A 50,012-nucleotide genomic window follows, 5' to 3' on the forward strand; every position below is an offset into this window, starting at 1 on the left:
TTATGTCCCAGCCTCTTTCTTTAATTTTTACCCCGCGTAATTAAACAATGGGCCACGCAATTCAAATTCATACGTTTCGCCGTCGACGATGCCGACGATTGCGTCACTTTCGATTAACTGGTGCAGGAAGCCTGCCATTTCAGCCGCCGTATGATATTTCTTAACGTTCTTGCTGTAGTCGAACCCTACTTCCCCGCGCGAACGATCGGCGAACTCTGTCTCGGTCGCAGCTGGTGCGAGCACTTTCGCCCGGAGTTTTGCGCCGCCTTTTTGCAGTTCTTGCGCGAGTCCTTCCGTATAGGCACTGACATAGAACTTCGTCGCGCAATACGTGACCGCGTTCGGTACAATCCGGTAGCCGCCAGCTGACGAGATATTGACGAGCGTCGTTCCTTCGACATCATGATGGTCGCGGACGAACAGACTCGACAAAATCGTCAGTGCCTCGATGTTCAAGCGGAGCATCTTTTCGATTTTCCCGAGATCGATGTCCTGGACGAGATCAAAATCACCAAACCCAGCATTATTGATCCATGTTTCAATTTCAAGTTCATTTAAGCCTTCATAAAGATCATGAACGTTTTGGTTATCAGAAAGGTCGATCGACTTGAGGATGACATCACTGTCTGGTGAAATCTGTTTGACTTCATCCCGAAGTTTTTCGAGTTCAGACGTCCGGCGCGCGACGAGGACGAGTGACCTTCCTTTTCCTGCGAGTAGTTTTGCCGTCTCATACCCAATTCCTGAACTTGCTCCTGTAATGACCGTGTACTTCATCTAGCATATCCCCTTTTCGATTTGGTATAGTCAGAGTCTAATCCTTAGAGTGAACTCTAAGTCAAGTAGAAAGGTGAGATTCATGTATACGATTTCTGAAATCAGTCGACTGACGATGACGAGTGCCCATACGATTCACTATTATGAGAAAGAAGGATTACTGTTTCCGAAGCGCCAGAATGGTCAACGACGTTATGACGACCAAGACGTGACGTGGCTTCGATTTGTCCTCCGCTTACGTGAAACGCATATGCCGATCGAGCAAATCCGTACGTATGTGTCACTGTTTCTTGCTCACGGCGAGCAGGATACGACCCTCGAACGCCTTGCGTTGCTTGAAGCACACCATGCAAACGTCTTAGCTCAACTGGCAGCATTACAAGAAACGGAGCGAATGATCGCAGAAAAAGTCGACACCTATCGTCGCCTCCATCCTACGATTCCCGCTCCTGATGTCATTCAATCCTCTGAGAACGCTTCCGTCAACTGACGAATGACGCTTTCGCGTTCGTCAGTCGTCAATGCAAGAAAACTATCGCCGATATTGATTTCCGTTGCGCAGCCTTTTTCTTTCTCGACAAGATAGCCGGCGATACCAACTTTTCCGTGCAACTGGATTTCAATCAATTTTTCCTCGACGACTGCTTTATCTGCCTCAAAGTAAAGATGAAACATGTTTGAGACCGGCTCAAGGGGACGAGTCGAGATGCCTGGTATCGCATTCAAGCTGCTCGCTAGTGCTTTTGCGGCTACATAGTNNCTCCGCCATCCGGTCTTTTCGTTGTTCATAATAATGATCCGCGGATAGAATATACGGATAGAGACTAATCAAATCACCGCCATAGCGACGTTTCCAGATGCGAGCCTCGCGACAAAATGCTTCCGGTCCGGCTAAGATCGCTCCTGCGACGCCGCCAAGACCTTTATAAAAAGAGATATAGACACTGTCAAATAACTCTGCGATTTCTTTTGCCGATGCCTCATAGTACGGTAAGATTTCAAGTAGGCGTGCCCCATCCAAGTGCAGACGGATTCCTTGTTCCCGTGCATATGCACAAATGATTTCAAGTTCCTCACGCGACGGAAGCAGTCCGCCGAGTTCGCGTTGTGGCAGTTCGAGTAACAGGCAGCTGACGTCCGGCAAGGCTTTGACGTCGTCTATCGTCATTAAGCGATCGACTTCTCCGACTAGTACTGGTTTAATCCCGTGTAATTCCTTCAACCCATCCTGCTCATGAATCTCGAGGTGACAAAGGGGATGGTAGGCGACCTTACGATTATTCCGTTCATCAGACCAGATCCGTAACGCAATTTGTTGCGCCATCGTACCGCTCGGAAAAAAGATCGCATCGTCGTGCCCGAGTAAGTCTGCTATCTTACGTTCGAACGTTTTAATCAATTCGCCGTTTCCATACATATCGCTTGGTTGATCGGCAGAAACGATTTGCAACGCTTCTTGTAATATTCCGATGGTTCGACTTCCGTGTCCGTCCAATCGTTTTGTCGCTTTTTGGTAACTCGATCGTAAATCCATACTATTCATTCCTTTCTCAATCAATGACTATTTTTTGAAAAAATCAAAATATTCCATCTCCACTTTTGCTATACTGTGTAGCGAACGTCTGTTAGTCGTACTCGTCAAAGGAGGTGTCCCTATTGTGCAAACGCTCCGCACTCGCCTGTTGCTTCTTATTTCAATCGTCTGTCTTCTACTGCTTGCCATTCAACAATTCGTCCCGACATTCTATACATCACTGCTTGGACGAATCGATCCAGCAACAAATACATACTGCATAGATCGCTGTGGTCCGAAAGCATCGATGTTTAGTGCAGTCGAGGAAGGAACCTCATACGGCGGAGACGGAAGTACTGTCACGATTAGTGAAGCCGATCCTCCTACTCCTTGGTTCCGGACCGGGTTTGACTCTTCGGTGACGACACCTCCTTATCTTCTCATCTTATGTCTCGTTCTCCTGTTTTGTAGCTGGTTTTTATGGCACTATCTCCAGTGGTTGCGTCGTCCGCGACTTGATGCATCGGGTCATGTACTTCCACCACGCTTCCCGATTTTCGTTTATGAGACAAAAGACCTGCCTGCTGACACGATTCGAAAACAACTCGTTCGTTTTAATGAGCAACTTCCGTTTTCATTACAGCGCAGGACACATGAGACCGTGACGGAATGGTTCGACCGAATCGCTTTTCCATCACCTGTTGATCCGCTTTATTTTGAAGTGCGGTACGGAAAGGTACCCGTCATCTCCACTCATCAACTGACCTTCTTCGTCCAAGCTATGGAACAATATTTAAAGAAATGCCATGTCCAGTCTTCGATTTCTTGAATTATTCTCTCCTTCCGCCCTGCTCATTGAAGCTTGGCGTTTTTTTTTGCGGAGTTTAAGAGGATTTCTTGAAAATAGATTTTGGATGATTTCAAAAATCGAATTGACTTTTTTTCAAAATCAGACGATTAGTTACCAGAAAAATGGGTAATATAGACTATAGTAGAGAAAGAGTTGATTTACCAGGAGAGTGAGGTGAGAAAAGTTGATTAGTGCACAAGAAGCCTATTACATTAAGAAGGAATTGAATGAAAAATTCGAGGATCCACGGATTTCCTGTGATTTTTCAATCTTTTCGCTTGAACCGTTTCAACTTCTCTTGCACGTACAGGAAGATGTTGATGAGCTCAGTACTGAATTACGATATGGCTTAAGCCGTAAGATTCGTTCCCAGCTCACACAACTTAATGCGCGTGTCGGTGGTGAACCTGTCAGGACGGTTTATGTCATATCGGCGCCTCTCATTTCCGATCGATCGTATTGCGTCATCCTACAATGAAAATCCCCCGTGTGAGAAGCAAACACTCACGCGGGGGATTTTATCGTATTCACCCTGCCAAGTCCCCAATCTGATTCCGTCCGTTCTCTTTCGCTCGATACAGTGCTTGATCGGCTTGGTCGATGATTTCCTTCTCTGTCGTCTGTGCTTCGGGTACAAGTGACGTCAAGCCAAGACTGACGCTGACCCGGCAAAGGGGTTCGTACTGCTCGTGTGTGATGTTCAAATCAAGAATGTCCTGTCGAATCCGTTCTGCGATATGACGGGTTTCTTCTATGCCACGCGTCAGTAAAACCGTGAACTCCTCTCCTCCGTATCGTGCGACTTGTCCATGCCGAGCCTGCCGTTTTATGACGCGAGCCACTTCCTTCAAACATTCATCCCCTTTTAAGTGACCATACGTGTCATTGTAGGACTTGAAGGCATCGACATCAATCAGTATTAAGGAGAGCGGTGTCCGCCCTTGTTTGGCTTCTTCGAGAAGCTTCTCCAATCGTTCATCGAACGCTCGCCGATTCGGGATGCCAGTCAATGCATCATGCAAGGAACGATGAATCAAGACTTGTTTGCTGCGTTCCATTCGAAACGTCTGGATGAAGGCAATCAAAACAAGAACAGCGATGCTCGCGACGACAACGATGACCCATTTCGCAGCACTCGATGCTTGCTCGGAACGTTGTGTTGCTTCCGCAATGATTCGGTTGACGTCTGTCCGCAAACGGGCATCAACCGGTCGGAACGTTTCGATGAACTGCATTCCTTGATATCGTCTTGCCTCTGCTGAAGCTCTGTCACCGTCCTTGACGAGTTCAAATTGCGTGTCGTAAAACTGCGTCGCCGTCTCGATACGGGGAATTGCCTCCGTCCGAACGAGTTTTCGCATGATGGGATGGTTCGCATCGAGCCGGTTCAGCCGCGTGATCGTTTGATCCAGCTGATTAATCGTCCGTTCATACTGTGCTAGATCCGTTTTGTTCGGTGAAAGGATGTAACNNCTCCGGACACTGAGTTCTAAATTCAACAACGCTGGAAACAGTTCTGCTGCTTCCGTCGAGATTGGAATAGCTTCTTTTAAGATACGGGCGTTTTCTCGTTCGATTTTTAGGAAAGCTTGATAGCTCCAAACACTTGTAAATAAAAGCGCACAGAGTGCCAAAAACAAATACCGTTGCAACGTTGACCATTTCACAAGAAGACCGACCTTTCTTTCTCTATCTACTTGACTAAAGTCTATTTCTTCTATCAGTATCTTGAAGTCAAACAATTAGTCATTTGTATGAAATAATGCCCGTTGCTGACACAATCCAAACGCTTCCCGACCGCTCAATCGGTTAAGGATGTGTTTTCCAGCTGTTCTTGCGACTGACGTCGTCTTAATGCCCTCTCGGTCACGTCGTTATTCTTCCACCAAGCGACGAACAAACCGATTACCCCAACCAGACCGGTCACGAACCGTTCGACGTCATTCGATGACACCGGTAAAGCGGTAAATCCGAGCGTCGGTAAGAACAACTCTAGAAAGACATAGAGCGGTATCATGAGGCGGAGCCATGCTTGAAAACGAATCATGGCGACACCGGAAAGAGACGACGCCATGTTTGCGGTCCAACAATCCCGTCAACCACAAGTCGAGATGTCTGCTGGAACGCTTGGATGGCTCGCGTCAAACGTATATCAAAGATGCCTGTCACCATCAGACCCAATCGCTTCTCAATCGCTCGGACGAGTTCCGGTGCTTGAATTCGTTCGCGTAGATAGTGTCCTGGTTTTGGCACGTGATGCCGCGCAAGACTGACATGATCGTACAATTCAAAATGTGGATAATCGGGAAAACGGGACCAATCGCCTCCCCAGTCCATTCCGCGCCGTTTCATTGCCGCAACGATTCGGCGAAGTCGCGCGTCCGGTGGAGAAAGAAATAATGCACCGTCTTCGTAAAGGAACACGTCAATTGCAACACCAAAATTATGGTTTGATTGTCCACCACGGGCTTGCGTCACGATCGGTCCTTGGGTCGTCCGTCCTTTTGCGTATAACGCGTTCTGTTCCGCAATGCTCCGAAAACTTTGGGCTATACCGAGTTTGATTCCATGCGGATAAAGCTCTTGAATCACGTCACGGGCAATCCGGACGACCGACGGATGCATGCCGGGAACGGTTAGTTTTTGATTCGCGCGTCGCAGTAATTCTTCTAGTTGCATCAGGCTCCCTCCCTAGTCAATGTATGTAATAAAGCAGCAATCTCGTCATCGTCAGGAATGACTTGTCGTTCCTGTTGTTTTGCTTCGTAAGCGCGTTGTGCTTTTTTTTCACGTTCTACCCAATTCGGTAATTGAAATAATGAGTTGTTCCTTCTCGAACGTTTGGTTACTTGTTTCGGACGTTCTGTCGCGGATCCGGTTGCAAGACGCTTAACGACCTGTTCAATGTAACCGAAATGACGACTGTTCGCCCGTCCCGCTTCTTCAATTGCGTACTGGATTCGCTCGATTGGATGTTCGTTCGCAAGCAACAGCAACTCTTGTTCGATTCGTGGTGACGCCTTTCCGAGATTCGACTCATACTGTTGCACCAGTTCCTTTTTTAAAGACGTCTTCTTCAAGACTTCTTCTTCGGAGTCAGCAGAAGTCTCGGGGGCAGTCGTCTCGTGACTCGCCGGGGATGGCGTATCGACACGGGGCAGGACACGATAAGCATTCGAGGTCTGTCCTCCGTGTTTCGTGAACCGTTCGACTTTCTCGATCCGACCACTTGCGATCAAGGACTGGATACACGACTTGACTGTCGATTTACTGCACGGAACAGCATCGGCAATCGTCTGATAGGACGGAAACGCTTGACCATCTTGACCGCTGAAGCTTTCAAGGATCAGGTAGATCATTTTTTCATGGACGGACGCGAATGCCGTCCCGCTCCGTAAGAGCGTATGGGGAACCGGAAGATATGGAGCTTGCATGGTGATTCCTCCTTTCTAGGAAATATGACAGGAAGAAATCGAGGATTGTTCGAAAAGAGTGAAGAAGATATTTTTTGAGAGGAGTGACAGGATGAACGAACTATTCACCTATTATCTACAAGAACTTGATCGCTATCATCCGGAGGGGTTGATTCATCATCTCGATCATGACACGTGGTCGATTAGTCAAATGTACGATCATTTGATCGTCGTCAGTCATGAGTATTTGGATGAAGTCGAGTCGTGCCGGTTCGCACCCGTGACCACGTCCGGGAAGTCACCGTTCGGCGAACAGTTATTTGCTGTCGGTGCATTTCCGGCGACACCGATCCGGTTACCGGATGCGATGAACGCCCCACCGAACGAGACGGATCAGGTTGAACAATTACGGACACGTTGGTTGCAGCTGATTGATCGTCACGTAACGCTCGCAACGAGTGCTCAGTCGACACCTGTTGATCAAAAGACGCAACACGGTGGGATGGGCTGGTTGAACGCTGCCGAGTGGTATGCCCTCGTCTCGTACCATCTCGCGCATCACCGGAATCAAAAACGACGACTCGACGCTGCGCTAGCCAAGTGAACAGGAAAAAGCGCTCTCCGCATGCGAAGAGCGCTTCGATTCATTTTAAGACATCCCAATTCGAAAAGTGTCGTGCCTCAAGATCGAGTTGTTGTTCCTCAATCCAGCGGAATGCTTCAAGTACGAGCGGTGACGCATTGTCGATTGAAACTTCACTCGCCTTGACCCAACGCGCACCGAGTGAGTCTTGTCCGACGAATTGCTCGGGAATGCCAAGCGTTCCACCGGTCTGTCGAACGAGATAAAAGACGGCGATATGATGGACTTCATCGAACTCTCGCCAGTCCCACGGGAGCTTGAAGTCAGCGACGCCGATCTGTCGTTCGAGTGCTACCTCAAGCCCTGTCTCTTCCGTAAACTCACGACGCATCGCCGTAGCGAGCGTCTCCCCTTCTTCTAGGCTACCCCCTGGTAAATCATAGCGATTGATATACGGTCCACCATTTTTATCAATGACGAGTAAAGCATCCTCTTTCATTAATAAGCCATAGACTCCAAATGCACGATGACAACGAATCGTTTTCATTCATCATACCTCCCTTCACTTCTCTTTTACATTTTTTATTTTTTATCACAATGACACTTAAACATATTGATATCTAAAGAACGCGGTAATGCGGTTAGCTTTATATTAATCGTTACAAAATCAGTATAAAGTCTAACGTAATAGTTCGTATCTCATCATACACTTTACATAGATCACTAAATGAAAAGTCATATGGAAAGAAGGATTGCTACCATGAATCCCCCGAAGTTAAGTGTTTTTTTACTAAAGTCATGCCTATTTGTACTATCTCTTGGTCTACTGGGTTTAGCGGGCTATGCAATCCCTACATTGCTGAACGGAATCAAGAGTTCAATCATTTTTGAAAAACCAGGATATGTCGTATTGATCGTTGCTTATATTGCTCTTATACCGCTAATGACTTCTATTTTTCACGGTTTCCGCATTTTGAGCGTCTTTACAAAAAGGCAGGACACGGCTATTCGTATTTCTTCATCGTCGAATAGCATTAAAAAGGCATTCCTCGTGATTGCTGTTTTAGCGGTTTCTATTCTCCCTGTATTCTTTTATATAGGTCAGTTAGACGATGCTCCTGGATTAGTGCTTGTAGGAATAAGTATCGTCATCATCCCACTAGCCATCAGTGCCTTTTTTAATTGCATGCAATACATGATGAAGAAACATATTGTTACTTCATGAATGAATCGTTAACAGATGAACGAATGTCCCTTAACACGGCTTGAATTCGGTACTTTACCGGACTCAAGCCGTTTGTTCATTGTTTAAAGTACGCTTGGATCACAAACGAACGTTCAGCGACTTCCATAACGTTACGTAGACGACGATACTCTCACTACAGGATATTTCAATGAACTATATCGAATTACTCTACTAAGACGTGACAAACAGGTGGACCCCTAGCTTTAATGATAGGATCAAGAGAGTCAACGTATAGACTGACTCAAACGTCTTGAAACAAAAGGGAACAGACTAAATGCGTAATATCGCGGTTTTTTTTATTGGGTATCCTTTCCATCATTCCTATTCATGACGGTCGGGATGAAAGCATCTAAATAGCCGTCAAACGGCTAGAATTCGAGACTATAGTTGTCGTATGTATAAGCGGCTGCGTTAGGACATATCCATCCCACGAATAGTGCGGACGTCCGTCAAGTTTCCGTGCCTCAATCATAAGACGTTTTATTTTTACTTCATCCCTCCCTTTTCCTGAAGCTTTCTTATTTTACCAAATGCTTTCAATCGAGCAAGGCTTTTCCTGAATCTTTAACATTTTGAGTCTCTCTCGTTGACATCCCTTATCAAACTGCTATCGTGAAAGTATCATACTCAAGGATGTGGAACTCATGTTCATTGCCGAGTTGTTATTGAATGCCTGTATCGCCTTCACCGGCTTTTATTTGATCGCTAAAATCATCTATAGTCAACGCCTCGCATCGAGCAGAATGAAGTCCCTCATCGTTGGTCTTGCGACCGGACTACTCGGTGTGCTATTGATGTTCAAAGGAATTGCCGTCAACGAATCGTTACGGATGGACTTACGTCATTTACCGCTCGTCCTGCTCGCTTTTTATGGCGTTCGTTCGCCTCTCATCATTGCGACACTGATCATCGGCTGTTCTCGATTTTACTTCGGCTGGACCCCGCAATCAATCGTCGCCTTTCTCGCAGTCCTCGGCATCAGCACCGGGATGTACTTCATTCATAAGCGGTTACTCCATCGACCGCTCTTGCAAAACCTGATCATGAACGTCTGGTCCTTGTTCATGATCTCGATCGCTGTCTCGATCAATCTCGGCTTCAGTGACGCCGCTCTTCGTTTACTTGCTTCAACGTGGACGATCGGACTTGCAGTTGGACTGTTATCGAGTCTCTTGACGATCGACTTTCAGTTGCTCAACGAACAGGTCCAGCGTTATAAACAATCAGCAGAACTCGATCACTTGACAGGACTGTACAATCGGCGTGTCTGGGACGAACAGACGGCATTGCTTGAAGCAGAAGGACGCGTCTACAATGTGCTCGCGCTCGATATCGATCATTTCAAGCATGTCAACGATACGTACGGTCATGCGAACGGTGATCTCGTCTTGCAACAGTTCGCACGGATCTTACAGGAGGAGACACGTCCGCATGATATCACTGCTCGAATTGGCGGCGAGGAATTCATGGTCCTCATCTATGATCTCACGCCTCCAAAAGTCATGAAAGTCGCTAACCGGATTCGAGAACGGATCGCGAACACACACTTTCAGCTTGACGGATCCCCGTCGATTGCCATCACGGCATCCGTCGGGATCGCTCACGGGAAACATATCGCCATTCAACGAATGAATATTCTTGCGGACGACGCATTATATGCCTCAAAGGAACAAGGACGAAATCGTGTCATTCTGTATGAAACGGATGGCGAGGCAGCCGTCACGACAAACGAACGGGAACCGGTTCGCTCATAAGAAAGGAGTACTCGCCTATGTTAGAGCGAATGAATTAGAGCGAATGAAACAGATCGCTAAACGGATGAAGCAACAATTATCTGTCCTCTCTTATGCAATCGAACATCCTCGTTTACCTCGTCATATCAAATGGGGAATCATCGCCTTGATCGCCTATACTGTCAGTCCGATCGACTTGATACCAGATTTTTTGCCCGTCATCGGCCTTCTCGACGATCTCTTACTCGTTCCACTCGGTATCTACTTCATCATCCGTTCGATTCCTAAAGAGATCTTGACACAAGCACAACGACGACTTGAACAACAAGGAACGCGTTCCTTTCCATTGCTCCGACGTTATGGTCTAGCGTTCGTATTAGGTTGTTGGGGCATTGGTATCGGTCTTGTGATATGGTGGACAGTGTAAAAAAAACCAAATCCATCCACAAGGAGTAGTTCAATGAAAAATGAGTTTGAGTTCATGACAACGGCGGAAGCAATTCTATTCGTCAGTTCCTTTTTCATGTGGCTTTACATTGGTCGTCATTTCGTCATGATCACGACGTTCGACGACTTATTTTTGACGCACTCTTGGTGGTTACTACTTCCGGTCATCACCTTCATCCTATTCTTACGCTCGTTCGTCGTGCGGCGCTTGATTCTCCATCATAGTCAAGAAGATGAGGACTTGTCACGCGAAGCATAATCCATGCAAAAGAGGAGCTATCCTGCACCGGATAGCTCCTCTTTTTTTACGTTTGATCAATGCGACGAAACTGTAAGCCGCGTGCTTTCCAGTTCGGCAAGAGTTCACGAAGCGCTTCAATCGTCTGCACAGGTGCTTGTGGGTCCGCGCCGAACGTATCCCCGTTATCGTGGAGCAAGATGATATCTCCTTCTGACACATTCGATAGTAGCCTCTTGATTTTTACTGTCCCGCCTTCTACCTTCCAGTCTTCCGCCATCTTCGACCAGAGAATCATCTTGTAAGCGGTTGGACAGAGGACATCTCCGGCATTGAGTGCACCCCACGGTGGACGATAGACCGTCGGACGTTCACCGGTGATCCGTTCAATGATCATAGCCGTCCGCTCGATTCCTGCCCGGACCGTCGACGGTCGCATCGACCAGTTCGGTCGATGGACGTAATTGTGGATACCGAGTTGATGCCCCTCGTCGTGTATCCGGCGAATGAGGTCCGGATGTGCTTCTGCTTTATGACCAACGACAAAAAACGTCGCCTGAATGCCTTCTTGTTTTAAGAGATCAAGCAGTTCTGCCGTATAGACGGGATCTGGACCATCATCGAACGTCAAGGAGACGTATCGTGAGTTCAGTGATTTTGTCACGCGCCACCCAAAGACGCGTGACGCCACGTACGGGACGACCGTATAAGCGATTGTCGCGAGAATTCCTGCTGTGATAAGACGTGAACGCATAGAAACTAACTCCCTTTTATTCATTTACTTTTCGGCGACGGTCTTGCAAGCAACCCGCAATCCGTGCCGCGAAGAACCGCTGATCGGCCATGACGCGATCATTTTGATACACTGTGACTGCTTGTTGCCAAGCATGCATGACGTCTGGGTTCTCAAGCGTCCGACGGATGACGTCCGCAAGTTTATCCGTTTGATGAAATGCGAACGCAAGTCCTTTCTCCATCAAATACGTACGATTGATCTCTTCTTGTCCCGGTAGGACGTGCTGAATGAACAACGGTACACGTTTTTCGAATGCTTCACTGACCGTCACGCCACCCGGTTTCGTGACGATCGCATCCATTCGTTCATACAACTGATTCATCTCATCCCGTGAATCGATATAGGTGAGCGGATGGATATGTGGATGACGTCGCGAAGCTAGTCGTTTATACAATTTTTGGTTCTTCCCACATAAGACATGGAAATCTGCTTCTGGACACTGTTCGATCTGCGTCAGTAAGGTCTCGAGTTGACCTAGTCCACCGTTTCCGCCTGCGACAAGAATTTGTTTGCGTGACTGCGTCGAGCGAAAAATGGAACCGCCAGCGATTGCTGGATGGACGGGGATACCTGTCACGAACAAGCGCTCAATGGGTACAGCATGATGCTCGTGCAATTCTTGCCTTGCCTCACGATTCGGCAACAGATGATACTCGATATGCGTCTTTCCCCAGACGCGGCTGACGAATAAATCCGTATAGGCATTGATGACCGGTACGTCACAAAGGTTTCGTTCCTTTAATTGATTCAAGAGATAGGAAGGAAACGCATGTGTACAGATGATGACGTCCGGTTGTTCCGTCCGGATGATCCGTAACATCTGTTGTTGGAAATAATGCGATGTCCACCCTGTCGACCGCGCATTGCTCGAACGTCCGGCAATATGCTGGTGATAAAAACGGCTGTAGCCGTTTGAGAAGTGTCGGATCCAGTTCAGGTAAAACTTCGATGTCACCCATTCCGCAAACGGGCTGATCGTACTGAGCAATTCTACTTCCTTGACTTCAACCCCTGGACCTTGCAGTCGTTCGGCGATCGCTTCGGCAACCAGATGATGACCGGATCGCATCCTTAAAAAAGGAAAGATCACTATTTTTTGCATCGTTCGTCCACTCCTTCAAACTGTTCCGACGTTCCTTCAAAAAAAGAAGTAACGTTTAGTCTTCTTTTCCCGCTTCGTTTTTCCCTGAAACGACGCGTTTCTCAAGTCGCTTCCGCTTGAGCCATTTCACGAGCACTCCGAGCAGGAACAATACGAGTAAAGCAAGTCCGAAATACGGTACGACTTCCGGCTTGATATGAAATGTCTTTCCTGCAAAATGACCGAGTAAGACAAAGGGTACGACCCACAGCGCGGAACCGATTGCTGACACAAAAAAGTACCGACCGAAAGAAATCCGCTTCATGCCTGCAAAATATGGATTGATCTGTCGCACCCCCGGAATATAAAGACCGCCGATTATCGTTCGATTGATTCGTTCCATGTAGCCGTTTGACACCCGCTCCCAACGTTCCTTCGTCAATCCGATGAATCGACCGTATCGTAGGACAGTCGGTCCGAAGAAGCGACCTGCTCCATATGCCGTCAGCATACCGACGAACGTCCCAGCATACGCGGTCAAGATCGAATAGATTAAACGTTCTTCGTTTTGACCACTTAAGATGCCGATCAGGACGAGTAAGGACTCTTCCGGTGCTGGAATCCCGACGATGCCAAAAAATAAAAAAATGAAAATAACGCCGTATCCATAGGCATCGAGATACTGATTGACCGTATCCATATTCATGTTGTCACGTCCTCTACTGCTGTCTTTCTGTACTGTTTCAACGTCTTCAGACTATGTATTCGTTCCTGTTGAAGCAATTCCTTTTTTAGAAAAATTAAAACCTGGTTCATTCGAAAATTGACCTGTTCTCGCATCTCTCCTCGTGACAATTCTCAGTCTGTAGGAGATGATGAATAGAGTGAAGTAGATCTCTATAGACAGAAGGAGGATGACAATGAAAGAGACTGAAAAGCTAACGATTCAACCGCTATCGTTCGAGAGCATTCCATTCGTCAACCATGCCAACGATCCATTCCCAATTATCGGACGCATCGTTCCGCAGTTTTCTGGTACCACATGGTCCTATACGGAAGAACTCTATGAAACCGCTACTGAAACCCGTTTCCCTGACGATCGACTCGATTGGACGACATATATCGAAAACGAGAATCGAATCGTCCTCCTCGCCTTTTCCGGCACTTCTTGTATCGGTCACATTCGCCTTGTTCGTGACTGGAACCGTTTCGCCTATATCGAAAACATCGCGGTCAAACAAGCATTTCGTAAACTTGGCGTCGGACACCAATTGCTTGTTGCTGCGACGAAATGGGCACAACAACGCGAGTTGAGTGGTCTGTCACTCGAAGCACAGGACGATAACCTGATTGCTTGCCGTTTTTACGAGCGAGAAGGCTTCGAGCTCGGCGGTGCCGATAGTTTAAAACAATTCGCCAATCCACATATCGATCTGACATTGTATTGGTATAAACTATTTTAAACGTCAGTCGGAAAGGGCTTACCTTCTGTTATCTATCGTAAAGAATAGTTTTATTACCGCGATATTGTTCGCATTCTTGTATGCACTCATTGCTAGGCTTGAGAGGGGTGATCCAACAATATACGGCACTTCCTTCACTGACTTCTTTATGATTGGTCTATTGTTTGCCGGTCCCGCCATTTCGCAAGCATTGTCCTCTATCTGCTCATGCAATCGAATTCGTTTTCGCTCGTTCTCATCTTATTCTATTCTGGTGTAGCGTTGATCTATTTCATCGTCTCCGAGTCGGCGCGAAAGTATCCATCATTCCTCCACTATCTGTTCGGGTGGCTCGGTCGGACCGTCTTCAGCTTTTTTCTGTTTCTCCAATTGTTTGGCTCGATGACGATGATGGTTCCGTTTTTGTCTTACGCGGTGCAGCTCGTCAATGAACAGTTGGATGCTGTCATGCTATTATTCTTCAGCGGTATCGTGATTGCTGACGCTCTGTTAGCTGTCCGCTTCACGAAACGTTCGCTACCGTGGATGAGGCATCTCCTCGTTCATCAAGGTACGGTCTTCGTGTTTGCCGGTGCGTTCATCTTGTTCAGTTCACTTCCCGCGCTATTTTTCATCGGAAACGTAGTCGCTACCTTTTTATATGTAATGATCACCCGTCTATTCATCCTCATGAAGACTGGAAAGGAGGATTACCATGATCCGTCTGTCATTTCGACTTCTGATGAGTAATTGGATTTTTCTGATGGTTTATCAACACCTTCCGTCATCACCACGTCTCATGCCCGATCCGGACGTCGGCTATTATCCAGGTGTCTTCGAGACATTGCTGTCGTTTGTGATCGTCATCACGATTGGTGGCATCCTGACTGACGCGATTCGTTACTTCCGATTTCGCTCACGTCCACTACCTTGGATAACACACCTCCTCCTGAATCAAGGCATCGCTTTATTACTCGGTGGCGTACTGTTACTTGTATTCAAAGGTCTGTTTCAACCGATCTATTTTCAGGCAATCGCGAGTAGCGCCGCTTTCCTCTACTTTTTGATGACGCGTTTGACATTGTTATACAAGAAAGGTTCAGCTGTTTGAAATCAGCCACTTTCTTACATTTTTGTTAGATAAAACAAGATGACCTACGCTTTATACTAAATGTATCGTTTAGTAAAAGGAGACATGCCGCATGTTTCGTCAAAAATCGCTTCTGTATTTACTCATTTTTTTGTCCTTCGGTTTAGCTTTCGATACGATCACAGGATCGTCTCTCGTTCCGTTCGTCGAACCTCTTCATCTCTTGATGACTTCTCTTGCGTTGACGATCACGACCGCCTGTTTGACTTTGTTCTTTCTGCTTTACCACGGCGTTCGTATGCATCTCGAATTACTGATCGTCCTCCCCTTTTTGATTTTGACGAGCGGCATCACGTTCTTCTTCGTCTTCTTGAGCGCAATGACTGTCATTTAACGTCACCAAAAAGCCCGTCTTCTTTAAGGAGACGGGTTTTGATCGGTCATATGTAGATCACGGTTTGGCATGAAGCTCTAGCAACGGATCGGTGTCACTCGGCCAATTGATTTGTCCTGCGTAATGATCCTCAATCGTCGCGACTGGTTCCGAACGTTCGAACCGAGACGGTTGCGTCGACGTCGTACAGACGATCAAGACAGCTAACAGACTGATGATACTAAAACATCGTCGCATCATGATGTATGCTCCTTTTGTCGTTTCTCTTCTCATTTTAAGCAAACCGCGCCACTTCGCCATCCGTCCTCCGCTGTATCTCGTACTCCGCCCATCATAAAAGACCGACTCCACGAGTCGGTCTGACATCATCATCCTTGTTCACCAACGACGGAAAACCGTTCGTTGAGGTGTTGTCCGTTTTCAAGCTCATCCACTACAGCAATAGCGTAATCCGCGTAACTGATGTAGCTCTCCCCTTTTGCATTTAGAATCATCTGCTCACCGCCGACCGAATACGTTCCTGTTCGTTGACCGCTCAGATCAAAGAATCCAGCGGGGCTGAGATACGTCCACGTCACGTCTTGCTGTCCTTGTAGTTCGATCAGATTTTTCCCCATGTTCGAGGCTGTCGGATAATACGCTTCCGGGAAATCCGGTGTTTCCATGACGCGTGTCGAATGACTCTCGTCAACGAATAGGCTTCCTGCTCCACCGACGACGAATAGGCGCGTCTTACTACCTGCTAACAGATTGATCAAGTGACGCCCGACTTCGATATGTTTCGTCTCCTCACCGGGTGCTGCGTTAAACGCATTGACGATTGCGTCAAACTCGTTCAAGTCGTCTTTCGTCAGAGCGAGGACATCGCGCTCGAGAATCGTGACGTTAGCCGTCACTTTTGCCGCATTACGGACGATTGCTGTGACGTCATGCCCGCGCTCGATTGCTTCTTGTAGAATCAATTGCCCTGCTTTTCCTGTTGCACCGATAACTCCAATGTTCATGATGATTCCTCCTTTTGATATGTAACTACTTTGATTACATGTAACCAATATAGTTACAATTGAAGTGTTTGTCAACATTACTGTCTCTATTCCCCGTTTCTTGCCAAATGAATAATACGACGTATAATAAGAGAACACTGTTTTTAAGAAGGAGGGGTCATCCGTTGGCCATCAGTACACGTTTTTCCGTCGGTATCCACATTCTCTCGTTGATTGCGACCGACGAGAAAATGACATCCGACTTGATTGCCGGCAGCGTCAATACGAATCCGGTTGTCATCCGTAAAATCATGAGCATGCTCAAAAAAGCCGATTTGATTGAAGTTCGTCCGGGTGTTGCCGGTGCGCGGCTCGCCCGTCCATTGTCTAGCATCACGCTGCTTGACGTTTATCACGCTGTCGCTGTCGTACCGGACAAGGAATTGTTCGGCGTCCATGCAGCACCGAATCCAGACTGCCCGGTCGGACGAAACATCCAATCGACGGTCACGCCAATCTTCGAGCTTGCACAATCCGCCCTTGAGAAAGTGCTGGCTCATGTCACGCTTGATGATATCGTCAATGAAATCAAACAAAAAGAAGCATCGTCCTCGAAAGGATGATGCTTCTTACTTTAGAAAAACCATTGGTATAGCAAATATCCTCCACCAAGGATTACGACGACTGCAAGCATCTCAAGTCCGCGCATTCCGTCGTTTTGTCCACGAGGTACGGCGCTACCAAGACCTTGATCAACACCATCGCGTAGATGATCGAGTGTTTGTTTCTTTTCTTGTTTGTAGCGAGACAATCGAATAACCCCCTTTTTACATATTGTACCATTATGTCCTTCTCTTGTATGATGATATTAGTTGATTAAATAAAGAGTTCATCATCAGCTGTTGATATTGAAATAGCGAGTTTCAAAAAACGGAATGAGTAAGATTGATTTGTTAATCGATAATCGTGTCCTTCCCTTCTGCTCGTAACCGCTGAAGCGATGCTTTCATCGTCTCAATCTCTTCGTCCGCATGCCGTTCCCACGTTCCGAGTTCAGCGATGATCTTCACAGGTTCAGTCGAACGATACGACCTGGTCGGATTTCCTGGAAATCGTTTGTTCGTCAAATTCGGATCATCTTCATACGCTCCGAGCGGCTCGACGAGGTAGATGTGCTCTGGAGCGTCAGATTGTGAGAGCTCCGCGCCCCACTTCGCTGCATCGAGCGTTGCTGTGAAATAGATATGTTGAAGCGGATGGTCTCGAAAATTCGATGCATGTCCCGGCTTTAATTCGTCACCGATTTGAAGTGTCGCTTTCGTGCCATGGAAAAATGGACCTTCGACTGTTTTCATATACTCGCCTCCTGCCTTGATACATTCAGTATAGACAGTAGATTCATCGAGATGTAGTCTGTTTCAAAATGAAATTTCAAGGTATACTTATAGCAAAAGAAGACAAATTTGTCGTCAGATTGTAAATCGTTTTTCATCTATCCGTCAGGCATGATGGGATTAGTCATTTTATATAGGAGGTCATCCGTTTAACGTGAAGTTCTTTAAAGCTTTAGCGAAAACCGAAGAGGCTGTCTGGATTCCAGAAGCCGAGTGGCAAACCGTTTGTAAGCAAGAAGGATTGACAGTGCCGAATCATCCACAAGAACAAATCGTTGGGCTTGCATATAATAATCAACGCCAGATTGTTGAGGTCACTCGAAACTTACGTCTCCCTTCACTAAGTTATTACGTTACGATTCTTGAACCACCGAATAGTCGATCGCTTGTCTCGAAACGATCCTATTTGACCGTTCTTTATGAAGGTACGAAACAGACGGAAAATACAGAATATGGTACGTTTTCTTTAATTGAAATCAATGTCAGAGAAGAAGGTCTTGGCGAACGTGGTTTGTTGCTCGAGGCTTTGATTCAAGACATTGTGAAAAAATTTAAGTCTTTTGTCATTCGTGGCGACTATGCGACGATCACCTTACAAGGACGCGTCTCTGAGATGTGCTTTACGAAATATGGATTCCAATTGAAGGATTCGTATCTCACGTTATCAAGCGGTATACTTCCTGATCGGATTTGATTCGATCAGGATTTTTTATAGGTATATCGAAATAATGGAAAGTGATGGTTTTTCGCTCAAACTAGTAGCACGAGATATTTTTAATATGGTATGGTGAAACTAGTTCAACAGCAGTACATTCTATATTTAAGAAGTTCTCCAGGACAACAACTACAGAGACATATCCAATGGCATGCCGGCATAAAATTGCGGCCTATCATAATCAACAAATCAAGCGTGCCAACGATTTCTTAAAACACTGGGATCTTTCCCATACGAATCTGGAAGTATTACGTTGCTTACACACGACCTCATGCACGAGTCAGAAGGAAATCGCCGAACGGATCCAAGTGACCGAGGGCACGATTTCACACGGAATCAAACGACTGTTCGACCGGCAACTGATCACGCGTCAACGGAAATGGAAGACGAACTATCTTCTGCTGACGGAAAAAGGAACAGCCATCCTACAAGAAGTGGTGCCCGCCTACGAACGTTTCATCAAGAACAATTCGCCGCTTTGACGGCTCGACAACAAGAAGAATTGATCCGTTTCTTCGATAAGCTCAACCCTGCGTGACGAAAGAGGAGGAAAAAATATGACCTTCACATTCGAATCCTCGATGCAGCACTGGAACGCCATTCAGCGACTCCATGGCCGTTATACGAAAGAAGTCAACGATGTGTTGAAACCAAAAGGGCTCTCAAAGTCCCAATTCGATTTATTGATGACCTTGTATCACCAAGAAAGTGCGACGCAAAAATCACTTGAACGAACGCTTGAACTCTCAAGTGGCGCCATTTCACAAACGGTCAAGAAATTACTTGCTGAACATCTCGTCATCCGGAAACGGATCAATCGAGAAAAGCGGGTTTTGTTGACAGAACAGGGAACGAAGTTGATCCAAACGTCCGCTCCTGAAATCGAGGAAATCGATGATCGTTATTTCCGCGCCTTTACATCAAAGGACCACGAAACGTTTGATCAATTGCTGCATAAGATGCAGAGCGATCATTTTTAAATGCTTCTAGTCGCTAAAACTTTGCAAGTCCTTNNTCTCTCTTCTGCACGGTACAGGAGAGAGAAGGACTCTTTTTGTTGTTCATTGGTAACATCATGTCGCGCGATTTTTTAATCTGACTCAGACATTTGCCACTCCTCTCGAGTCCACCATGCGATCAAGCTCGCCATTAATAAGATGCTTGCCCAGTAAATCAAGAAGGTATTTCCGTTAAAGTATTGACTGTTCATATAGGGCGAAGGCATCGATGTAATACTCGTTAAATAGTCCCCATCAATCGTTCCACGATCTGCAATGACTTGTTGTTTGACCAACACTTGATACTGGCTGAACTGTTCGATTTGATAAAGGATGCCACACACAAGATAGATTGTCGTGCTGGTGGATAGACCAATCAAGGATAAAAAACGTAACTGCGCTTCTCTTATCCATTTCAACATCAGAACGATCCCAATCGGAAAAAGTAACAGAAGCGGAAGAAACCCTAGATTCCCATTACCGCTGATTTGTTGTGGATATACTTGCGTCGAGCGACCCAAGGAGACGAGAATTCCACTAAAGATGCTCAATGCTACTATCAATCGATCTATCTTCACGATTCTCATCCAATCGTTCCCTCCTTTAAAAAATGTTCGTGATCAATATGATTACACTCATTATACAAAAAAGAGATATTCAAGATTTCCTTTTTCAGGAATCAAGGAAATGTGTTATCCGATTTCAATTATCTTTCAATTTCATTTTTTGAATCAATTTCTTTTTAAAATTTTTCTCGATATTCTGACGCCATCGCGTAATAATAGATGAAAAGGAGTGGTCTGACCATGATATTACGTCATATGACACATCGGCATCATATGAAATCCATCGTGACACGCGGAGGATTATCGCCGGCATTCCAAGTCGACGCACCAAAAGGCTTGATCGCATTTGAAGTCGATCCTCCAAGCGAAGCGTACCAAATGCACTTTCATCAATTGAAGAGTGAGTGGCAAGATGGAGATATCGTCACCCTCGAATTCGACGGGGAGAGAATGCAAGCAGCAGGTTTTGAAATTCTGCACTCGAATGAAGATGTCCGCAATCAAGATGCAGAGAGATTAGGGGTATCCATCAAGGAAATTGGCTCGTTTGCATTCATTCATAATTTCGTCTCACTTGATTATCTAATCGAGTCTTCACGCGAGAAAATCTCAGAGTATTATTGATTTAGAGGAGAACCTGTTATCTTTTTTTAAAGATAAGGTAATTACGATACTTTAATACACCTTTAGGGTATCTTTGGATGTATAGAATAAATATTTACTAAGTAAATCATTTTATTGTAATTATCTTTCAGAAACCATTCGAGAGGAACACGAACATGTGGAATACATTGAATCATCTCATCCTCAACGTCGCTTTAAGCTTTTTCTTCGTGCTCATCTCTCTATTCTTTTTTAAGCGGTTTCAATTCCGAAATACGCTCGACAGTTGGCTGAAAAAAAATCTGTTAGTGCTCATTCTTGCAACCGGTGCCGGCTACTGGGTCATTCACAATGCCATCACCTATGAGGGATTTCGTTTCGATTTGTCGATTACTTTAATCGTCATCGCCTTCATCTATGGAGGCATCAGTAGCGGCTTCATTACGACGCTCGTCTTCGCTTCCCTTCAAACGTTTGTTTTTCATTCCAATCATGCATTTTGGCTTGTCGGTACGTATCTAATCGTCAGCATCGTTGTCTTATACTTACAAAATGAAGCACCGGATCGCTTTATCTCGTTTCCGATCATTTTTTCAATCGCACTCATTCTTTGTTTACCATTCGTTCAACATGTTCGTCCGAATGACGTGACGGCGATGACGGTATTTCTCGTCGGAAACGGCTGTGCCGGTCTCCTGCTACACAGTATTCTGCATCAAGTCCGCTGGCACTTCCATCAAGTCCGGATGCATCGGCGTCTCGCCTTGACGGATATGTTGACGGGACTTGATAATAGGCGCCATTTAGAAGAGACGGTCCAACGATATAAATCACAACAGATGAACTTTTCAATCATGATCATCGATGTCGATCATTTCAAACAGGTCAATGATACATACGGTCATGATCGAGGGGATCATATCTTACGACAAATCAGTGCCTTGCTTACGTCCTATTGTCCCCCTTCTTGTGTGCTCGGGCGATTCGGCGGTGAAGAATTCATGATGCTGTTACCGGAATATTCATTGCCTGAGACGCGTCGAATCGCGGAACAAATTTGTGAAGCCAGTGCCACGCGAACGTATGAGTTATCAGCGACGGAACCGCTACAAGTAACGTTATCGATTGGTGCGTCTCGCCAAACCCATCAACCGTCTGAGATCTACAATTTTCTACAGACAATCCAGCAGGCAGACGCTGCCCTCTATCAAGCGAAAAAGAGTGGTCGGAATTGTGTCTTTCATCATGACCCGTTACGATAAAAAAGTGAAATCCCCCTTGTGTAACGCGAAGGGGGATTTCGATATGAACAGGAGGAACGAGCATGGAGATCACGGACGTCTTACGGTTCACTAATCGCGAGGACTTTAGACAGTGGTTATCAGAACACGCGGAACATAAGTCGTTTTGTTGGATAATCCTCAGTCGAAAACAGACAAGAGAAGGTTTACTCTATCTTGATGCCGTCGAGGAGGCACTTTGTTTCGGCTGGATTGATGGAATTGTGAAGAAGACAGCGGACGGTGAACTGGCGCAACGGTTCACCCCGCGTCGAAAGAACAGTAACTGGACCGAACTAAATAAGGAACGGGTCCGTCGCTTAGAACGGCTCGGTTTGATGCAACCGTCCGGACGACAGGTTCTCCCGGATATGCGACCTGATGCGTTCGTTATTGATGACGTAATAAAGACGCGTCTACAAGAAGACCCGGTCGTTCATGAACAGTTTAATGACTTCCCGGAGCTCTATCGACGCATCCGGATTGATACGATTCAAAGTGTACGTAAGGATCCCGCTCTCTATGAAAAACGTCTGCAAACGTTGATTGAAAAAACGAAACTGAATCAGATGTACGGTCAATGGAATGACGGAGGTCGTCTCTTACTCGAAGAGCTTCCGGAGACACAATCCGTTGCTGATTGGTCAGACCGCTAAGAAAATCTCTTCTAACGATTGGCGTGCGATTTACGCCTCGTACACTTTGACATCTTGTTTTGCAAGCGAGATGAGTAAATTCGGAATATCTTCTTTTGACGTTAACTCAAGTCGTGTACATTCATCTGTTTGCGACAAGATTCGAGCGTATTCTGGCAGATGTGATGGCTTTAACCGTGGAACAGTCCGAATATGGATTTGAATTTCCTGCCTCATCGCTTCTTGTAATGACGCAACGGTTCCAGAGCGGACGATTCCACTGGCATGCGCGCGGTACGACGGCCGCTGCGATCATACGTGGGCTTCACCATGATGATGTCCTTGATTTTCTCCCGGAGGTTCCACTAACAAACATTCAGTTGTACGTCGCAACATTACCGCTGGATCAAGCACCCATCCGTCAGCAACGGATTCTAGAAATTTAAGAAAGGAATAGCCTTTCTTTTGAAAGACACCTCCGCTTGCTTTGTTTTATTTTGATAAAATAAATAAAAACAAATGGAGGTGTCTCATGAAACGTATCTTAGTGTTAGCCGTTCTTCTTATTCTAGTCGTCTGCATCATCGTCTTCGAACCGTTCCGTGGTGCGCCGCCAAACCCTGACGTCGAGGCAAACGGAAAGGATGTCCCGACCGTCCAAGGCTCTTATTGTTGGGATAGCTTACTTCGCAGTCAATGTGTCGATAAGACGTACCGTGACGGTCTTGATCTAGCAAAGGAAAAAACGCCAGTTACCGTCTCTGCCGGAGCCCCCATCCGTGTCGAATTATCAGGTGATCTTAAAAGCGTGAAACTGATACAATGGGACGATCAAAAACAAGAGTCTCGCGTCACTTTGAACAATGACCAGTTCAATGCTCCAACAAAGCCTGGTATCTATGCTTATGAACTAAACTCCCGCTGGAAACAAGGAGACGGACAATTTGGATTCTTATTAAACGTTCAGTAATCACAATAACCCCTCTGTCGTCTTATTGCGTCAGAGGGGTTTGCTATCATCCAGTTTGACGGTACAGTTGCAAGATTCCGAGGACAGTCAAGATGAGATGACCGGTTCCGATGAACAAAAAGACCGGACGAATCAATTGATCCTTCGTTTGTCGCGTGATGCCTTCGAAGAAACAACTGACGATGAAGCCGAGGACTAAGATTCCGCCATACATGAAGAGGAACGAGACGAGAAGACCGATGGGACTTGTGTGCGTTAGTGAAGGTGCTAGCCACAAGATACTACCAATGAATACGGCAAGCATGAGGGTACCCAATACAATCCCGATAAGTGGATGGATCGTGTTCAGTCGCCGGATCACATCATGATGTTTGACAAGACGCTCCACTACTGTCATCGCTGACAGACAGGTCAGTAAAAATAAGATTAAGAAATAGATTGTTTGCTCGATCGGATGGAACGTCGTAAAAAAGACAGCTCCGCTAAGAACCAGGAGTGGAGATATGAAAAAAAATCAAACGTTTCACTTTTTTCCCACCTTTCATATACCTTTCTTGAAAGTGAACACATAACTAAGACAATGTAACATATAGCATGTTACATATTTTACCACTTTTATCATTTTTCAAATTTTGATACCTATGTACTTTTTTCAACGATTGTAAAAAAATGATAAAAATTCTTTACGGTATCATTTGGCATATGCTAGGATGAGACAAATCATATGAATCAAACGCATTGAAGAGAACAGTACGTCATTTCGACTTTTCCTAGAGAGCTCCGATTGGTGGGAAGGAGCAAAAGTCATTGACCGAACCAAGCCTCTGAGCAGCACGATGGAACCGAATCGGGGATATCGTGACGGGTGCTCCCGTTATCGAGCTCAGGTATTTGCCGTTTAAAAGCGGTCGTACCGATGAAGGCGGTACCGGTGACGGTCTCGCGAACAGGGGTGGCACCACGACACGCACAGTCTCGTCCCCAAGACCAACGTCTTGGAGGTGGGATTTTTTTATTGGCTTAAAACACAATAAAAAAAGGAGTGTGTCATATGTCGAATTGGAAATACCCTGGATTGCTGTTACTTGGTGTCGGTGTCTCGAACATTGGCGCTTGGGTCTACTTCATCGCCTTGAATTTAATCGTCCTCGAACGAACGGGATCGGCGTTCGCCGTCTCCGTTCTCTATATCCTGTTACCGATCTCCGCGCTGTTGACGAGTCTTTGGTCCGGCAGTGTCGTCGATCGAATCAATCAACGTCGCTTGCTCGTCATGCTTGACGTCGGGCGCGCCGCGCTCGTCTTTTCACTGACATTGATCGATTCATTGTATGTTCTCTATGCGCTCGTCTTCATCCTGAACATCGGCAACACACTGTTTGAGACATCCTCATTGATCTACATGACGAAGCTCGTGCCGGAGACGAGTCGCCAACGGTTCAATGCATTAAAGAATTTCATTCAGTCGGCCGGTTTCATTCTCGGACCTTCAATTGCCGGGTTCTTATTTTTGGTCGGTTCCCCAGAAACAGCAATCGTATTGAACGCGGGAGCACTGTTGAGTTCTGCTACTTTATTGTCCGTCTTGCCTGACGTCCGCTTGGCGGCGACTACAGCAGTCCCCTTCTCACTCCGAGTGATTCTTAAGGACTGGAAAGAAACCTTTCAGTTTGCACGAACGCGGCGCTATATCACGTTCGTCTATGCCTTCTATGCGCTGATGATCGTCCTGATGAGCGGTCTCGATTCGCTTGAAGCCTCGTTTGCGACGATCGTTTTGCAGATGGATGAGAGTACGTATGGTTTCCTCGTCAGTATCGCCGGAATCGGCATCATCTGTGGTTCCGCGGTCAATGAGATCTTCACGCATCGCTTGTCGCTCCGGTTCTTGATCCAGTTCGGGGCACTGATGACGCCCGTCGGTTACTTGATCTTTGCCTCGGCGACGTCATTCCTGACGGCAGCAATCGGCTTTTTCTTGCTAAGTTTTGCCCTTGCATTCGCAAACACGGGCTTCATGACGTTTGCTCAAACACATATCCCCGTCGAATTGATGGGACGGTTCCTCAGTAGCATCCACGTCGTACAATCGACTGGTGTCATTCTACTGACTGCCTTGATCGGTCTATATGCCGAGACCTCGATCCGCTTGACGTATACCGTCGCTGCAGTCAGCTTCCTGTTCATCGGTGGATGGATCGTTTGGATCGTCCAGGATCGAACGAAGCGTCATCATTTTACGACGGAAACAGACGAAACGATCAAGCTTTCGTCATGAGAAAGGAAGGTATTCATGAACCTGACCGCAAAACGAATTTTCCTCCGTCCGCTTGACGTGACCGATGCACACGTCTTATTCGAACAAACCCAGGATGAGACATTACGTTATTTGACTAGTACGACAGCAACGTTTTCGATTGAACAGATTGAACAGCACATTCTTTCGATTCAAGCTGATGCGACGCGTCATGATTTTGCAATTTGCCTGACGTCGGATGAGATGATTGGCGAGTGTTCGATTCTTGATATCGATTTGGATTCAGGAATCGCTGGCTTTCGGATTTCACTGCGTGCCCTCCCCTGGACCGGTCAAGGATACGGGACAGAGGCAATCGCGTGTATCTTTCGATTTTGTTTCGAAGAACTTCAGCTGGGTCAACTTGAACTCGAAGTGTTTTCGCACAATGAACGAGCAATTGCAGCTTATAAGAAAGCCGGTTTTCAAATCATTGAAATGATTCCTGATGCATTATTGTACGATGGCGTTTTGTTTGACAAGATCATCATCGTGTTTGGTGTCTGCAACTTTGCACTTAGTTACTTATGTCTCTATTACGCGACGATATTAAGCTCTGCTGCGATCGTGACGTTGATTTTCTCACTTAAAGTCATTCTGACACCGATCGCCCTGCGCTTGTTCTTAAAAGAGACACTCCATGCGCGTGTCTGGGTCGGCGGATGTTTTGGTATCATCGGCGTTGGTGTCCTGATTGTTCCGAGTCTAAATAGCATCCATGGACTGACCGATTTGAAAGGTGTCTCGATCGCCTTGGTCGGCACGCTACTAACGTCAGTGGGTGATGCCAGTTCGGCGCGTAATGCCAAGCAACGGATTAATCCCGTTCAGGCCAATGCAATCGGATTCACTGTCGCGAGTCTATTGATGAGCGCCATCGTCTGGTACCAAGGAACACCGCTCACGCTCCCGACAACCTTCACCTATCTTTCTGCTTTACTCTATTTAACCGTGATCGCATCTTTTCTCGCATGGCTGTTTTGCCTGAAACTCGTCGAACGAGTTGGTGGTGCGAAGAGCGGCTATATGGTCGCGCTCTTCCCCGTCATCGGCGGAATCGCATCCGTCATGATCGGCGAATCCACACCCTCTCTGTATTTACTCTTCGGCTGCTTATCGAGTTGTCTTGGAGCTGCTATTGCTTTAGGAATCGGTGTATCGCGTCAACGAAGAAACGCCATACCGGATACGGCGGACAAGATTGGTTAAATCAAATCAGTTTGTATAGTCGACCATCAAAAGGACAGAGGTTCAGCGAATTCGCTCATGAACCACTGTCCTTCTTTTAATTTAAAGGATGAGTCAATAATATCAGACTATCCCGAAACTCCATCCACCAGTAGAAGGAATTCAATTGTTTCTTGTGGAAAAATATGCTAGATACAACCGACTGATCCACTCTACGATACTGATTCTAAGGAGGTGCTCCTATTCTGAAATACATCTTGATTAGTTGTTTAATCGCTATGATTGCTTTTTTCATCTATTTTGAACCGTTTCGAATTGAACCCTATGATCCAAACGTCGAAGTAAACGGTAAAGCGATCCCAACTGTCCAAGGTTCTTATTGCTGGTCCAGTTTGTTCAGTGCTCAATGTGCGGACATGATCTATGCGGATGCTTTACACATGACTGAAAAAAGTAAACCCGTCATCATCTCACCCTCTGACAAAATTCACCTCTCGTTCGATCGTAAACCCGATACGCTTCACGTCGTACGCTGGGATTCGAAAACGAAAAGTGAACAGGTGTCATTAAAAAACAACATTCTTATCGCACCGTCTGCTCAAGGCACATATACCTATGAGGTCGTTGCCGGATGGAACGAACATGGTGACGGTCTATCTGCCTTTTTGATTCAGGTCCGATAAAACCAACCTCACTCAAACAGGAGATGAATAATAATGCGTAAAGGTTTTCGACTCTGGCTACCCTTGCTCTCACTTGTTGTCTGTTCAATGTCTTTGGCTACGACGACAAAATATCTTGTTGTTTCTGACGAGCCCTGTTTTCTGACTTCTTGAATCACGATCCTTTCTTGGAACATGGCTAGATTCCTTCCATGTCCCACTTTTTCTGATCTACATCCTGACCTTGATCAGTTGGTTCTTGATCGGCTTACTGATTGATGTCATTTTTAGAAGATCGTCTAGACGCATCCATGATTAACTGAGGAGGAAAATACATATGGGGCCAATCAATGACATGTGGGTGTGGGTACTTTCCTACGCATTCTTTTTCATCACGCTTATCAGTGCAATCTTCGTCGCGATCAAGCATCCAGCCTTGAGAAAAGCGTCGATCCGAGCGGTGGTAGCGATGCTTTTCCCGTATGCACTATTCATTTGGACCTCTTTGTACCGTCTTGACATTACAGAATTCAGACATTTTTACGAAGGATTGACGACACTGCGACCGTGGGCATGGATGTGTATCTTCTTATTTGCTTACACATTAAAGTGGTGGTATCTCGTATTTCTTTACACCCGTCGGTCGAGTCCTTCTTCACATGAGGTACAGCAATGAACTACATTTCCGAAAATCTTCGAAGGAGCTATCCGATATGAAATTACATCGATTCGCATCCGTCTTTTTCCTCTCGACCATCGTTTGGACGACAGCGGGTTGTACCATGATGGAAGAACAAGCGACACCGCGTGTAGCACAAAAAAATATCGCGTCACCTGAACAAGTAAACACTTCCTTGAAGAAAGCAACGACCGACTCCAATAACCAACAAGCAATCGAATTAGAAAAGCAAACGGAGCGCGTCACGTTAGGTCAAACGAAAACGTACGACCTTTCTTCATTACTGAGCAAACACCGTGTCTCGATCGATCCACAGTATTTCTACCAAAACCAGATCTTCTACTTTGACCTACAAGAAAACAAGAGTGTCATCTATACATACGATACGAAACGACAGCATAACAAAATCGTTCATGCGACGAAGCATGCAATCCCGATGATGACGGGTACAGGTGCGTTTTTACTATGGGTCGAAACGGAACAGCCGACAAAAACCGGAATGAAATGGTCGATTCGTCAACTAAATATCACGACGAATCAAGTGAAAACACTTGATACAGGCGAAAGTCGCTTCGATACATCCCCTCCGAGAATCGATGTCACGTCAACTCGTGCGTCCTGGATCACGCAAGAGGCGACTGCACAAAAAACGGTCTCCACGATCAAGACGTATTCCTTAAAAACCGGGAAGATCACGCCACTCCAATCTTTCATCTTAACAACAGGAAAAACACGAGACGGACTATTCACGTACGAGCACCGCGATAGCGATGACGGCGTGACCTTATACACGTCTCACTATAAAAACGGACAGAATATCCGTGTGCTTGAGACTATGGATGGTTCCTATAAAAAAGAGATATCCGGATTAATTGATTTCAGTCGTAGTGGCACCTATCTCGCTCTTGGAACAGAAGGCGACTCCATATTCCAACCCATCGGATTGAACGAACAGACGCTGAACTATTCTGCTTCTAGCGCCCAGACGACGATCGACGGCATTCAGTTCCTCTCAAATACACAAGTCGTCTTCCGCGAAGGCATCCATCAGTTGATGTATGCGGACTTAAAAGCGAAGACCGTCGCTCCTCTGACTAACTTTGAAGAGTTGGTATCTCTTCCTCTACTGCAAGATGGGAAACTCACTTACTCCATCACGAACCGGAAAAAATCTACCTTGCATGTCGTAAAGCTCCTCCCGTCTAATTAAACGATCATGATCTTAATCTAACGAAAGAAAGTCGTTTTCCGGTACTCTGTACGGAAGACGACTTTTTTTCTTAAATGTTCTTTTGTACTCTTAAGAAGAACGGAGGCTCACAAGTTCTTACATAACGCTGCTATATCAACTATTGAGAAAATAGAGTGAAACTGACTTCTAGGTCAAACGCATACCAATACATCTATGAGGAGAAAGAATATGAACATCCGACAATTATCCGTCCATGGAAATCCACCAATAGAGCTGTTGCTAGCAGCAGACCCGTCTCAAAAGTTAGTCGAAAGCTATGTAAAAAGAAGTTATTGTTTCGTCGCTGAAAGGAATGACCAATGGATTGGTGTATATGTACTTCTCCCGACAAGACCTCAAACGATTGAAATCGTAAATATCTCAGTAGGTGAGTCGCATCAAAAACAAGGTATCGGAAAAGGTCTTTTACGACATGCGATTCGTACAGCGAAAGTACTGGGGTATACGACCATTGAAATCGGAACGGGCAATTCAAGCATTGGACAGCTAGCACTTTACCAAAAATGTGGATTCAGAATCGTTGGAGTCGATCTGAACTTCTTCTTGAGACACTATGAAGAGGAGATCATCGAAAACGGAATCCGTTGCACGGATATGATTCGGTTATCCCAAGACATATAAGGATTTCAGCATTCTTTTCGAAAAGTATATTCCGCTATCTCGCATTAGAGCTCGAACGATTGTAGAAAAAACATCCTGAGGCTCTTGACGTTAAATAGGATTGCAAAAAATGGATTCATCCCCCATAATATGAACATACGTTCTTATTATAAGGAGGTCCATCATGCAGCACCTTCAAAAAGAAATGACTCATCCGTTGTCGTTATCCACTATGAATCCGCTTATTTGCCTCTCCATCGATTCATCCATTATTGGTTCTTCCGTTTCTACGGCTTATAAAATGGAAGTCATGTTATTCATCGCTTTACGGGAGAGATTATCCTTAAAACTGCTTCCTCCCCATCATTCCGGTGGCATTACAGAACTTGTCTACATAGAAGAAGTCGACTTCGAGAGTCGACAGTTGACGCTCTTTCATATGAACGATTCGTCATTGTCTTATCATCGCTACGTCGAAAACGACGACTTCCTCTCCCAACAGCCTCAACTATTACTCAGCTTGGTGTAATGTGTCATCCGTCATAAAGAAAAATGATTCAACATTCGTTGTTTCACTCCATTCTGCATCTGGTGTCAAAAATCGCGACGCTTTAAAAGTCTGTAATCAATGAATACCGTTTTTTTGACCAATCCGAAATTAAAGCAGAAGCCTTCCCGATACAATCGAGAAGGCTTCTTTACATGACATCATGTATGGTAGACGTTGTCAGTTTTTTTACGTTTTCTTAGTAATTTCCAAACTTACTTTCGAGCACTGAATGCTCAAAAACAGTTACGTCCAACCCACTAAATCAACTTAATTCTTCTGCAATTAAAACGACGACGTTACCGAATTTTCGCCCGGTGTCGACATAACGGTGCGCTTCGACGATTTCATCAAGTGAACAGATATGGTCGTGACGGCTCTAAATCGTCCCGCTTCAAACAGTTTATTCAAATAGTGTATATCTTCTTTCCGTTCTTTCGCCACACCCTGCCCCGCGACAGATGTAAAAGCACCGTTTTGTTTGACGTGCCGTTTCGCTTGCGTCTTATTGATCTTTCCGGATGCATCGAAGACGGCATCGTACTTCAGCAACAATCCATCATAACCGTCCCTTGTATAATCGATGACGTGATCGGCACCGAGCGCTTTGACCCGCTCCGTGTTTCGTCCACTACAGACAGCCGTCACCTGCAGCCCTTTTGCTTTGGCGATCTGAACGGCAGCCGTCCCGACAGCGCCCGACGCACCGTAAATCAAGATCGTCTTCATCTGATCGATTTGGAGTTTCCGGAAGAAATGAAGCGACGTCGTGCCACCGAACGGGAGACAGACCGCTTCCGTGTACGATGCGTGCTGCGGCATTTTTGCAATGCAACGCTTCTCAGATACGCACGCATATTCGGCGTATCCACCGAAGCCAAATCCGGTCAAGGCATGGACACGGTCTCCGACTTGAAACTGCTTGACGTCTCGACCGACTTCGACGACTTCACCGGCAAGAACTGCGCCAAGGATCGGTTGTCGCGGTCGCTTGAAGCCGACAGCCAGACGCATCGGAAGTTTCCCTAACAGCGGGACATCGAGCGAACGCATGCGACGATCTCCGGAATGGACGGCAGATGCATGTACTTTAATCAGTAGATCGTTTGATTTTGGAACCGGACGAGGTACCTCTGTGATGTGCAAGACGTCCGGGGATCCGTAGCGGGTACAAATGGCTGCCTTCATCATAATTCCTCCTCTGATCGAGATGATGGTATTCCCTTAATCATACGCCGATTTCAATCCGAATTCCTGTTGTTTTGGAGTAAGAAAGTTTTTTAAATTCGCGTCAATCAGTATCAAAACTGGTAAAATTTATATAATAATACGATTTCATCTAACCCTATTAACTGACGAAAGTAGGTGCCTGGTTCATGCCGACGCGTCATTGGCTTTTCGCTTTTATTCTATTCCTTTGTATGCCGCTTGGTTCCTGTACACACGAGAACGATGCACGTGTCGTCGAAGAAATTACAGGAGACACGTTATTCGTCGCTCCGAGTGAACAAAAACCGGACGAACAGTATGCTTTGACAAAGATTCGCATCACAACGGATACGATCGTGTATGGCAAAACAGATAACACGGCTGACATTCAGACGGGTGACACGATTCAAGTGACGTTTAAAAAGGACTCAATTGTCGCGACTGAAATCCGTCGAGCAGACAACTGAATCAGAAGGGATTGTCCACAATGTGTCAAATACTTCGCCAACTACGCAATATTTTCATGATTGCCAGTGCGATTTTTGGTTCATCCTATTTTTTTGAAAATAATATCGGAAATGATCTCATTGGTTTCTTGTATATCGGAATACTAGGTACGATTGGTTTTTGTATTACCACAGGACTACTCTGGTATCTCAAACGAAAAGAAACGCACGGTTTTTAGTCATCTCATCAAAGGAGACACAATTATGATGATACGTCCGAAAAAGTCACACCGTGTTCAGTTGAAAGTACTCTTCGCGCTTATGTTCACACTTTCGATGATTGGTGCTGTTTTCGCACCTCATTCTGTCGACGCAGCGACAAAGGAGTATGCGTCTTACAAGAAGCTAAAACTCGGCATGACCGCGACAAACGTTGCAAAATCGCTCTACGGAAAATCGTATAGGAACTACATAAAGAAAGAGCATGGTGTCACAACACTCAAACAAAAAGCTGCATTACGAGAAATTGAAGATGACTATGCTTTGTACGCTTTTGCCTTTTATCCCTATGAAGTAACAGACGATCATTGGTTTAAGCAACGAATGCATCTGATTTTCAAGACGAAACAAAACGGTCACACCTTATACCTTGCAGAGAAGGAATACATCCCTAAAACACCGTCAAAGAAACGACTCTTACCAGGAAAGAAGATCAAGCCTGGCATGACAATAGCTGACGTCGATCGAATTCTTTCAGGTAAAGGACTTGGTGTCTTGACGCTTCATCATACAGAAGATTACTCGACGATTGGAGAAATCTATGCTGAAGGCACAGTCGTGTACCGAGAAAAACAGGGGACGCTTCTCTACTCGTATCGAAATCCAACGGGTGATGCATTAATGATCGTTACATTTAAATATGATTTCGATCAAAAGAGATATATCGCTCAAAAATAACGCGGGATACCAAATTTATCTTCACTTGAATTTTCCCATGTAAATAACCCCTCATTCTGCTTACGGAATGAGGGGTTATTTACATGGAAATGCACGAATATTACAGAGCGTCATTTCTGCGATTTTCTTTTCTAATCATTCTTAAGCAGGATAACAGGATCATCTGGCCGTCTGTCGTCACCGGGAAAAAATTAAATACATTTGATAAACATAAAATTTTAACTAAGACCCATCCACCGCCATCACCTTCTATCCAAATACCGAACGAAAATAAAATCGCAGGTGCAGAAGCAGCAATGATTAAATTTTGCCAGTCATTCTGATTATTCTCATAGCGGACGATTGGCGTCAAAAATCGATCGAGTTTCACTGTCGGTCGTCGTCGAAACACCCATGCGAACAATAAATGGATCATTTCGTGTATCGCTACGACAATAAAAATCAGAAGAATATAGCTGATAAGATGCAGAACTGTCTCAGCTGTCATGACGCGCTAACGTTCGCCGCTTCTGTAAGAAGACACCAAACAATGTGAATAAAACGATAAATACTAAATAGAGAACAAGCGCTTGAAGTGTCAACGCGAAGTGTGTATTCAATTCTTCTTTGGTCATTACCGTTGTAATTTTTAATCCTGTCATCGTCGTCACGACACTCGTTTCATTGATTTGAAACAATTCATAAATATAATCGACCAAAAAAATAATTGCCCACAAAACAGTACCAACACCAATTAATTTCGTGATTTTCATTTTGCCACCTCGTATTCTTTCTTTAAGATGAGATATAAAACACCAAGTAAGATCGCTAATGTCGGATACAATGCCCCATCGATACTGACGAGGACAGACAGTAAGACAATTAAAATGATTGTCAACACGGATGCAATCGTCTCATTGATATTACTTTGAGATTTCGGAAATAAAAATCCTGCAATTGTAGCCGCGAAAAAGATATTGATTCCATACATATATGGATTCAAACTGTTTGTCTCAATGATACCGACATATAGTGCAGGTGCCATCAAGATGATGGCGACAGCAAGGAGTGACATCAGTTCCATCAAGGGATGGATCCGGTACAGTCCGTACAACTTTCTAACTGCTAATGTTGCGTCTGCATATGTAATCGTCACTACTCCAAGTATCGGCAATAAGAACAACCAGAGTTGAAAAGTCCCCCCCCACCCGACTTGGTACCATGCTCCGATTGACATCACACCAAGTAATGCCCAGAAGTACAGAAAGTTTTTACTTCGGATGATGGCAGGCATAGTAGTCGCTAAACCAATATTGAAAGCAGGCAATCCTAACTTGAAGTAATTCTGCCGGACATACAAATGGTTTCGAGCAAAGAAAACTGCATGAAGAGTATAGGCAATCGTGCCAACGACAAGACTCGTCATCAACATAACTAGCGTGATCGTTAAAATCGAATACGGTAACGTACTAACCCATACATCAACCTGAAATCGTGTTTTTAATAAATGAAGTGTCACGAGACCCGCTAATACTAGATCAAGAATGAAACTGAAAATAGTACGCTTGATACCTGTTACACGATGCAATACTGCTGCATGGAGACAATCCAATAACCAAAAGCTGCTGATGAATACAGTATGGAGTGTTAGTAAAACAAGCAGTGCCGTTCCTAAGCGCATAGGAATTAGTTTCAGTGCTGGTGCAACGATGATCATCAGTAATTCGAAAAAGACTAGGGCAACAGAGAGTTTAAATAACCGTTGGCTGATATTGACTTCTCTTTCTGAGAATGGAAGTGTCTTCGCAAAAAATAAAGAGTTCCGATTCAATGAGACGGTTCCATTAATTAAAATGAACATAAAGGTACCTAAAATAAAGACGACATTAAAATAACTACTGAGTGTCATCTTCCCTGCCAGCAAGCGTGTTGTTTCATCTGCTTCCACTGCATTATTCGATAGGGTGGAGAGCTGAACCATATTCAGATAAAAGTATCCAAGATAGATGCCAATTAGAAGAATACCTAACCCGTACCGATTCATCCGACTTTTAAAAAAAGGACGATTGAAAAGTCCATGAAACGTATCATTATAGAAGAATTTCAGTAGACATAAAATGTTTGCTGACGATGTCGAGCTTTTCACGTAAGACCTCCTCTTGTTTAATAACATCCGTCAATTCCTCTGGAGTTCCTTCAAAATTGACAAGTGAACCTTGTCTCATAAGTCGTATATCTTCTGGAAAACGATCAATCGTATTTCGTTCATGAGAGACGATAATCACTTTTTTCGTCGTGCTGACTGCTGCAAACAGTTCCTGAACGAGCAAAGACGTATCAAAATCAAGTCCGCCGAAAATTTCATCAGCAATTATATAGTCAGTATTGGCAGCAATGGCTGCGACAATTTGAATTTTTTTCTTCATACCAAAGGAATACGACTCAATGGTTTTATTTTGACCGTCCGCCAAATCGAGTAAGTCCATTAAAAGAGGAGCTTTATCCTCTTCACTTGTCTCATATCGACTTAAAACGAACTGTACATATTCCTTACCAGTCATGTAGCCTGGTAAATAAAAGTCAGAAGGAAGATAGAAAAATTTAGATTTGTATGCCTGACTACCAGGTGGAATACCATCAATTCGAATGCCGCCACCGTCAGCTTCTAGCAAATTCGTCAACATATTCAATAGTGTCGTCTTTCCACTGCCATTTGTTCCAACTATGACAGAGACACCCGTTGAAGAAAATGATGCTGATAACGCATCGATAACGCGATTCTTTTTAAATGATTTTGTCAAACCATCGATTTCAATCATGTTTCTACCTCCTGAAAGAAGCGGGAGCTCTACGAGCCCCCGCCAGTTAAGTACGTTACGAGGCTTTACAGCCAATTCCCATTTGCCAGAACTTTGGCCAGTTTAATTTCACGTTTCCATTAAAGCTGTAACCTCGGCTTGTGCAATAGAACGCATATGCAAATACTCCTACTAAAATGACAAGAGCGAAAACCATCCAGAACCATTTGTTTTCGATCATGTTGAAGAACTTTTCTTCCAAAGATAATTGATACGACACGAACATAGCAGACATCCGAACTCCTCCTTTCTCTGTCAAGATAGAAAGTCATTCACTCTGATGAAACATGGCATTAGTTCTTGAAAGAGAAAATTAAAACTTTCTTCCACTTGATCGTAACAAATATTCCAAAATCAGGAACCCGCCCTATAGACTCAAATCAACCATGTTGTATTCATGACTTTCTTATCAAGGGATTTCTCAATACTAGTACTTTATTGACTTGTTTTATTGATATCTGATAAAAACCGCCCAAAAAAATTAAGGATTTTTCACAGTTGATGGAGTAAATATAATAAAAAATTTTTCTAATGATCACTTACTGTACAACTTATTTATTTCTAGAAAATTTGAGCGCAAAAAAAGGATCGACCATAATGTCGAACCTTTTTTCTGGCGATTAAGACGAAACAACTTCTCCGCCTGTCAAATTGATATGTCCTTCACCCCATGCGCACATCGCGTCAAGAATCGGCTTCAGCGACCAGCCGTACTCGGATAACGAGTAGACGACTTTCGGTGGGACTTGTTCAAAGACCGTCCGGATGATGACACCATCTTCTTCTAACTCCCGTAATTGTTGCGTCAGCATCTTTTGCGTGATCGTCGGCATCAGCTTACGGAGCTCACTCGTCCGACGCTCACCTTTGATCAAATGACACATGATGACGACCTTCCACTTTCCACCGATGACTTCTAGTGTTGCTTCGACCGGGATATTGTATGCCATATATGATCCATCCTTTCGAGATTCCGTTGAGAACATAGGCACTTTTTAGTGCCTATCGTACTTGAAAGTGCGTACTTCCCAAGCGGATTGGCTGGCTATATGATAGCAATTGTCAACGGAAAGTACAATCTCCTTTTAAACCTTGCATCTAAAAGAACGAGTAGGGTACTTTTTAGTGCCTATCGTACTTTAAAGTACGTACTTCCCGAAAGGAACAACCCCCATTATGCTGGGGTCATGTCAATCGGATCATGTTTGGTCGGGCCCACCGGACACGATCCCTACTGAAATCATTTTAGGAGGAATCCCCATGAATCAATTAAATCAACAGGTACAGGAGGAACAGGCTCCAAGAAACGGCGGACTTGCCCTACTTGCCTTAGCAATCAGCGCCTTTGGGATCGGTACGACGGAATTCGTTCCTGTCGGACTGCTCGCAGCGATTGCTGGTGACTTAAATATCGGTATCACACTCGCTGGTCTCATCATCTCTGGTTACGCAATTGGCGTTGCTGTCGGAGCACCTATTTTGACGGCACTGACGAACCGGATGAACCGGAAAACGTTACTGATGGCATTGATGGTCGTCTTCATCGCCGGTAACCTGATCTCCGCGATCTCACCGACATTTGAATTGTTGATCGTCGCCCGTTTCATCACGGCGTTCTCGCACGGTGTCTTCTTCTCGATTGGTGCGACGATTGCCGTCCAGCTCGTACCGGAGCATAAAAAAGCAAGTGCCATCGCCTTGATGTTTACCGGTCTGACGGTCGCGACCGTCACGGGTGTCCCGCTTGGTACATTCATTGGTCAATCGTTCGGCTGGCGCGCGACGTTCTTCGCGGTTGCTGCACTCGGAATCATTGCGATCATCGCAAGCTTCTTCTTGATTCCAAAAGACTTGAAACAATCACCACCTGCGAAGTTCTCCGACATGTTCAAATTGTTGACGAACGGACGCTTGATGCTCGGCTTCTTGATCACTGCCCTCGGTTACGGTGGGACGTTCGTCGCGTTTACCTATTTAACGCCAATCATGCAGGACGTCACGAAAATCAGTCCGAGCTTAATCAGTATCATTCTGCTCGTCTACGGAATCGCGGTTGCAATCGGGAACACGGTCGGCGGAAAACTCGCGAATGGTAACCCGATTAAAGCATTGTTCTATATGTTCATCATCCATGCCATTGTCATGATTGCCCTCTCATTCATGATTCCGTTCAAGGTCGCTGGCATCATCGGGATCATCTTAATGGGACTTCTTGCCTTCATGAACGTCCCTGGACTCCAACTCTATATCGTCCAGTTGGCTGAAAAATACGTCCCAGCAGCAGTCGATGTCGCCTCTGCCTTAAATATTGCAGCCTTCAATATCGGAATCGCACTTGGGGCAACGATCGGTGGTCTCGTCACCGATACGATCGGACTTGTCCACACGCCATGGGTCGGCGCTATCATGGTCATTCTTGCCGTCATCTTGACTGGTTTCTCACGTCGTCTCGAACAGCAGTAAAAGAAGATTTTCATGTTTAACGATCGCATGAGTGTACGATGAGCTCGGCTACAATCATCGATACGCTCGCTCTGTATGTCGTACCGTATTCTCTACCACTCACGTAATCCGCCAAAGGCACTGTTCGCATGAGCAGTGCTTTTTTTGATTTTGTTCACAATTTCAAAAAAGAACACACTTACCTCTTTACTTTTGAGTTCTTATGAACTTATAATAAATTCATGATAACAATTTACTTCAAAGGAGGAAGCGCTGTTGACACTACTCATTGCTTTTCTAGCCATCGTTTTCATCATGCTCGCCCTTGACCTTGGAGTCTTTCATCGCAAGGCACATGAAGTTTCGCTTCGGGAGGCTTGGACGTGGACGTTCGTCTGGATCGCGATCGCTGTCGCCTTCGGAGGCTGGCTCTATATTGATCAAGGTAGCGCCGCTGCTGTCGAATATACGAGTGTGTACTTCATAGAGAAGGCTCTCGCGATTGATAACGTCTTCGTCTTCTCACTCGTCTTCGCGTACTTCGCAATTCCATTGAAATACCAGCACAAAGTCTTGTTCTGGGGTATTCTCGGTGCAATCTTCTTCCGCGTCATCTTCATCGTCGCTGGTGTTTCGCTACTTGAGAACTTCGCTTGGGTGTACTACATCTTCGGAGCGTTCCTCGTCTATACAGGTTGGATGATGTACAAGAACATCGGTCAAGAGACGTCGCTTGAAGACAACAAAACGATTCGTTGGTTAGAGAAACGTTTACCGATCACACAAGACATCTCGTCTGGTAAGTTCGCGAAACGGATTGATGGGAAGCTGTTATTCACGCCACTCTTAATCACACTGCTCTTCATCGAAGTATCAGATATCGTCTTCGCCGTCGACTCAGTCGCTGCAAGCTTCGCGTACTCACGTGATCCGTTCATCATCTTCTATGCGAACATCATGGCAATCCTTGGACTTCGTAGTCTCTACTTCGTCCTCGCGAACTTGATTGATCGTTTCTACTACTTGAAACACGGTTTAAGCTTCATGCTCGTCTTCATCGGAGCGAAGATGATTTTCAGTGACGTCTACAAAATGCCAATCTGGATGTCGCTCGGTACGATCGTCCTCGTCATCTTGATCAGTGTCTTCTACAGCTTCTACAAGACGAAGCCGGGAAAATAATCAATATTAAAAAAGTGGAAGGGATGAACAATTCATCTACTTCCACTTTTCGTTTCAATTTAGTATTTCTTTTACTTTCCGTTCACCCTCAATAAAAGGCTTCGTGAATGCCTTTAAGGCTTTTTCATTATTGTAAGTTGTAAAGTCCTTTCCATACCAATCGCGTAGCTCTTGTTTCGTGAAGTGATACGAAGCATCTTCGATCGTTATGTTGACTTGATCGACGTTCGGAATCAGTGTGAACAGTGCCGTCGCGNNCGCATTATAGATTGCCGTACGATTACTTTTTTGCTCGACCTGTCCTTCTGTATATCCACCGTAACGCAACGTCAGTTGATACGGCTTTTCCTTTGTCGACAGTTCCATCTTCTTCAACTGATTACCGTGTGGTAGCTGTTGGACGATGTCTCGTACGCTACTATTATCTCCTAGATATGTACCTTGTTGCTCAAATAAATCGGTTTGCGTTGCTGCTGTTCCGCAACCACCGAGTATCAACATGCCGCTCGCTAAAATGATTGCACCAACTGTCTTTTTCATTTTTATTTCCCCCAATACGTTGACTCGTTCTCATTCTAATAAACGAATCAAGCAAAGAAAAGTTTCAAAATAAAGGAAATCAACGCTTTGATAAACTCGATGCCCTTTGTTTTAAGTAGAGTATGCTGTACCGAGTACCTCCACCTGTAGCAATCAAAAGCTTTATAATTTTAAAACGAGTGAACCCTTCAATGACGTACCCTTTTATCTTTTGAGTCAAAGTTGCTTCGGGAATCCAATCGATCGTATATCCGATGCTAAAGGATAAAAGCAAACTGAGGAATAAATAAGTGATGACAAAACTAAGAATAAATCTTTTGATGATCATGTTATCCCCTCTTTTTCTAAATGTAATAAAATAACTTATTTTTATATAATAAGTAAATAAATTAAGAAATATCTAAATCAACAACCTATTTACCTATATTTTGTTAATTACTATGTTACTCTATTACTATTCGAAAAGTTCGAAAATCTAGCTGTACCTATTCATGGAGGTCTCCGATGCTACAAATGTCTAACTTACTCATTCTGCTCTTTTTATTTATCTTCCTAACATGCGGATTTGTTTTCGCTTTATTCTGGATCATCAAAAAAATCAAGTCGTAATCACGACAACCCGACCTCTCAAAGGAGAGAAGCCGGGTTGTTGTTCGTTTCATAGAGTTGTTGGATACGATTCACGATGTCGTTCGCCGTTCCCGGTACAGGTGGCATCCAAAGCCCTGTCACTGGACCGTAGACGACGGGATTGATTGCCACTTCGTAACCCCCATACGGATGTTCTTCCGCAGTTGGCAAATAACCGATGTAACCGTTCGTATAGCCCCCGAAAAAAGCGAGTTCCGTTTGACGGATTTGCTTTATCTGTAGCGCTGTCTCACAGAACGGCTCCATCGGAATGCCTGAGAACGACCCTTCGTTTAGTTCAAACAATTGAACTTCGAGCGGGATGGTGAGTGTTGCTCCCGATCGTTCCTGAATGTATGCCAACCATCGTGCTGCACTGACGCCCCATGTCTGTTCAGCGTAATCCGCCATGTCTCGTAATACGTTCATAGCCGGTATTTCTGTTAAGCGCATCGGATGAATGCATGACTGAATCCGGTGGTGCGTTAACGGTTGAAACGACACGGCTGGAATCGTCGTCAAGACATGACCACTTAAAGTAAACGCCATTTTTTGAAGACTCTCTATGTCACCACGATATTTCGCATTGATGTTCCCCGCCGCCCCCTGGACAATCACGACTGGACAGCCGAGTGCCTGTTCGAGTAGCGTTCGAGCGACACCCGGATAATCACCGGATAAGACAACACTGTCTGATTTCAAGACGTTCGGATGCGCTGTACAGAAAACGAATGCTCCAACAAGACACGCATCATCAACACGGCGAACCAACAGTGTCCCGATTCGGTCATCCGTCACACCAAGCGGATTCGTCCCCATCACCGCGTGACCATTTATTTTCTCTCGTCGGTTGACACCGAGTTTTCCAGACGTCACTCCCCAACCCATCTCGACCGTCTGCATCGCTTCGCTTGCGTTGACGGCAGATACAATCGCTTGTTGCGTCAAGATCGTTTTATAGGCGACGGTCAACGGTTCATTTCCTGCTGTCGCTGGTCCCGAATGCGTATGCGTGTAAACGACTGTGATCTGTTCCTTCGACACGTCTAGCTGACCCGCGATTCCTTCACGGATGACATCCGTATCGGCGACGAGCATGCCGATGTTATCGATGCTGACGAAGACCGATGTCGTCTGCTCGCTTTCAAAGATACTCGCTGTGACATATAGCGGATCGTGTATGCTTGCAATACCGACTTCTCGGTGATAACCGATGAAGGCAGTACCGAGCGGCGGATTGATTACTTCCCGATGCATTCCAAAACGACTCATGTCTGACGTTTCCCCTTGAATAACATACCACTTCTTCCATATACTAACATTAACTACAGTAGAGGAGGAGATGCAGATGGCGATTCGTTGGAAGGAAGAGATGCTTCAGTTCGAGACGCTTCGTGAAGCAGAAGTCTGGGCGGACTCGATCACGAACGAGATCCATGGTCGGTCAATCACCGGTTATTGCACCCCTGACTTTAAAGTTGCGACGATTCTTACTTTTTATTTAGCGGAAAACTCAGATTATCGTGTACGTTCGGCAACGGTCCACCTCGATCAAGAGATCTATTATCAAGTCTGGGTCGAGATAATTGATTCACTCTGACTTCATGAATTGTTCCAAGACGATTTCCTGAAACGCTCGCGCTACAGGTGAACCCCACTTTGACTGTTTCGTGAGCAGATGGGCATACATCGGACAGGATTTAAAACGAATGGAACAACAGAAACCTGTGACCTGTTTTGCCGATAGTCCGTTGTTAAATGGTCGACATGGAGTAACATACAAAAACGGGAAAGAGGTTATGTCATGAAAAGAATCGTTTTGTTATGCGCTCTCTCAATTATAACTGTATGGCCGTTAGCTGCTTGTAGTAATGAAGTGAAAATGCAACATACAAGTGAAAAACCGACAGCACTAGACGCATTAGGAGAAGATTCTACTGCTGACATTTTTCAACTAAATGATACGATCTACAAATCAGATGTAACATGGGCAGAGAAAACAGAAGTCACTCAGAAGAAAAAAGTCGGAGAAATCAAGAAAATGAGTTCTGATCAATACGATTTTGATAATGGAATTGCTACGAAGCTCTCAAAGGGTACCGTCATATACTCTACGAAAGAAAGGAATGAAATTCTTTTGGTGAGTTTTAAAGGGAAATTAAAAAAATACGTTGCTTTAGGAGAAGGTTAAATGGATTACAACTTGTAGAAACCCCTTATTTCAATCACGAAACGAGGGTTGTCTATAAGAAAAGGCATCCTCAACTGGGATGCCTTTTCTTATTAAGATAATAGCGAATCTGATCAGCCGTTAACGACTTTTTCTGCTACTTCCTCATTCATCGATTGACGATTAATCGAGAGGTGTTCGCCTTCTTTCAACCGTTTTCGATATTCTGCTGTCGCAGTGAATAAGACATCTGTTGACGAGTTGAGTGCTGTCTCAAACGAATCTTGTAACACACTGACTAGAACACCCGCTGCTACGACTTGCATCGCGATATCATTCGGAATCCCGAATAAGCTACATGCGAGCGGAATCAAAAGGAGCGAACCGCCAGCGACACCGGATGCGCCACATGCACAAACGGCAGCGAGAACACTCAAGATGATGGCTGTCGGAAGGTCGACTGGGATACCGAGCGTATGAACCGCTGCTAACGTTAAGACGGAAATCGTGATGGCCGCTCCCGCCATATTGATCGTGGCACCGAGCGGAATCGAGATCCCGTACGTCTCTTTATTGAGGTCAAGTTTCTTACATAATTCCATGTTGACTGGAATGTTTGCAGCTGAGCTTCGTGTGAAGAAAGCGGTAATCCCACTCTCCCGGATACATTTGAAGACGAGTGGATATGGATTCTGACGAACGTTGATGAACACGATGAGAGGATTAACAATGAGTGCTACGACAAGCATCGTGCCAATCAATACCAATAATAAATTCCCGTAATCGAGCAATGAAGAAAGACCGTTTTCCGTAACAGAGCCAATGACGATTCCCATGATACCAAGAGGAGCAAGTTTGATGACCCATCCGACCATTTTCGCAATGGCGTCAGAAAAATTCGAGATAAATGTCTTCGTCGTATCGGACGCATTTTTTAAAGCGATTCCTAACACGATCGCCCAAGTCAGAATGCCAATGTAGTTCGCTTGTATGAGCGCATTGACTGGATTATCGACCATATTCAAGACGAGTTTTTGAAGAACTTCAACCGTGTTCCCCGGAGCAGCCAATTGTTCCGCACCTTCTGTCAATCGAATGTTCACTGGGAAAAGGAAACTGACGATGACCGCAATGGCTCCCGCTAAGAACGTCCCGAGCAGATACAAGAAAATGATTGATTTCATATTCGTCTGCTGACCTTTTTTGTGTTGCACAATCGAAGCCATAACTAGGAAAAAGACCAAAATCGGCGCGACTGCCTTTAGTGAGGAAACAAATAATGTTCCAAAGATGGTCAAAGAACTCGCTACTTCAGGAATCGTGACGGCTAAAATAATCCCTACGATCAAGCCGATCGCGATTTGTTTCACTAAACTGATTTGGTTCCACATCTTCAACAATTTCATACATTCCCCTCCAGGCTTTCAAAAAATAAGATATTAGAATTCGAAAAATGATGACTTCTCTCTCTCATTCCAAAACGATGAATGATCTGGTCGCTCACTTTTCAAAAAATTCTCTCAGTTTATTGTTTTCTATTTTTACATAAATCCTTAGAAATAAAAACTAGTTTTTTGCAAGAAATATAATTCCTTTTCCTGGATGTTAAATGAGAATACGAATGCAATCGATTGCATAATTACAAAAAAAGTAGGAAACGGATCATACTGTCTCCTACTTCATTATGTTAACTAAATCTTTATGTATAAATGTTAACTGACCTTCCTTTACTACTTAAGAGACCATTATTTTTTTTGCATTTGGCAATCAAAAGAACAACAAGTAATAAAATCTCAAGAATCAAAAATATCTCCACAAAGGATTAAACACCAAATGTGTTTCGCGCTTGCGTAATGATGATGACGAGTGCACCAATCGCCCAGACAAGTAAGATCAGTTCTAAAATATATTGATCATTTGGTATGACATCCCTATGTTTTTTACAATAGACTGACTAAAATGATTTAAGTGATGCCTATATTTTACAGCATCGTAAAGTCTTCCAGTCTTCCGAAAGTTGAGTGAATACGTTTTTAAAGATCTATGTCAGAATGGTCCTTCATTTTCCTAACCCGAACACTTTCCTCCTGACCGATTTGATCGGTTTCTTTCAATCGGTTCTGCACGACGAGCAACACCAACACGATCGCGGATAGCACACAAATCGTCGCATAATACGGTTGAGCAAATCGTTCCAACTCAATCGCAGATAAAACCTGTAAAATCGTCAATCCAGCAAGCATCCCGTGGAAATATCTCTGATAGTTGTGCGGCATTCCGGCTTGTCCAAACGTCTCATACCAGACGAATAAGCCGAGTCCGAACGCGAGTCCGTTTATGATCGGTGAAGGCAGGAAAAACAGGAGGATTCCGAGACCAAGCATCCACGAGGCATAACGAATAGCTGGCTTGAAGAAAGCAGGATCGAGCGTCGGTTCTTCTTCCTCGATGACAGGCGTTGCTTTTTCCTCTTCGGTCAACAGTCTAAAACCAAGTGCTTCTTTCTCTTCCGCTAACTCGAGCATCCGCTTTTTCATTCCGAAATAGAACGGAAAACGTTCTTTGACGACCTCCCCTTCATCCGTTTGACCATCCGCTTGTTCTTGCACGGATACCTGATACAGCGTGCGCCCCATCCGGTAACTGACCCAGTAGTCGGTCGTTTGACCATTATTACGCTTGAGTTCAATCACCTTCGTTTGTTGATTCGTCATGATATGTGATTCCTTTCGTCGCAAGTTCCTGTAATTGTTCTGACGCATACAACAGGAGAATGAATCCTGAGATGAGACAGACTGCTCCGTTAATCGAGAGATTGATCGGTGATAAATAGTGTTTCGATGAGCCGGCTAATGCGAACAAAAAAAGTGCTCCTGACCATCGATACATGCGAACATGCGCGGATTTCCCTTCGAGATGCATCGGCCAGAAAAGCATCAGAACGACGAGTGTTATGTATCCAAAATCGGTAAGATATCGGTCAGCGTCAGTAATCCACTTAATGAGACGAGTAAAGCGCTTAAAATAAGCAACTATATGATGCGTCGGTCGGCTCGACAATCTATCGCTTTAGACAGAGCAAACGGAGAACGGGTGTAGCCATCGTTTAATTTTTCACGTATCCATGCTTTTTTCTGACGATACGCGAGGAACGAGTTTTGGAAAACGATCCGCTTCGTTGCGGACTCTTCATTTCTTTCCATCATATCCTCGCTATCGATCGCCTGCAACACCTTCCCGGCAGAATAAAGTACACCCTTTTTGGTGAAAGACGATGTGATACACACGATCGTCGACTTGTTTTAGTAATTGAACCATGATTTGTGCTCCCTTTATCTTGCTTTCTACATTCCTATAGGTCTCACCATGCTGCGCTTACCACGTATAATATGAACAGTCCACCTAAGACACAGACGTAACCGTAATGTCTGACGGTCAACGAACAAAATAGGATGACGCCAATTGACAAAATGATACAGATGCTTAAACAAATCTGTACCTTGATCTTTCTTCAATTTAAAACACTTTTTGTTTTCTTGTAACCGATACGGGCAGCATTTGGATGCATATCCTGTTTTCGCAAACGAGGAGAATGTAAGGAATTATCATGATCATCACCTTACTAAACATGGTCAAATCGAAGATGAATGACTATATTTCCTTTAATTTGAACATAATTTCATTCACTTTTTTAGATTCAATCGTGCTCATTTAGGATGTTTACAAGGCGAATCTCAGCACTTCAAAGAATCATTATTTAGGATTGTCACCCAATCCTATGTACTAAAACCTTAATGTGTATTACGATGTATTACAAAGGAGCTGATAATCATGAGTACCATTTCCGTACGTCTGGATGATCAAGATACACGACTTATCAAGGAATATGCGAAGGCAAAGAACATCACGATTTCTACACTTGTTCGTGATGCCGTCCTCGACCGTATCGAAAACGAAATCGATTTACAACTCTATCATGATTCGATGGCAGCACACCGTAAAAAATCAGAAGCGATATCTTTCGACGACATGATGAAGGAACTTGATTTAGAATGACAGCTTATAATGTAGAATTCGAGCGTGGGGCTCAAAAATCTCTCAAGAAGATGGACCCACAACAAGCGCGGATCATCATGTCCTGGATCAAGAAGAACCTTGTCGGGACGGATGATCCGCGTCGTCATGGGAAAGGACTCGTCTCGAATCGCTCGGGCGAATGGCGGTATCGCATCGGCGACTATCGTCTGATTGCTGACATTCAAGATGAAAAAGTCGTGATTTTGATTCTCAAGATCGGGCATCGTCGTGATATCTATAAATAAGACAGGTAGAACTCACATCTGAGGAAATATGTGAGTTTTCATTTTTTGTTTTTAAAACGACCGTTATGTATACAAAAATGATTTTTCTTTCACAATAAATGAATCGAATGGATCGATTTCAATATCAAAGTCTATAAACGCATCTTTTTATCAATGTATTTTTAATAGTCCTTTTATGAATAAAAAAGATAAATAACTTCGGTCATACTTTTCAAAAAGTGCGACAAAAAGGATCAACGTATAGATACCATCGAGTATCTGAACGTTGATCCTTTTTCAATTATCCATCTAATCGTTGTTCAGCCATTTTATAAATTTCATCTTTATCCCGTTTACCGATCGCTACAATTTGAATGATCTGGAGTTTACCCTCTACTTCTCTAAAAACAACGCGTAATCCCATTTTTCTATTTTTTAACTTATTGCAATGCGACAAATTTCCACTGAGTGGCTGTCCTGCCGCCATTCCTATAGAAATGATACGGTTCAATGCTTTGTCTACGAATATCTTTTGACTACCATCAAGGTTATCGTAATCTTCTTTCGAATACTGCGTCCACTCAAGTTGATACAATGATCACTCCCACCCATCCATTTCATCAATAGTCGTAGGGTGAGTTACCTGTTCTCCACGGACTTCTGAATCAGTATAAGTGCGGACATTTTTATTAGATAGTCGCATCTCAACAGTCAAATCATCTAATCGACTGTACAATTCTTCAATTTCTTTATTGAGTGATTCGTATTGCTGTTGCGTCAACATGACGCCTGCAACTTTTTCACGGTTAAAAACATATACGCCGGCCGCTTCACGATCTGCTTTTTGGAAAGCTTCCATAGGAGACCGTTTCACGTCAGATATAGAAGTGGTTGGAATATCAAGTATTCGCATTCCCATCATTATGCCCTCCTCTTATTTTTCTTTAGTATACACCTTTTAAAAGACTTTTAAAAGACTTTTAAACATTCCTTTTGATTCTTGTACTATCTATGGTTAACCCCTATTTTTGCAATAAAACCCCAAAAAACAATAGGGTTCTCATTTACTGAGTTCCCTATTGCTTGTTAGACGCTATTTTATTTATATACAGCAATCTGAATTACGTTGAATATAAGTTTACAATACAAACACCAGTTGATTATTTCTACTATAAATTCATTGCTATTTTCGAGTATTCGTTAATTCGTAATCAAAAGATTATTCAATGACCTTTAATTTTACATCTGCTTGAGTCTCTAATACATCTCCATCTTCCCCAAAGAATGTATAAGAGTTTACTCCATCCACACCGAGAATCGTGTTCACTTTCAAGTCTCCATCCATAGAATTAACTGTAAAATTCGACCCTTCTCCAATACTTTCAACACGGTATCGATTGACTGGCACATCATCACCGATGATATATTGACCAGGGCTCAGTGTAATGGGCTTACGCTTTGCGTAGATGACTTCAAAAGTTAAATCACTAAGAACATCTTCTTTCTTACTAATTTTTTCTTCGAGTGACTTGTTCTTGTCTTTTGTTTTCTCATAATCTTTTTTAATGGCATCACGCTGTTTCACTAAATCTAATATGTCTTTATTCTCTTCTTTAAGAGCGTTATTTTTCTCTCGCAACTCATCACTATAGAGAGCGCCATCCTCGATTTCAGTCTGTGCACTATACGTTCCAAAGAGTGATCCGATAAAGAAAATAAAGACAACAATGATCGGAAGTATGACATACTTCTTAAATTTTTGTTCCACTTGCTAATCTCCCATCCTACCTAATTCATGTTAAGAAAAGAAATTCAAATAAAAATCCCAATTTCTAGACTGAAATAATTTAACAATACTTTTTTAAAATAGTAAATAACTATCATTTAAATCCAATTTACGTTATTAGAGTCTTTATATATGATTATGGTAATTTATTTTAATCATGCTTCTAACGCTCCGTGTCCTTCGTCGCAAGGAACAGGAACGTAGAGATGCCTCGCGCAGGCGAGTCGCAGCTCTCGTTATCGATTCGGCAGAAGGGCAGCGGTGCGATGAGGATGTCGCTGCGTGCAGCCTACAGCCTCACGCATGAGCCCGAAAATTCTTCTTCTGTTGTACATCCAGTAGAAAGAGCATCACTACCTATCTACAAGAGGATCGATTCACTTCAATCAGCTATCTCTCCTCGAACCTTCGTACACTCCACTACTGTCTCACTACTGCATCCTCCATAACACCCTTCTACATAGAACAGACCAGATGTACGTTCTCACCCGCAGTGGATCATCCATCCACTGCGGGTCTCTCATTGCCCTTGGATTCGGGA

At 44.6% G+C, this 50,012-nt stretch carries 65 protein-coding genes, 3 pseudogenes and 1 other annotated feature; of the genes and pseudogenes, 37 read left to right on the plus strand and 31 right to left on the minus strand.

Annotated elements, in window-relative coordinates:
- Positions 1-27: 27 nt before the first annotated feature.
- The gene (locus B4F99_RS10920) at positions 28-777 is read right to left on the minus strand and encodes an SDR family NAD(P)-dependent oxidoreductase (RefSeq protein WP_290757812.1); all 750 of its coding nucleotides are present in this window, start codon (positions 775-777) and stop codon (positions 28-30) included.
- A gap of 82 nt (positions 778-859) precedes the next feature.
- On the opposite strand from B4F99_RS10920, the gene B4F99_RS10925 reads away from it, so the two are divergent.
- Complete coding sequence (locus B4F99_RS10925; protein ID WP_290757815.1) at positions 860-1,267, plus strand: MerR family transcriptional regulator; 408 nt, start codon at positions 860-862, stop codon at positions 1,265-1,267.
- On the opposite strand, the pseudogene B4F99_RS10930 reads toward B4F99_RS10925, so the two are convergent.
- Positions 1,237-2,311, minus strand: a pseudogene (locus B4F99_RS10930) (threonine aldolase family protein). The gene B4F99_RS10925 and the pseudogene B4F99_RS10930 overlap by 31 nt on opposite strands.
- 124 nt (positions 2,312-2,435) lie before the next feature.
- Between B4F99_RS10930 and B4F99_RS10935 the strand changes: the two are divergent.
- Complete coding sequence (locus B4F99_RS10935; RefSeq protein WP_290757818.1) at positions 2,436-3,119, plus strand: hypothetical protein; 684 nt, start codon at positions 2,436-2,438, stop codon at positions 3,117-3,119.
- 205 nt (positions 3,120-3,324) lie between these two features.
- Positions 3,325-3,618 carry a hypothetical protein gene (locus B4F99_RS10940; protein ID WP_035408158.1) on the plus strand — a complete coding sequence of 98 codons (294 nt, stop codon included), beginning with the start codon at positions 3,325-3,327 and terminating at the stop codon, positions 3,616-3,618.
- Between the two features lie 49 nt (positions 3,619-3,667).
- Here the strand turns inward: B4F99_RS10940 and B4F99_RS10945 are convergent, their stop codons facing one another.
- From B4F99_RS10945 to B4F99_RS10960, 4 genes are all read right to left on the minus strand, one after another.
- Positions 3,668-4,807 carry a GGDEF domain-containing protein gene (locus B4F99_RS10945; protein WP_290757823.1) on the minus strand — a complete coding sequence of 380 codons (1,140 nt, stop codon included), beginning with the start codon at positions 4,805-4,807 and terminating at the stop codon, positions 3,668-3,670.
- 134 nt (positions 4,808-4,941) lie between these two features.
- Complete coding sequence (locus tag B4F99_RS10950) at positions 4,942-5,214, minus strand: phage holin (RefSeq protein ID WP_290757826.1); 273 nt, start codon at positions 5,212-5,214, stop codon at positions 4,942-4,944.
- Positions 5,184-5,819: a M15 family metallopeptidase gene (locus B4F99_RS10955; RefSeq protein ID WP_290750126.1), complete on the minus strand. Its 636-nt coding sequence runs from the start codon at positions 5,817-5,819 to the stop codon at positions 5,184-5,186. Before B4F99_RS10955 ends, B4F99_RS10950 begins: the two co-directional genes overlap by 31 nt.
- Complete coding sequence (locus B4F99_RS10960) at positions 5,819-6,574, minus strand: helix-turn-helix domain-containing protein (RefSeq protein WP_290757829.1); 756 nt, start codon at positions 6,572-6,574, stop codon at positions 5,819-5,821. The genes B4F99_RS10955 and B4F99_RS10960 overlap by 1 nt, the downstream gene beginning before the upstream one ends.
- A 91-nt stretch (positions 6,575-6,665) precedes the next feature.
- Here B4F99_RS10960 and B4F99_RS10965 point away from each other — a divergent pair, with 91 nt between their 5' ends.
- Positions 6,666-7,157 (plus strand): DinB family protein, encoded by a 492-nt coding sequence (locus B4F99_RS10965; protein ID WP_290757833.1) that lies wholly within the window; start codon positions 6,666-6,668, stop codon positions 7,155-7,157.
- 40 nt (positions 7,158-7,197) lie between these two features.
- On the opposite strand, the gene B4F99_RS10970 is transcribed toward B4F99_RS10965, so the two are convergent.
- Positions 7,198-7,683 carry an NUDIX hydrolase gene (locus B4F99_RS10970; protein WP_035408170.1) on the minus strand — a complete coding sequence of 162 codons (486 nt, stop codon included), beginning with the start codon at positions 7,681-7,683 and terminating at the stop codon, positions 7,198-7,200.
- 213 nt (positions 7,684-7,896) lie between these two features.
- Between B4F99_RS10970 and B4F99_RS10975 the strand changes: the two genes are divergently transcribed.
- From B4F99_RS10975 to B4F99_RS10990, 4 genes are all read left to right on the plus strand, one after another.
- Entirely contained in the window at positions 7,897-8,361 is a 465-nt protein-coding gene (locus B4F99_RS10975) for a hypothetical protein (protein ID WP_290757838.1), read from the plus strand.
- 665 nt (positions 8,362-9,026) lie between these two features.
- Positions 9,027-10,136: a GGDEF domain-containing protein gene (locus B4F99_RS10980; RefSeq protein ID WP_290757841.1), complete on the plus strand. Its 1,110-nt coding sequence runs from the start codon at positions 9,027-9,029 to the stop codon at positions 10,134-10,136.
- 43 nt (positions 10,137-10,179) lie between these two features.
- Positions 10,180-10,542, plus strand: a complete 363-nt coding sequence (locus B4F99_RS15520; protein ID WP_396136379.1) for a YkvA family protein — start codon at positions 10,180-10,182, stop codon at positions 10,540-10,542.
- 33 nt (positions 10,543-10,575) lie between these two features.
- Positions 10,576-10,821 (plus strand): hypothetical protein, encoded by a 246-nt coding sequence (locus B4F99_RS10990; protein ID WP_290757844.1) that lies wholly within the window; start codon positions 10,576-10,578, stop codon positions 10,819-10,821.
- Between the two features lie 46 nt (positions 10,822-10,867).
- Here B4F99_RS10990 and B4F99_RS10995 read toward each other — a convergent pair whose 3' ends face one another.
- Genes B4F99_RS10995 through B4F99_RS11005 form a run of 3 tightly spaced genes read right to left on the minus strand, consistent with a single transcriptional unit; the run spans position 10,868 to position 13,383 of the window.
- Positions 10,868-11,554, minus strand: a complete 687-nt coding sequence (locus B4F99_RS10995; protein ID WP_214853482.1) for a polysaccharide deacetylase family protein — start codon at positions 11,552-11,554, stop codon at positions 10,868-10,870.
- A 16-nt stretch (positions 11,555-11,570) separates the two neighbouring features.
- Positions 11,571-12,698, minus strand: a complete 1,128-nt coding sequence (locus B4F99_RS11000) for an MGDG synthase family glycosyltransferase (RefSeq protein ID WP_290757849.1) — start codon at positions 12,696-12,698, stop codon at positions 11,571-11,573.
- 55 nt (positions 12,699-12,753) lie between these two features.
- Positions 12,754-13,383 (minus strand): DedA family protein, encoded by a 630-nt coding sequence (locus B4F99_RS11005; protein ID WP_290757852.1) that lies wholly within the window; start codon positions 13,381-13,383, stop codon positions 12,754-12,756.
- 214 nt (positions 13,384-13,597) lie between these two features.
- Between B4F99_RS11005 and B4F99_RS11010 the strand changes: the two genes are divergently transcribed.
- From B4F99_RS11010 to B4F99_RS11025, 4 genes are all read left to right on the plus strand, one after another.
- Positions 13,598-14,140: a GNAT family N-acetyltransferase gene (locus B4F99_RS11010; protein ID WP_290757855.1), complete on the plus strand. Its 543-nt coding sequence runs from the start codon at positions 13,598-13,600 to the stop codon at positions 14,138-14,140.
- A 207-nt stretch (positions 14,141-14,347) separates the two neighbouring features.
- Positions 14,348-14,869 carry a hypothetical protein gene (locus tag B4F99_RS11015; protein WP_290757858.1) on the plus strand — a complete coding sequence of 174 codons (522 nt, stop codon included), beginning with the start codon at positions 14,348-14,350 and terminating at the stop codon, positions 14,867-14,869.
- Positions 14,870-14,882: 13 nt separating this feature from the next.
- Entirely contained in the window at positions 14,883-15,230 is a 348-nt protein-coding gene (locus B4F99_RS11020) for a hypothetical protein (protein ID WP_290757861.1), read from the plus strand.
- A gap of 91 nt (positions 15,231-15,321) precedes the next feature.
- Positions 15,322-15,603 carry a hypothetical protein gene (locus tag B4F99_RS11025; protein WP_290757864.1) on the plus strand — a complete coding sequence of 94 codons (282 nt, stop codon included), beginning with the start codon at positions 15,322-15,324 and terminating at the stop codon, positions 15,601-15,603.
- A 57-nt stretch (positions 15,604-15,660) separates the two neighbouring features.
- Here B4F99_RS11025 and B4F99_RS11030 read toward each other — a convergent pair whose 3' ends face one another.
- Positions 15,661-15,843: a hypothetical protein gene (locus tag B4F99_RS11030; RefSeq protein WP_290757867.1), complete on the minus strand. Its 183-nt coding sequence runs from the start codon at positions 15,841-15,843 to the stop codon at positions 15,661-15,663.
- 128 nt (positions 15,844-15,971) lie between these two features.
- Entirely contained in the window at positions 15,972-16,607 is a 636-nt protein-coding gene (locus tag B4F99_RS11035) for an NAD(P)-dependent oxidoreductase (RefSeq protein WP_290757870.1), read from the minus strand.
- A 164-nt stretch (positions 16,608-16,771) separates the two neighbouring features.
- Between B4F99_RS11035 and B4F99_RS11040 the strand changes: the two genes are divergently transcribed.
- The gene (locus tag B4F99_RS11040; RefSeq protein ID WP_290757874.1) at positions 16,772-17,209 is read left to right on the plus strand and encodes an Rrf2 family transcriptional regulator; all 438 of its coding nucleotides are present in this window, start codon (positions 16,772-16,774) and stop codon (positions 17,207-17,209) included.
- Positions 17,210-17,220: 11 nt separating this feature from the next.
- On the opposite strand, the gene B4F99_RS11045 is transcribed toward B4F99_RS11040, so the two are convergent.
- Together B4F99_RS11045 and arr are read right to left on the minus strand one after the other, a co-directional pair.
- Positions 17,221-17,397 carry a hypothetical protein gene (locus tag B4F99_RS11045; RefSeq protein WP_155960154.1) on the minus strand — a complete coding sequence of 59 codons (177 nt, stop codon included), beginning with the start codon at positions 17,395-17,397 and terminating at the stop codon, positions 17,221-17,223.
- Positions 17,398-17,539: 142 nt separating this feature from the next.
- On the minus strand, positions 17,540-17,941 hold the full coding sequence (arr, locus tag B4F99_RS11050) for an NAD(+)--rifampin ADP-ribosyltransferase (protein WP_290757878.1): 402 nt from the start codon (positions 17,939-17,941) through the stop codon (positions 17,540-17,542).
- A 193-nt stretch (positions 17,942-18,134) separates the two neighbouring features.
- Here arr and B4F99_RS11055 point away from each other — a divergent pair, with 193 nt between their 5' ends.
- From B4F99_RS11055 to B4F99_RS11065, 3 genes are all read left to right on the plus strand, one after another.
- Positions 18,135-18,674: a hypothetical protein gene (locus tag B4F99_RS11055; protein WP_214729939.1), complete on the plus strand. Its 540-nt coding sequence runs from the start codon at positions 18,135-18,137 to the stop codon at positions 18,672-18,674.
- Between the two features lie 167 nt (positions 18,675-18,841).
- A complete protein-coding gene (locus B4F99_RS11060) occupies positions 18,842-19,177 on the plus strand; it encodes a MarR family transcriptional regulator (RefSeq protein ID WP_214853427.1) in 336 nt (111 codons plus the stop codon).
- Positions 19,178-19,252: 75 nt separating this feature from the next.
- Positions 19,253-19,675 carry a MarR family winged helix-turn-helix transcriptional regulator gene (locus tag B4F99_RS11065; protein ID WP_290757885.1) on the plus strand — a complete coding sequence of 141 codons (423 nt, stop codon included), beginning with the start codon at positions 19,253-19,255 and terminating at the stop codon, positions 19,673-19,675.
- A 110-nt stretch (positions 19,676-19,785) separates the two neighbouring features.
- Here the strand turns inward: B4F99_RS11065 and B4F99_RS11070 are convergent, their stop codons facing one another.
- A complete protein-coding gene (locus B4F99_RS11070; protein WP_290757889.1) occupies positions 19,786-20,280 on the minus strand; it encodes a hypothetical protein in 495 nt (164 codons plus the stop codon).
- Positions 20,281-20,499: 219 nt separating this feature from the next.
- On the opposite strand from B4F99_RS11070, the gene B4F99_RS11075 reads away from it, so the two are divergent.
- The 5 genes from B4F99_RS11075 (at position 20,500) to B4F99_RS11095 (ending at position 23,747) form a co-directional block, all read left to right on the plus strand.
- Positions 20,500-20,883 (plus strand): hypothetical protein, encoded by a 384-nt coding sequence (locus B4F99_RS11075; protein ID WP_290757892.1) that lies wholly within the window; start codon positions 20,500-20,502, stop codon positions 20,881-20,883.
- 155 nt (positions 20,884-21,038) lie between these two features.
- Positions 21,039-22,124 carry a GGDEF domain-containing protein gene (locus tag B4F99_RS11080; RefSeq protein WP_290757895.1) on the plus strand — a complete coding sequence of 362 codons (1,086 nt, stop codon included), beginning with the start codon at positions 21,039-21,041 and terminating at the stop codon, positions 22,122-22,124.
- 62 nt (positions 22,125-22,186) lie between these two features.
- On the plus strand, positions 22,187-22,798 hold the full coding sequence (locus B4F99_RS11085; protein WP_290757898.1) for a YdeI/OmpD-associated family protein: 612 nt from the start codon (positions 22,187-22,189) through the stop codon (positions 22,796-22,798).
- A gap of 95 nt (positions 22,799-22,893) precedes the next feature.
- Positions 22,894-23,223, plus strand: coding sequence for a hypothetical protein (locus B4F99_RS11090; RefSeq protein ID WP_290757901.1), 330 nt, complete (start codon positions 22,894-22,896; stop codon positions 23,221-23,223).
- A gap of 86 nt (positions 23,224-23,309) precedes the next feature.
- On the plus strand, positions 23,310-23,747 hold the full coding sequence (locus tag B4F99_RS11095) for a hypothetical protein (protein WP_290757904.1): 438 nt from the start codon (positions 23,310-23,312) through the stop codon (positions 23,745-23,747).
- Positions 23,748-23,793: 46 nt separating this feature from the next.
- On the opposite strand, the gene B4F99_RS11100 is transcribed toward B4F99_RS11095, so the two are convergent.
- Positions 23,794-24,051, minus strand: a complete 258-nt coding sequence (locus tag B4F99_RS11100) for a hypothetical protein (protein WP_290757907.1) — start codon at positions 24,049-24,051, stop codon at positions 23,794-23,796.
- Between the two features lie 425 nt (positions 24,052-24,476).
- Positions 24,477-24,733, plus strand: a binding site (T-box leader).
- Positions 24,734-24,798: 65 nt separating this feature from the next.
- Here B4F99_RS11100 and B4F99_RS11105 point away from each other — a divergent pair.
- The 8 genes and pseudogenes from B4F99_RS11105 to B4F99_RS11140 all read left to right on the plus strand — a co-directional run bounded on the left by B4F99_RS11105 (position 24,799) and on the right by B4F99_RS11140 (position 30,953).
- Positions 24,799-26,025, plus strand: a complete 1,227-nt coding sequence (locus B4F99_RS11105; RefSeq protein ID WP_290757910.1) for an MFS transporter — start codon at positions 24,799-24,801, stop codon at positions 26,023-26,025.
- Between the two features lie 15 nt (positions 26,026-26,040).
- Positions 26,041-26,535 (plus strand): annotated as a pseudogene (locus tag B4F99_RS11110) (GNAT family N-acetyltransferase); the annotation flags it as partial.
- Positions 26,530-27,252 (plus strand): annotated as a pseudogene (locus tag B4F99_RS11115) (DMT family transporter); the annotation flags it as partial. The pseudogenes B4F99_RS11110 and B4F99_RS11115, both read left to right, overlap by 6 nt.
- A 257-nt stretch (positions 27,253-27,509) precedes the next feature.
- Entirely contained in the window at positions 27,510-27,914 is a 405-nt protein-coding gene (locus B4F99_RS11120; protein WP_290757913.1) for a hypothetical protein, read from the plus strand.
- Between the two features lie 316 nt (positions 27,915-28,230).
- Positions 28,231-28,569 carry a hypothetical protein gene (locus tag B4F99_RS11125; protein ID WP_290757916.1) on the plus strand — a complete coding sequence of 113 codons (339 nt, stop codon included), beginning with the start codon at positions 28,231-28,233 and terminating at the stop codon, positions 28,567-28,569.
- Positions 28,570-28,606: 37 nt separating this feature from the next.
- Complete coding sequence (locus B4F99_RS11130) at positions 28,607-29,782, plus strand: hypothetical protein (protein ID WP_290757920.1); 1,176 nt, start codon at positions 28,607-28,609, stop codon at positions 29,780-29,782.
- A gap of 210 nt (positions 29,783-29,992) precedes the next feature.
- The gene (locus B4F99_RS11135) at positions 29,993-30,445 is read left to right on the plus strand and encodes a GNAT family N-acetyltransferase (RefSeq protein ID WP_290757923.1); all 453 of its coding nucleotides are present in this window, start codon (positions 29,993-29,995) and stop codon (positions 30,443-30,445) included.
- Positions 30,446-30,608: 163 nt separating this feature from the next.
- Complete coding sequence (locus tag B4F99_RS11140) at positions 30,609-30,953, plus strand: hypothetical protein (RefSeq protein ID WP_290757926.1); 345 nt, start codon at positions 30,609-30,611, stop codon at positions 30,951-30,953.
- A 303-nt stretch (positions 30,954-31,256) separates the two neighbouring features.
- Here B4F99_RS11140 and B4F99_RS11145 read toward each other — a convergent pair whose 3' ends face one another.
- The gene (locus B4F99_RS11145) at positions 31,257-32,159 is read right to left on the minus strand and encodes an NAD(P)-dependent alcohol dehydrogenase (protein WP_313533228.1); all 903 of its coding nucleotides are present in this window, start codon (positions 32,157-32,159) and stop codon (positions 31,257-31,259) included.
- Between the two features lie 188 nt (positions 32,160-32,347).
- Here B4F99_RS11145 and B4F99_RS11150 point away from each other — a divergent pair, with 188 nt between their 5' ends.
- A complete protein-coding gene (locus B4F99_RS11150) occupies positions 32,348-32,647 on the plus strand; it encodes a hypothetical protein (RefSeq protein ID WP_290757930.1) in 300 nt (99 codons plus the stop codon).
- 246 nt (positions 32,648-32,893) lie between these two features.
- The gene (locus B4F99_RS11155) at positions 32,894-33,583 is read left to right on the plus strand and encodes a hypothetical protein (protein WP_290757933.1); all 690 of its coding nucleotides are present in this window, start codon (positions 32,894-32,896) and stop codon (positions 33,581-33,583) included.
- A gap of 100 nt (positions 33,584-33,683) precedes the next feature.
- Here the strand turns inward: B4F99_RS11155 and B4F99_RS11160 are convergent, their stop codons facing one another.
- The 6 genes from B4F99_RS11160 to B4F99_RS11185 all read right to left on the minus strand — a co-directional run bounded on the left by B4F99_RS11160 (position 33,684) and on the right by B4F99_RS11185 (position 37,370).
- Positions 33,684-34,070 carry a metalloprotease family protein gene (locus tag B4F99_RS11160; protein WP_290757936.1) on the minus strand — a complete coding sequence of 129 codons (387 nt, stop codon included), beginning with the start codon at positions 34,068-34,070 and terminating at the stop codon, positions 33,684-33,686.
- Positions 34,060-34,335, minus strand: a complete 276-nt coding sequence (locus B4F99_RS11165; RefSeq protein ID WP_035408250.1) for a hypothetical protein — start codon at positions 34,333-34,335, stop codon at positions 34,060-34,062. Before B4F99_RS11165 ends, B4F99_RS11160 begins: the two co-directional genes overlap by 11 nt.
- On the minus strand, positions 34,332-35,708 hold the full coding sequence (locus tag B4F99_RS11170) for a hypothetical protein (protein WP_290757940.1): 1,377 nt from the start codon (positions 35,706-35,708) through the stop codon (positions 34,332-34,334). The genes B4F99_RS11165 and B4F99_RS11170 overlap by 4 nt, the downstream gene beginning before the upstream one ends.
- Entirely contained in the window at positions 35,653-36,381 is a 729-nt protein-coding gene (locus B4F99_RS11175) for an ATP-binding cassette domain-containing protein (protein ID WP_290757943.1), read from the minus strand. Before B4F99_RS11175 ends, B4F99_RS11170 begins: the two co-directional genes overlap by 56 nt.
- Before the next feature lie 55 nt (positions 36,382-36,436).
- Positions 36,437-36,655 (minus strand): hypothetical protein, encoded by a 219-nt coding sequence (locus B4F99_RS11180; RefSeq protein WP_035408256.1) that lies wholly within the window; start codon positions 36,653-36,655, stop codon positions 36,437-36,439.
- A 385-nt stretch (positions 36,656-37,040) separates the two neighbouring features.
- Positions 37,041-37,370 carry a winged helix-turn-helix transcriptional regulator gene (locus B4F99_RS11185; protein WP_290757946.1) on the minus strand — a complete coding sequence of 110 codons (330 nt, stop codon included), beginning with the start codon at positions 37,368-37,370 and terminating at the stop codon, positions 37,041-37,043.
- 310 nt (positions 37,371-37,680) lie between these two features.
- Between B4F99_RS11185 and B4F99_RS11190 the strand changes: the two genes are divergently transcribed.
- The gene (locus tag B4F99_RS11190) at positions 37,681-38,883 is read left to right on the plus strand and encodes an MFS transporter (protein WP_035408260.1); all 1,203 of its coding nucleotides are present in this window, start codon (positions 37,681-37,683) and stop codon (positions 38,881-38,883) included.
- A 255-nt stretch (positions 38,884-39,138) separates the two neighbouring features.
- Complete coding sequence (locus B4F99_RS11195) at positions 39,139-40,044, plus strand: TerC family protein (protein WP_214853331.1); 906 nt, start codon at positions 39,139-39,141, stop codon at positions 40,042-40,044.
- 54 nt (positions 40,045-40,098) lie between these two features.
- Here the strand turns inward: B4F99_RS11195 and B4F99_RS11200 are convergent, their stop codons facing one another.
- Positions 40,099-40,584, minus strand: coding sequence for a DUF4825 domain-containing protein (locus B4F99_RS11200; RefSeq protein ID WP_290757952.1), 486 nt, complete (start codon positions 40,582-40,584; stop codon positions 40,099-40,101).
- Between the two features lie 627 nt (positions 40,585-41,211).
- Positions 41,212-42,486, minus strand: a complete 1,275-nt coding sequence (locus B4F99_RS11205; protein ID WP_290757955.1) for an alkaline ceramidase — start codon at positions 42,484-42,486, stop codon at positions 41,212-41,214.
- Between the two features lie 76 nt (positions 42,487-42,562).
- On the opposite strand from B4F99_RS11205, the gene B4F99_RS11210 reads away from it, so the two are divergent.
- Positions 42,563-42,814 (plus strand): hypothetical protein, encoded by a 252-nt coding sequence (locus B4F99_RS11210; RefSeq protein WP_396209671.1) that lies wholly within the window; start codon positions 42,563-42,565, stop codon positions 42,812-42,814.
- 204 nt (positions 42,815-43,018) lie between these two features.
- A complete protein-coding gene (locus B4F99_RS11215; RefSeq protein WP_290757957.1) occupies positions 43,019-43,405 on the plus strand; it encodes a hypothetical protein in 387 nt (128 codons plus the stop codon).
- Positions 43,406-43,518: 113 nt separating this feature from the next.
- On the opposite strand, the gene sstT is transcribed toward B4F99_RS11215, so the two are convergent.
- The 3 genes from sstT to B4F99_RS11230 all read right to left on the minus strand — a co-directional run bounded on the left by sstT (position 43,519) and on the right by B4F99_RS11230 (position 46,246).
- Positions 43,519-44,790: a serine/threonine transporter SstT gene (sstT, locus tag B4F99_RS11220; protein ID WP_290757959.1), complete on the minus strand. Its 1,272-nt coding sequence runs from the start codon at positions 44,788-44,790 to the stop codon at positions 43,519-43,521.
- Positions 44,791-45,417: 627 nt separating this feature from the next.
- Positions 45,418-46,098, minus strand: coding sequence for a hypothetical protein (locus tag B4F99_RS11225; protein WP_290757961.1), 681 nt, complete (start codon positions 46,096-46,098; stop codon positions 45,418-45,420).
- Positions 46,070-46,246 carry a hypothetical protein gene (locus tag B4F99_RS11230; RefSeq protein ID WP_251137833.1) on the minus strand — a complete coding sequence of 59 codons (177 nt, stop codon included), beginning with the start codon at positions 46,244-46,246 and terminating at the stop codon, positions 46,070-46,072. Before B4F99_RS11230 ends, B4F99_RS11225 begins: the two co-directional genes overlap by 29 nt.
- Positions 46,247-47,215: 969 nt before the next feature.
- Between B4F99_RS11230 and relB the strand changes: the two genes are divergently transcribed.
- The gene (gene relB, locus B4F99_RS11235; protein ID WP_214853310.1) at positions 47,216-47,440 is read left to right on the plus strand and encodes a type II toxin-antitoxin system RelB family antitoxin; all 225 of its coding nucleotides are present in this window, start codon (positions 47,216-47,218) and stop codon (positions 47,438-47,440) included.
- Positions 47,437-47,706 (plus strand): type II toxin-antitoxin system RelE family toxin, encoded by a 270-nt coding sequence (locus B4F99_RS11240; RefSeq protein ID WP_214853298.1) that lies wholly within the window; start codon positions 47,437-47,439, stop codon positions 47,704-47,706. The genes relB and B4F99_RS11240 overlap by 4 nt, the downstream gene beginning before the upstream one ends.
- 280 nt (positions 47,707-47,986) lie before the next feature.
- Here the strand turns inward: B4F99_RS11240 and B4F99_RS11245 are convergent, their stop codons facing one another.
- The 3 genes from B4F99_RS11245 to B4F99_RS11255 form a co-directional block, all read right to left on the minus strand.
- Positions 47,987-48,280, minus strand: a complete 294-nt coding sequence (locus B4F99_RS11245; RefSeq protein WP_053451888.1) for a type II toxin-antitoxin system RelE family toxin — start codon at positions 48,278-48,280, stop codon at positions 47,987-47,989.
- 3 nt (positions 48,281-48,283) lie between these two features.
- Complete coding sequence (locus B4F99_RS11250; protein WP_053451887.1) at positions 48,284-48,604, minus strand: hypothetical protein; 321 nt, start codon at positions 48,602-48,604, stop codon at positions 48,284-48,286.
- Between the two features lie 300 nt (positions 48,605-48,904).
- Positions 48,905-49,453: a hypothetical protein gene (locus B4F99_RS11255; protein ID WP_214853296.1), complete on the minus strand. Its 549-nt coding sequence runs from the start codon at positions 49,451-49,453 to the stop codon at positions 48,905-48,907.
- Between the last annotated feature and the right edge of the window lie 559 nt (positions 49,454-50,012).

Origin of the sequence: Exiguobacterium sp. UBA3491 (assembly GCF_002377745.1) — a bacterium.
GTDB lineage: Bacteria > Bacillota > Bacilli > Exiguobacteriales > Exiguobacteriaceae > Exiguobacterium_A.

Coding starts and splice junctions, on each gene's coding strand:
- B4F99_RS10920 (WP_290757812.1), bottom strand. CDS start 777: ATGAAGTACACGGTCATTACAGGAGCAAGTTCAGGAATTGGGTATGAG.
- B4F99_RS10925 (WP_290757815.1), top strand. CDS start 860: ATGTATACGATTTCTGAAATCAGTCGACTGACGATGACGAGTGCCCAT.
- B4F99_RS10950 (WP_290757826.1), bottom strand. CDS start 5,214: ATGGCGTCGTCTCTTTCCGGTGTCGCCATGATTCGTTTTCAAGCATGG.
- B4F99_RS10955 (WP_290750126.1), bottom strand. CDS start 5,819: ATGCAACTAGAAGAATTACTGCGACGCGCGAATCAAAAACTAACCGTT.
- B4F99_RS10960 (WP_290757829.1), bottom strand. CDS start 6,574: ATGCAAGCTCCATATCTTCCGGTTCCCCATACGCTCTTACGGAGCGGG.
- B4F99_RS10965 (WP_290757833.1), top strand. CDS start 6,666: ATGAACGAACTATTCACCTATTATCTACAAGAACTTGATCGCTATCAT.
- B4F99_RS10970 (WP_035408170.1), bottom strand. CDS start 7,683: ATGAAAACGATTCGTTGTCATCGTGCATTTGGAGTCTATGGCTTATTA.
- B4F99_RS10975 (WP_290757838.1), top strand. CDS start 7,897: ATGAATCCCCCGAAGTTAAGTGTTTTTTTACTAAAGTCATGCCTATTT.
- B4F99_RS10980 (WP_290757841.1), top strand. CDS start 9,027: ATGTTCATTGCCGAGTTGTTATTGAATGCCTGTATCGCCTTCACCGGC.
- B4F99_RS15520 (WP_396136379.1), top strand. CDS start 10,180: ATGAAACAGATCGCTAAACGGATGAAGCAACAATTATCTGTCCTCTCT.
- B4F99_RS10990 (WP_290757844.1), top strand. CDS start 10,576: ATGAAAAATGAGTTTGAGTTCATGACAACGGCGGAAGCAATTCTATTC.
- B4F99_RS10995 (WP_214853482.1), bottom strand. CDS start 11,554: ATGCGTTCACGTCTTATCACAGCAGGAATTCTCGCGACAATCGCTTAT.
- B4F99_RS11000 (WP_290757849.1), bottom strand. CDS start 12,698: ATGCAAAAAATAGTGATCTTTCCTTTTTTAAGGATGCGATCCGGTCAT.
- B4F99_RS11005 (WP_290757852.1), bottom strand. CDS start 13,383: ATGAATATGGATACGGTCAATCAGTATCTCGATGCCTATGGATACGGC.
- B4F99_RS11010 (WP_290757855.1), top strand. CDS start 13,598: ATGAAAGAGACTGAAAAGCTAACGATTCAACCGCTATCGTTCGAGAGC.
- B4F99_RS11015 (WP_290757858.1), top strand. CDS start 14,348: ATGCAATCGAATTCGTTTTCGCTCGTTCTCATCTTATTCTATTCTGGT.
- B4F99_RS11020 (WP_290757861.1), top strand. CDS start 14,883: ATGGTTTATCAACACCTTCCGTCATCACCACGTCTCATGCCCGATCCG.
- B4F99_RS11025 (WP_290757864.1), top strand. CDS start 15,322: ATGTTTCGTCAAAAATCGCTTCTGTATTTACTCATTTTTTTGTCCTTC.
- B4F99_RS11030 (WP_290757867.1), bottom strand. CDS start 15,843: ATGATGCGACGATGTTTTAGTATCATCAGTCTGTTAGCTGTCTTGATC.
- B4F99_RS11035 (WP_290757870.1), bottom strand. CDS start 16,607: ATGAACATTGGAGTTATCGGTGCAACAGGAAAAGCAGGGCAATTGATT.
- arr (WP_290757878.1), bottom strand. CDS start 17,941: ATGAAAACAGTCGAAGGTCCATTTTTCCATGGCACGAAAGCGACACTT.
- B4F99_RS11060 (WP_214853427.1), top strand. CDS start 18,842: ATGGCATGCCGGCATAAAATTGCGGCCTATCATAATCAACAAATCAAG.
- B4F99_RS11065 (WP_290757885.1), top strand. CDS start 19,253: ATGACCTTCACATTCGAATCCTCGATGCAGCACTGGAACGCCATTCAG.
- B4F99_RS11070 (WP_290757889.1), bottom strand. CDS start 20,280: ATGAGAATCGTGAAGATAGATCGATTGATAGTAGCATTGAGCATCTTT.
- B4F99_RS11075 (WP_290757892.1), top strand. CDS start 20,500: ATGATATTACGTCATATGACACATCGGCATCATATGAAATCCATCGTG.
- B4F99_RS11080 (WP_290757895.1), top strand. CDS start 21,039: ATGTGGAATACATTGAATCATCTCATCCTCAACGTCGCTTTAAGCTTT.
- B4F99_RS11085 (WP_290757898.1), top strand. CDS start 22,187: ATGGAGATCACGGACGTCTTACGGTTCACTAATCGCGAGGACTTTAGA.
- B4F99_RS11095 (WP_290757904.1), top strand. CDS start 23,310: ATGAAACGTATCTTAGTGTTAGCCGTTCTTCTTATTCTAGTCGTCTGC.
- B4F99_RS11100 (WP_290757907.1), bottom strand. CDS start 24,051: ATGCTTGCCGTATTCATTGGTAGTATCTTGTGGCTAGCACCTTCACTA.
- B4F99_RS11105 (WP_290757910.1), top strand. CDS start 24,799: ATGTCGAATTGGAAATACCCTGGATTGCTGTTACTTGGTGTCGGTGTC.
- B4F99_RS11120 (WP_290757913.1), top strand. CDS start 27,510: ATGATTGCTTTTTTCATCTATTTTGAACCGTTTCGAATTGAACCCTAT.
- B4F99_RS11125 (WP_290757916.1), top strand. CDS start 28,231: ATGGGGCCAATCAATGACATGTGGGTGTGGGTACTTTCCTACGCATTC.
- B4F99_RS11130 (WP_290757920.1), top strand. CDS start 28,607: ATGAAATTACATCGATTCGCATCCGTCTTTTTCCTCTCGACCATCGTT.
- B4F99_RS11135 (WP_290757923.1), top strand. CDS start 29,993: ATGAACATCCGACAATTATCCGTCCATGGAAATCCACCAATAGAGCTG.
- B4F99_RS11140 (WP_290757926.1), top strand. CDS start 30,609: ATGCAGCACCTTCAAAAAGAAATGACTCATCCGTTGTCGTTATCCACT.
- B4F99_RS11145 (WP_313533228.1), bottom strand. CDS start 32,159: ATGAAGGCAGCCATTTGTACCCGCTACGGATCCCCGGACGTCTTGCAC.
- B4F99_RS11150 (WP_290757930.1), top strand. CDS start 32,348: ATGCCGACGCGTCATTGGCTTTTCGCTTTTATTCTATTCCTTTGTATG.
- B4F99_RS11155 (WP_290757933.1), top strand. CDS start 32,894: ATGATACGTCCGAAAAAGTCACACCGTGTTCAGTTGAAAGTACTCTTC.
- B4F99_RS11160 (WP_290757936.1), bottom strand. CDS start 34,070: ATGACAGCTGAGACAGTTCTGCATCTTATCAGCTATATTCTTCTGATT.
- B4F99_RS11165 (WP_035408250.1), bottom strand. CDS start 34,335: ATGAAAATCACGAAATTAATTGGTGTTGGTACTGTTTTGTGGGCAATT.
- B4F99_RS11175 (WP_290757943.1), bottom strand. CDS start 36,381: ATGATTGAAATCGATGGTTTGACAAAATCATTTAAAAAGAATCGCGTT.
- B4F99_RS11180 (WP_035408256.1), bottom strand. CDS start 36,655: ATGTCTGCTATGTTCGTGTCGTATCAATTATCTTTGGAAGAAAAGTTC.
- B4F99_RS11185 (WP_290757946.1), bottom strand. CDS start 37,370: ATGGCATACAATATCCCGGTCGAAGCAACACTAGAAGTCATCGGTGGA.
- B4F99_RS11190 (WP_035408260.1), top strand. CDS start 37,681: ATGAATCAATTAAATCAACAGGTACAGGAGGAACAGGCTCCAAGAAAC.
- B4F99_RS11205 (WP_290757955.1), bottom strand. CDS start 42,486: ATGAGTCGTTTTGGAATGCATCGGGAAGTAATCAATCCGCCGCTCGGT.
- B4F99_RS11210 (WP_396209671.1), top strand. CDS start 42,563: ATGGCGATTCGTTGGAAGGAAGAGATGCTTCAGTTCGAGACGCTTCGT.
- B4F99_RS11215 (WP_290757957.1), top strand. CDS start 43,019: ATGAAAAGAATCGTTTTGTTATGCGCTCTCTCAATTATAACTGTATGG.
- sstT (WP_290757959.1), bottom strand. CDS start 44,790: ATGAAATTGTTGAAGATGTGGAACCAAATCAGTTTAGTGAAACAAATC.
- B4F99_RS11225 (WP_290757961.1), bottom strand. CDS start 46,098: ATGACGAATCAACAAACGAAGGTGATTGAACTCAAGCGTAATAATGGT.
- relB (WP_214853310.1), top strand. CDS start 47,216: ATGAGTACCATTTCCGTACGTCTGGATGATCAAGATACACGACTTATC.
- B4F99_RS11240 (WP_214853298.1), top strand. CDS start 47,437: ATGACAGCTTATAATGTAGAATTCGAGCGTGGGGCTCAAAAATCTCTC.
- B4F99_RS11250 (WP_053451887.1), bottom strand. CDS start 48,604: ATGGGAATGCGAATACTTGATATTCCAACCACTTCTATATCTGACGTG.